Source organism: Vallitalea maricola (genome assembly GCF_036985595.1).
Lineage (GTDB): Bacteria > Bacillota > Clostridia > Lachnospirales > Vallitaleaceae > Vallitalea > Vallitalea maricola.
Window position 1 is genome coordinate 1 of the sequence record NZ_BTPU01000008.1, and the last position, 48,821, is coordinate 48,821.

Sequence of the window (48,821 nt, forward strand, 5' to 3'; positions counted from 1 at the left end):
CACTAACTTGCGTTAGTGCAACAGCCCCTCTTAGTACCCTATTCATTTCTATTTTGTAAGGGCTATTTCATTAAGCATATTCGTAATATCAGCTAATCCCTCATCTACGGTCCTTTCCCCCTTTAATATTTCGTGATAAATATTAAACCTTATTCTCTCTTGCTCATTGTCAAGTATATGACATTCATCGAATAACATTTCTTTTTCTGGCAGAAATTCCTTTGGTGTTTTTACGTCCTCAAAGGAATGTAATTCTTCCAGTTTCATATTATATGTAGGCATGATATACCCTTCTTCATACATATAAGTTCCCCACTCTTTAGATGTTAATTTGTTACACAACTTCAAGATGTCTTCCCCATGTTCTGATTCCTTATTTATTCCAATAAGCATACCAGGTATACTTATGTTGTCATCTGCTATATCTTCTTGACTAAGTATTGGAACTTGACTTATTCCTATATTCATATCTTCCTGAGAAGCCAGCCAAAAGTAATCTTCATTGGATATAATCATCATGCCAATATTGCTTTCGGAAAATTGTTTCATCACACTATCTTTTTTTAACTCCATTGCATACTCTAGAGTTCCACTTTCTTGTCTTATCTTAATCATCTTTTCAAACCAATCTTTATAGATTGTAAAATCATACTTATTTTGGTGGTGATTATAATAATCACGACCAATCATTTTATTCACATCTTCTAAAAGACTCATAAAACCGCTTTCTTCATCTTTTAAATATAAGGCAAAACCATAACTATCCCCAATTTTCATTTTACTTATAAAAATAGCGTATTCATATAATTCTTCTAACGTTTTGGGTGGTTTTTCTGGATCCAGTCCAACTTCTCTAAATATATCTTTATTATAAACCAAGCGATAGGTGCTCATCCCTAGTGGTAAGACATAATTATATGGTTTATTAAATTGTTTGTCCATATATATATCGATAGGTAACAACCAGTCTTTCTCAACATATGTATCCACCCAGTCTTTCTCAAGCATAAAAATATCTGGTTTGTCATGGGATAGCATCTTCATATTAAGAACATATTGGTATTCATCATAAGCCACTTTTTTAATATTTATTTTCACATCACTTGTTTTATTATAATCTTCTATTAATTTTTCTAATGGTGTTTTTTTATCTCCCATCACTTTGATCATAAAAGTAATACTATCTTCACTTTGTTCTTCTAATTCAATATGTTTGTGTATGGCATTTTTACTTCCACATCCCACATTTAATAAAATAATCACTCCTATAATGAATGATAATCGTATTTTCATTTATAAAATCATTCCTTTCGCTTCACTCAAGGTTATTGACTTATCTCCATTGTAATCCCTACTATTTTACAATACTTACTTTACATTTTCAAGTAATCTAAAAATCTCATCATAAAACGAGTCCAATTGTGCTTGAAAACATATTAAGAATCATGTATACTTTTTGTAAAACTCTTTTAATATAACTCTACATAAAGAGATAATGTCTTAATTTATTCATTTTATCTTTATGGTTACATCTTTATCGGATTTTAGATATCGTTTAAATAAAAAATTACAATTACATTACCTTTTATAACTTATGAGGAGTGGATAAAAATGTTAACAATGATTATAGCTGATGATGAAATTCTTGTAAGAGAAGGCCTCAAAAATATCCTTCCATGGGAAGATTATAAAATAAAAATAGTAGCGTCGACTAAAAATGGAATGGAGACCCTCCATGCATGTCAAGAACTTAAACCGGATATCCTATTTACTGATATTCGAATGCCTCATTTATCTGGTATCCAAGTGGCCCAAAAGCTATCTCAACAGAATAGTAAAACAAGAATTATCATTATCAGTGGTATTGAAGATTTTTCTTATGCTCAGCAAGCTATAGAGCTAAATGCTGAGGGATATTTATTAAAACCTATCAAAAAAAAGAAGTTAATCGAAATTGTTGAAAATGTGGTCAAAGCCATCCATGATGAGAAAGAACATGCCGTTAAATTTAAAGAACTTAAAAACCAGCTTTACAGCCATATGCCCGCTATAAAGGAGCGATTTCTCAGTAATATTGTATTCAGAAAATACTCTAACGAAAAAACAATTTATGACAAATGTGACTTCTTGAATATACCTTTTACCCATTCTAATCCATATATATTATGTAAGATGGTTATCGATGAAATAGACATTATTTTTTCTCAAAATAATGAAGAAAATTATGAACTTATATTAATGTCTATCATTAATATAATAAATGAAATCTTAACTAACTATAGTCAAGGTATTTGTTTTAACCAGAATGAAAGTGAGTTTATTATAATATTTAATTATGATAATATGAATGATATTAACCGTATTTGTGAAGACATATTAACATCACTCAATCATTATATTCAAATAAAAGTTTCGATAGGTATTGGTAAAAAAGTGGAATCAATATTATCCTTATTTGATTCCTATAAATCAGCCGAAACGTCTCTAGAATATAAATTTTATTCAGGGATTAATACCATTATTAATGCAGAAGATTTATCCTATAAACCTGTTTCTCTAGAATATGTTCAGCTTCACGTAATAGGGGAAAAACTTATAAATGGGATTAAAATAGGTAACCTGACTACTGTTAATGATGTTCTTTCTGAAATTTTCGCCTATATTGAAAGTTCTTCTTATAAAACAGAGGAATATACAAAAAACATATTTACAGAACTTATTTTTATTACCGCACGTTCTTTATATGAAATACAAGAACAAATGAATAACATTGTTGGAGAACCTATCCATCTATCCAATTTCATCTATCAATTAGATACCTATGATGATTTAAAAATATACATTATAAAACTTTTTGAGGAAATTACAGCTTATTTTAGCCATAAAGTTAATCAAAAAAATACATATGTTATCAATCAAGTTAGAGAAATTATAAGACAGCAATATACTAACAATTTAACGGTTAAATTAATATCAGATCAAATAGGACTAACACCAAACTATATCAGTCAAATCTTTAAAAAAGATACTGGCTTAACTATTACAAAATACCTCACAGACGTAAGAATAAATGCTGCAAAAGAACTTCTCAAAGATAGCAACTTCAAAGTTTTTGAAGTTGCTGAAATGGTTGGGTTTGATAACCCCTACTACTTTAGTACTGTATTTAAAAAAGTTACAGGTATGCATCCTTCAAAATTCCGATAAAAAATTGACTGGATAATCCCCTATTCAATGGTGTAAAAAAAAGAGGATAAAATTTTAGTCCAGTTGTGCTTGAAAACATAGTAAGATTCATGTATACTTTTTGTAATACTTTTTTTATTTTAATCTTACATGAAAGATATTCATGACAATACTTTGCCATATGGTGATACTATGAAAAAGATAATATCTATTTTAAAATACTGTAGCGTTAAATTTTCCACAATTAAAAATCAACTTATTTTATTTTTTATAATATTAGCGATAATTCCAACTGGAATTATCTCTTCGATTTTTTATACAAAATCAACGGAAAATTTAACTAAAAAAACCCAAAATATCCTTCAAATGAACTTTCATCTACTTGAAAATAATATTTTAAAGGAGATTAATCTTATCGATAAAGTTGTTAATCAAATATATTTAGATGATAAAATGATTGACTTATTGTCTTATTCACCATCTACACGCCGTTACTTTTATCTTTTTTTAAAATATAAGTTTGTAAATGATATTACGGGTATAACTCAGTCATCAGAATTTGAAAATATTCTGAATACCTATACGTCAACGTTGGATTATTCCAATCAATCTCAAGCTAAGCTCTATGTATATAATAATGGTTTTGGTACTTACAAATTTCCATCTAATGTATTTGATCTTTCCATTGTACAATCAACCCCCTGGTATGTGGATGTTCCTGCTGACTCGAGCCCTCATATCATGTATTTTCCAAAAAGTCAGAACAGGAACTTACCTCAAGGTGTGAATTATGTTCGGCGATTATATGGGTTAAAAAATTATAATCTTACTTTTTCAACATTAGTAACCATTGAATTACCTATGGATGAGATTACTAATATGTTAACCAGTTTAAAGCCTACAAAAGGCAGCCAGCTATTTTTAATCAATGAAGATAATATCATTATATCGAGCACACAGAAAGATTTAATTTTTACATCCTGTAAAGACTCTTATTTATCATCTTTACCTGACATTTATTCAGAAAATAGTTTTACAACAAATATTGTTGACAACATGAGTACTAAAACGCTTTTATCAACTACATCCATACCTAACTTTAATTGGAAAATTGTTTCATTAACACCACTTAATGAAATTAATCAGGATATTTATCAAATACAACAACTAATTAAATTAGTCGTCATTATTATCCTTTTATTTAGTTTCATAATTGCTTTATTTTTGGCTAATCGAATATCTAATCCCATAAAAAAACTGATTAGTTCCATGTCTTCACTTGATGCGGACAACTTATATGTGGAAATTAAAGACTATCATTTTAACGATGAATTTAGCTATCTGATTAATCATTATAATGCAACTAACAAAAAGATTAGAGATCTCATAAAAATGTTAACAGAAACTGAAAAACTGAAAAAAGAAGCTGAATTCAAAGCTTTACAGGCTCAAATAAATCCTCATTTTTTATATAATACCCTTGATGCTGTTAACTGGTTATCATTAAAATATGATGCTGAAGATATTAGTACTATGGTTACATCTTTATCTGATTTTTTTAGATATAGTTTAAGTAAAGGCAAAACAATTATTCCTCTAAAAAACGAATTAATTCAAACAGAAAGTTATTTAACTATTCAAAAAATACGCTTTCCAAATATAATTGACTATTCTATTTACTGTGATGATGCTATAAAAGAATGCTCCATTGTAAAGCTTACCCTTCAACCTTTAGTTGAAAATGCCATTATTCATGGTATTGAACCAACGGATGAACCTGGTTTTATAGGTATTAACTGCATAAAAAAAGAAGATACCATTATAATTGAAGTACAAGATAACGGCATAGGTGCTGATGTAGATACACTTAATTATTTATTAAATAATGAATCCATCCATAATCGTTCGTATGGGTTAAAAAATGTCAATCAAAGAATTAAAAATTATTATGGTGAATCTTATGGCATTTTATTTACAGAAAATAATCCAAAAGGATTAACAGCTACAATTACATTACCTTGTATAACTTACGAAGAAATGGATAAAAATGTTAACAATGATAATCGCAGATGATGAAATCTACCAATTAACTTCTAAGTTTTTCTTCAATGCTTTTATAAAGTCTTCTTTTTTATCTTTTTGATTAATTAATTTATTAATCTTCACTAGGCTCTGTTTTGGCTTCCAAGCTCTATTTAGATTAAAGTAATAGTTGCTGATTTTCCAGAATTTCTCTGGATACATAATAAGATAAAGAAGTATATTTAATTCTCCTTTACTCAATGGATTAATACTTACATATTTGTCAATTGCTTTAATACCTAATTGTATATTCCATTCATTTTTTTCTAATACTTTTCTAAGGAGACGATATAAATCAATTACTGGAAGGTCTATATTACAGTATTCAAAATTCATCGTATATATTTTTTTATTACTGACTAATATATTATGATGTATATATTGTCCGTGTATAATGACATTTTTATTATAATATTGATCTACTAAATTATTGTATTCTGATAATTCTATCAATGAAAGTGCTTCTGCTGCTTTTTGATAATAGTAATTAAAGCTGCTTAAAAAACAAATATCAAACTCGGACCATTTACCAATTTTTCGAATTTTATTTCTAATTCTAACTAACTCAATATTATGTCTATCTAACTTACTTGATAATGTGCCTAATTTCACGTAGTTTTTATATCTATTACATCTTGGAAAATTAGTACCACATTTATGTAATATAGCTAAATTTTTAACAGAATCATATATCTCTTCCTCATCATTAAAGAATATTTCTCTCCCGTTTACCCAATTTTTCATAATATAAACTGTACCATCATCTTCACAATACGGATTATTATCTCTTGATAGTGTTAGTCTATCAATATTACTAAATCCATTTTCATGTAAATATTCTTCTATTTCATACATAAATTTTATTTTTTCTCGATGCATTCGGATTTCCTTAAATAATTTCAAACCCTTATTAGTATCTAATATATATGCCCCTCGTCCTTTATAACCGTTTTTTACTTTAACATCAAATTGTTCAAAAATGTTATTGTATTCCTCAAGCATCTAATCACCTCAACTTAGTCCTAACTATAATATTTTTTATCAGAATTTAAGACATCTTAATCCCATGCCCTACTTTAAAATATATGAAGAAGTTAAGCAGATTATGAGGACAGGAAATTAATATTTTACTACAATGATATAGGCAAAATAAAAAACCCCAATATATTGTATTGTTTTTTTTCAAACATCAATATATTGGGGTTCCAAAATTCTAATTAATTATAAAATTTTTTATTCTTTTATTTCATCTACTATTCTTAATAACTCTTCCTTATCATTTCTAGCTGGTTCTTCTATAACTATATCCAATAGTTTATTAAGAATAATTCCTATCTGACGACCTTCTTTTATACCATGTTCCATCAAGTCTCTTCCATCAACCTTAAGTTCTCTTATGCTTATACACTGCTCTTTCTCTTTAATTTCTGCGTATTTTTTTTCAGCATTTTCTAACTTTAAGAGTCTATCATCCATCTTATCTGGATTTTGAGCCTTGATATCTGCTCTTTGAACAAGTACGAAGTCATCAAATAATTCATATCCCAACTTTCTTAATAGTCTTCTTATACTTTTTGAGCTATTTTCTAATCTGATATCATGGAATTCTATTAACTTGACAACTTTATCAATAGTCTTATTATCAAATTTTAATCTTTTAAGAATATCTTTAGCCATTTTTGCACTGATACCTTCATGTCCATAGAAATGGTCTATGCCTAATTCGTCAGTAGTTTTTACTCTTGGTTTTCCAATATCATGCAACAACATGGTCCATCTAAGAGCTTTATCAGCTTTTATAGCATTAACAGACCTAAGTATGTGCTCGTGAATATCATAGCTATGATAGGGGTGATTCTGAGAATTACCTATACATGGCATGAACTCAGGTAGTATATACTCCATTAGATTACAATCATATATTTCCATTATCATATTAGGGTTATTGGATATCAGTGTCTTGTTAAGTTCCACTTGTATCCGCTCCATACTGACATTTTTAATAAGTGATGAACACGCTGTTATAGCATCTCTGGTCTCCTTATTTATCTTATAACCCAATTGAGCTGAAAATCTAATGGCTCTTAACATTCTAAGTGCATCTTCATTAAATCTTTCTATTGGGTTACCAACGCAACGGATAATACCATTTTCCAAGTCTTCTATACCACCAAAAGCATCTACCAATCCTGTTATATGGTTATAAGCCATAGCATTTATGGTAAAATCTCTTCTTTTAAGGTCTTCTACCAGATCATTAGTGAATTCAACGGAGTTTGGTCTCCTATTATCTTCATATTCCCCATCAATTCTATATGTTGTAACTTCAATAGGGTGTTTATCCATAAGTATGGTTACAGTTCCATGCTGCAACCCTGTATCAATGGTTTTGGTAAATAACCTTTTAACTTCATTGGGCAATGCAGATGTTGTTATATCCCAATCATTAGGTTTTTTACCTATGATACTATCTCTTACGCATCCGCCAACCAAATAGGCCTCATACCCATTGTCAGTTAGTTTATCTATTATATTCTTGGCATAATTAGGTATATCTATTTTAATTCTATCCATAAAAATCATTCCTCTAAGCTGGTCTATCAGTCAATCCTTACACGACTCTTTATATCATCTCTACTATATCCAGCAATCTCTAATCTACTAATAACATCTTTTTCTATATCAGGTATATAAGTTTTGACTAATGAAGCGTCTCCTTCTAATTCATAATCACCAAGTGAAGCTGGTATCATAAAAGAGTCTCCTAATCTAAAGTCGTATTCAATATTATTATATACTACTTTACCGCTACCTGATATACACATGTATATAGAAAATTTATTATTTGTTCTTTCTTTTAGCTTTCTTTTTAAACCTATCTTCTCTAATGAAAAATATTTATTAGCCACATAATAGATTATTTCGTTTTCACCATCTTTTATACCAAGCCCTGTTACTACGTCTTTACTATGCTTACCTTCAAAATCAATGACATCCAATGATTTCTCAACATGAAGCTCTCTCATGTTACCGTCAAGACCAACACGATTCCAATCATAAACTCTATATGTAGTATCTGAATTCTGTTGTATTTCAGCTAATAAAATACCATCTTCTATTGCATGAACAAACCCCGCTGGTATATTGATAACATCTCCCGCTTCTACTTCTACTTCATTTAAAACTTGTTCAAGATGTCCTTCCTTAAGAGCTTTTGTAAAATCATCTTTAGAAACATTGTCTTTCAGTCCTGCTATTAGTTTAGCACCAGGCGCTGCATCTAAGATATACCAAGCTTCACTCTTACCTAATTCACCATTTTCGTATTTCATAGCATATTGATCTTCAGGATGAACTTGAACTGACAGTTTGTCTTTGGCATCAATAAATTTTATTAATAATGGAAATTTGTCATTACTATCTATTTTATAACCCACTAATTCTTCCGAGTTGTTTTCTAATACTTCTTTTAAAGTTCTTCCTTTTAATCTTCCATTTTTAATAATAGAATTACCATTATCATGGCAGGCAACTTCCCAACTTTCCCCTGTATGTTCATAAGGAATATCTTTATTTAATTTATCTTGTAATAAAGTTCCTCCCCAAACTCTTTCTTTAAAATCTGGTTCAAAAAATAATGGATATAACATATTCTTCTCCTCTCATAACTTTATACTGTTTTCATCTGTCGCTTAGATTATATCAAAGCTTATATTTTTTGTATAGCTGTAAAAATATTATATTTCATTAATATACTTCTCATAAAAGCTTTCAATTTCACTATCATCAATATCATTAAACTCTATTTCATATTCAGCATGGTCACCTAAAACATGTATTACCTCCACACTTATACCTAAAGTACTCTCACTTATATAAAAATTATTTGATGCTAATTTATTATTAAGTTCCTCTGTAGATAAATCTTCTAAAAGGCCGATCTGTTCACTTCTTACGGCACTAAAGTTATCACTTTGGAATTTGTCCAAAAAAGTTTCATCTATATCAACAACATCTGACAATTTCAATATAGTCTGATTTTGGGTATCGATATTAGTAGTATAGAAAATATTATCTGGATAAACTGATTTTTTTTCATTACCTAGTCCTGAATATTTTATACTCATTATTTTTTCATTACAAAATGAAATTTCATAATCAATCTCAAGACTGGATAAATTATCTATATCATACTGATTCATAATTTTTAATGCTTCATCTGCTATTAACTTATTCAATGTTTTTATTTCTTCTTTATTATTCTTATTTTCAAACTGTGGATAATTTATAAGTATTTTACCCTCTGAATATGTATCTTTAATAATATTCATTTTACTGGCTGAACACGAAACAAGCATAAGTACTGCTACAATAATTACTAATATTTTTTTCAACAATAGGATTCCTTCTTTCTTCTTATATCATTTGTCGGGATTTTCTACATCATCTTCAATTCATATTTAATTTTAATCTTTTAGATATTCTATATTATAATGAGAGAAAAATCAATGTATCAAAATATAGAAGATGATAATTTAAGTATTGTAATTATTGAAGTATTGACGTACAGAAGTTTAATGTTCAGCTTCCGTAAATGCCAGCTCTATAATATTTCCTTATGGCTAATACCATCTGTAAGGTCTTATAGGTGATGCTATTACTTTTCATTATAATCCCAGAGCTAAAAGTTATATTCCTAGCCAAGTGGATGTATAGGTATAGGAAATGAGTGACTTTTAAATAATGGTTAGAAAATCTTAGTGAGTGGAAAGGTATATTCCGTTAAGAAGCTTAAATGTTTGACCGTAGGGAGTTTTTAAGCTTTAGGAATATACCTTGGAACGAACTTAGATTTTCTTCCATTATTTAACATGAACGAATTTCCTATACCTATACATTCACGATCGGATTGTACGATACAAGTCATCATATAACTACGTTTTTTTAATCTTCATACTATAAATCAACCTATTCATCCCAATAAAAAACATCTACCCAGTTATTATCCATATCCAATAATAATATAAGCAGATGTTTTTAACTTCAATAACTAATATTTATTATGCATTCAACATTACCTTTTCATCATTGAACGTAAGAGTTATCAACCTAACCAATATTAAACTAACAACAAATGATGATATAGCTGTCACTAAAAACTGATTCATTGTCAATTCAAATGATAAAGCCGCTTTTAATGCAGAAACACTTCCATATACAGGGATAGCATAGTGATAAAGTTCTGTTGCTCCTCCCCCAAACATAGTTGAAAATGCCGCAATCATAACAACCATAAATACTGGTGTTACATATGTTCCAGCTTCTTTAACTGTTCTAGCTCTAACAGATAACAGACAAATAAGTCCTACATATATACCAACAAGAGTAATCATAATAATCAATAACTGTATCAACTGAAAACTTGAAAATTGTAAAGCTCCAAGATTCATGTCTGCTCCACCAGTCAACATTTTTGATGAAAATGGCATTGAAGCTATTATGGCAGCAAATGAAACTATGGCACTTACAATAGCCACTATCCCTAGACCAATTACCTTTCCAAGGGCTATTGTCTCCCTCTTAACAGGTGTCAACAATAATGTAGCCATTGTTCCTCTTTCTTTTTCCCCTGCAATAGTATCCATACCTATACCCATTGCTCCAGAGAACAAAATAATCGCTATAAGCATAGGCAATATCATAGAAATTCCTTGACCCGATGCTTTTTTTTCATCAACAACGATTGATTCATTATAATTTCTATCAACATCAAATGCAACAACATTGTTTATATCACCAAATCTATTTGTCAAAATCTGAGTTTCATATTTATTTAAAGCATTATCAACAAATCTTGACCTGGATTCTTGAGAATATTCTTCAGATGGATTGTAAAATGTTTTTACCTCTGGTGGTAATTTGATGTTTTTATAATTATTGACCTTATCTAAAAATCCATCCTCGAACTGAACCATCATGTCAACTTCTCCATTTTTGATTTGTTCTTTTATTGATGTAGTATCCTCATTCATATCTATATAAGTAATATTCATATTCAACTCTTCTTCATTTACAACTTTTTGAAACTGTTCTGGAGCATTTTGAATGTATACTGTAGATGTGTGTTCTTCTATATCATCTATCATATTACTAAGCATACTTCCCATTATTGTATAAATCAGAAAAATACTAAGAGCTGGTAATATAAATGCTGAAAAAACTAATCTACGATCAGTAAAAACTCTTTTTAATTCTTTTTTCAATATATCTTTTAACATAATAATATCGTCCTTTCCTTACATATTTATTGATTAAAATAAATTAGATATCTAGACATTCTTAACAGCCTTCTTATATAATTCAAAGAATGCATCTTCTAGATTTTGTGTACTGGTATCATTTAGTACCTTTTCTATAGTACCCTCTATAACTTTTTTTCCATTAATAATAATAGCTACTCTATCACATAATTTACTAGCAACGGTCATAATATGTGTTGATATGATAACTAATTTTCCTCTTTCTCTTAGGGTTACTAGATATTCTTCAACTGCTCTTGCTGTAATGATATCTAATCCATTAGTTGGTTCATCGAATATAACAATATCAGGATCATGAACAACACTAACAGCAATAGAAAGTTTTTGTTTCATACCTGTTGATAATTCACTAATTTTTTTATCGGCAAACTTATTAATATTAAAATAATCAAAGAGTTCTTTTTTTCTTGAAATTATTTGTTCATTAGTCATTCCATGTAGTTTACCAAAAAACTCCATTGTATAATCAGGTGTAAAGTGTTCATCTAATTTTAATTCATTAGTCAGAAATCCTATTCTTTTTCTAACTTCTGAACTATCTTTTACAACATCATATCCATTAACATTTATAGAACCTTTAGTAGGTTTTAATAGGGTAACTATACTTCTTAGGGTTGTAGTCTTCCCCGCACCATTAGGTCCTAAAAGACCGAATATCTCACCTTGATTAGCAGTAAATGAAACATCATTGACAGCTATCTTAGTATTTTCTTTAGTTTTTAATTCTTTTTTCTGTTTACTATTAAGCTTATATATCTTGGTTAAATTTTTTACTTCTATCATATAACGAACCTCCTATACGTCTTTTTACTGTATATCTTGTATATGCACAGTATATATAGAAGTCTTTATTTTGTCAAGTTAAATTTATATAATAACTAAAATTTTTTAACTTAAAGAAGAATATCATTATTTATATTATAAGTTGATGTTGAAAAACTTATAGCAATAAAACAAAATTAGAAGAAATAATTAAAACTAAGGTAAAGACGAAGATTTTAAGAAAAGACATATTATTGATGATTTTGACAAATATACCTTATAATTGTAGCAAGATAGTGTATATCAAGAAAGAACAGCAGAAAATGAATAAGGCTGCAAATCCATTTAAATTAAATGGACTTGCAGCCTTATTATATTTATTTTAAGTAAAATACAAAATATTATAATTCTAAAAGTTGTTGGGTAAATTCATGTATATGGATAACTTTATCTGTAAGTCTTGACTCTTCTGCTGCAAATGCCATGACGTGACTTTGAACCGATATACTTGCTTCGGTTTTCCCTTTTAGCTTACCACTAGATTTTATAAGTTGAATATAATCCTCCATAAGACCTGTATCACCACCACCATGGCCACCTGCTTGAGCTGCTACATCAATCACTTCTACTTCTTCAGAAGGGAACCGCTTAATTCTTATTTCATTATAATCAAAATCGCCAGTTATTTCACCTTTTGTACCCATTATTTTGATGTGGCGACCACCATCTTTACAAAAAGCAGTCATGGTAAGATGAGCCGTTACGTTATTATCGAAGACCATATTAACCACTTGATGGTCCACAACATCGTTGTCACATTTATAAACACACCGACCATAAGGACCTTCTTCTAAAGCTTTTTTTCGGGCTTCATAGCTTGTATCTGGACTAATCGCCGAGACAGGCCAGTCTGTCTTATCACCAAGATAAATTTTTTCTGCATTATAAGGACATGTATCACCTATGGGACATCCATCAAGACAACGCTCAGGAGCACCTTTTGGTGCATTTTTTTCTTTGTAATAATCAAGAGAACCAAACGAAGAGATTTTCTTACAATGATTCCCCACTAACCATAAAAGAATATCCATATCATGACAACATTTTTGAAGAATCATTGGACTTTGTGTTTTGGAATTACCCCAATTACCTCGAACAAAACTATGGGATTGATGAATACGACCAACATATTCATTATGATTTATGGTCATAATGTCACCAATTACTTTTTCATCTATTAATTCCTTAATTTTTGAGAAAAAATTAGTATAACGTAAAACATGATAAACTGAAAATACTTTGTGGGAATATTGTTTTGCAAGTTCTCCAAGTAAAACACATTCCTTTGGGTTATTAGATAATGGTTTTTCTAATAAAATATGATAATCTTTTTCAAGTGCTAATTTAGTTGGGTCATAATGGGTATCATCCAGAGTACAAATAAAAGCTGCATCAGCTAATTTAGGTTTCTCAAGAAGGTCTTCCCATGTTTTAAAAGCCATATCCTCCGGTATATTATGAGCTTCTATAAATTGTTTTCTTTTTCTATCATTTGGTTCTGCTACTGCCACAAATTTTAAATCTTCTGGATGGTCTAATGCATATGCAGCAAGAACATCTTTTCCTCTTTGACCTGCGCCAATTAAAATCGCTGTTATGGGTTGCATGTGGTAACATCTCCTTTTCAATGAATCATAAAATTTACACATGATTTGTTGTTCTTTATAAGGCTATTATACGTTATGATATTCATTCAATCTTTACGATTTTAGACATATATTTTATTAATTTAGACATATCTATACATAAAAACATTGTAAAATAAAGATAGACCCTTCTTAACGGAGATGTTTAGGGGTCTATATATATTAAGTAACAAACTCAATCTGAATACAATACTTTACAAGTAAAATTTTAGTTAATAATATGGATAAACGCCACTAGAATTAATATATTGATTTTTTTACATTAAATTATAGAAAATTGTTTTTATACTTTTAAGTATTATGATATAATATATTTATGTATGCTATTTGCATATTACAATGAATTTTTAATTATTATTTATTCTTATTGTATTATTCAAACATAAGAACTGAACTTATTTTATATGATTGGGGGACTTTTTGTGATTGAAATCGTTGAAGTTACTTCTAAAAAAAGTTTAAAAGTTTTTGTAAAATTTCCTACTAAGCTGTATAAGAAATGCAGAAATTATATTCCATCACTTCTGGTAGATGAACTTAATACATTAAGAAAAGATAAAAATCCAGCAATGGATTTTTGTGAATCAAAGTATTGGCTAGCATATAAGGACGGTAAAGTTGTGGGAAGAATTGCTGGTATCATAAATTACGCCGCAATTGATCTATGGAATGAAAAAGCTGGTCGTTTTGGCTATATCGACTTCATTGAAGATATTGAAGTTGCAAAACTATTATTAGAAACAGCAGAGGAATGGCTTATCTCAAAAGGAATGACTAAGATTCAAGGTCCTCTTGGTTTTAGCGACTTTGATTTGGAAGGTATGCTTATTAAGGGTTTTGAATACTTAGGAACCATGACTACTATATATAATCATTCATACTATGTAGATTACTTGAAACAACTAGGTTACTCAAAGGATGTAGATTGGCTTGAATATGAGATAATAATTCCTGATAAAGTACCTGAGCCTGTTAAAATAGTGGCAGAACGTTCAATAAAAACTAATAATCTAAAAGTTTTAGAAGCAAAAAGTAAAAAAGACATTATTCCTTACATACCTCACCTATTCTCACTAATCAATTCAGCATTTAAGGAACTATATGAATTTACTCCTTTAACAGATAAACAGATCAAGTTATATACAAAACAATATATAAGTTTCATTAACCCTAATTTCGTAAAGTTTGTTCTAGATGAAAATGATGAATTAATTGCTTATGTCTTAGGTTTTCCTTCTCTTGCAAAAGCAATAAAAAAAGGTAAAGGACGTATTTTACCTTTTGGTTTCATATATCTATTGAAAGCTCTTAAATTAAATAAAAGGTTAGAAATTGTTCAGATAGCAGTTGATCCTAAGTTTCAGAATCGAGGAGTTAATGCTATATTATTCAGGGAACTTATTATATCTTGTAATAAAAAAGGTATACATTCTGCTGACCTTAATCCTCAACTTGAAAGTAATAAAAAAGTTCGTTCTCAATGGCAGAGATTCAAGCATAGACAGCATAAGGTTAGAACATCTTTTTATAAAGAGTTGGCATAAGAATAATATAATTGAATAAGTGGCGTATTTCCGCAGAGAAGGTACAGGGTAATATTACGTCAGCAGATTAAACGTCCGTGTTTAAAACTGCTGAACTCGCCGTCCATGGCTCGCTGCTCCATATTACCCTATACCTTCTCTGCTTGGCTCGTTCTTATTTTAGCTTGATGGTTATCAATATATGTCTTTGTTTATGAACTATTTACCGTATAATAATTATCTGTTACTTTTTGATATCATTATATCTAGTATCATCTTGTCTGTTTCTTCCATTCCTTTTGAGCCTATGCAGGTTAGATTTTTGATGCAGGTTTCTATGTTTTCATCGATGATACCTTCGGTTTTGGTTATTTCAATATCTCCAAGAGAAAGTATGGTTGCATTGAATGAAGCCTCCACTACAGTAGCTACTTTTAAGGCACAACCTGTCTTTGCTCCGTCACATATCATTCCGCTTACATCACCGATCATATTTTTAATGGTTGATTTGATATTATGTATATCGCCGCCTAGAAGGTATGTCATACCACAGCCAGCTCCAATACCTGCTACGATTACTCCACATAAAGCAGATAGTTTTCCGAGATTGGTTTTAATATGTATTGCTACTAGATTACTAAGAATCAAAGCTCTTGCTAATTCTTCTTCGCTTTTATGTAACCATTCTGCTACAGCTACTACTGGTAAAGTAGCAGTTATTCCTTGATTACCACTTCCTGAATTGGTCATAACAGGGAGTGGACATCCTGCCATTCTGGCATCAGATGCAGCTGCTGATAACCTGATGGCGTAGTTTTTCATATCATCAGCAATCAACTTGTTCTGGATATTTTTTTCTATGGTTTTTCCTACTTTTAGTCCATATTCTTTGTTCAAGCCTTCAAGTGCTATTTTTTTATTCATTATGGCACCTTCAAGTATAAACTTTATTTCGTCAAATGGTGTATTCAGTACAAATCTGTAAATACTGTCAATACAAATGGCTACTTTATAGTCTTCTACTTCAACTACTTCAGATAATTTATCCATGAGAACATCATCATTGTAAGATATGAATACTATATCAGTATGACCACCTTGGATTATTACATGAGCTTGATTACTTTTGCCGATTACAGTTGCATCAATATACAACTTACAATCTTTATCTGCAACTTCTATTTTAATTCTATTTTCATCTATAATGTTGTTAGCCTGATTCACATGAGTTTCTTTTACTTTAGATAACACTTCAAGCCCTAATTTGGATTCACCCACAATAGCACCAAGAGCAGCGGCTATATGAATACCAACTTGACTTGTTCCTGGTATACCTACACCCATGGCATTTTTAATGATATTAGGACTTAACAATAGTTCAATTTCTTCTACATCTTCATCTAATACTTCTTTTGCTTTTGCAACACAAAGTGCTATAGCTATTGGTTCAGTACAACCTGTAGCTGGCTTTACTTCTTTATTTATTAAATCTATAAACGATTGAACATTGCACATAAATTAGCCTCACCTTTCATATAATCATCATTATTATTGTACAATAGAAGATACAATAATTACAGTTTTTTAGACTAGATAGGCTAATAAACTTATTTATTAAACCAAAATACAATAAAATCATAGAAATGTAAAGCATTATTTTCACTTTTGTCCCTTATAAACTTAATAAACAAATGTCTATGGTTGAATTATGCATTAATGATATCATATAGACATTTTCTGAATTTATCCACATTTCCATCAAAAAGCACAAGATTTATCCCCATTCTCTCGGCTCTTTCATCCACATATTGACCTTTTGAAGGTTTTGTTGCTACTAGAATCTTCTTAACAGTGGAACCCCCTAGCTGTTCTGCATAGATATCCAGTTCGTTAAGGGCTCCACTATTATATCTTTTGGTATCTTTACAAGATATGCATATTAAAGACGATCCAGCAACTGCTATAACATCCATTTCATTCTCAACTTCAATCTTATCCTCATCCCACAGGAATCTAACCCCTGTTCTCACATCACACACTTTACTGTTTTCTTTAATAATATTATAAGTAAAATGTTCTAGCCAGACTCCAGATAATATATAATTCCTGATATCTTCATTTTTAAATACTATTATTATATTGTTTGCATTTTCTCTAATACTTCTAACACAATTAATACTGAAAAACTTGTTGAATAAATCTTTGATATCTTGATTATTTTCAGGTGACTTGGTGACTATGCTGTCATCAGATTGACTGACCAGATTATTTCTTATATAATCTCTAGTTCTAATCCACAAATTGTAGTTATCAAGTATAATATCAAGCATATTATTATAATCTTCAATTATATAATCAAAGGTCTCATCCGTAACGATTTTACCTCCTGTAATAGAAACATAATCTTTGACACGGAAATTTATATTATCATAATTTATTACTTTAATACCTTTTTTTGTTAGCTTATAAACCTTTTCTTCTCCAATATCCATATATATCAAATTAATATCATGATCAATCATTGCTTGATGTGCAATAACAGCTGATAGATTATCTCCAGATGAAATATTGATTATTGTGTCTTGTTCAATATGATTATCAATTATTTTTTTTAACTGTAAAGGATTAGTATAACTTTTTTCTATTATCCTAGTACTATCTAACTGCTTGCTCAGGAATCTTCGCATATCAGTTAGTACATCAACCGAAGCCTTACTTTCATTAGCAATATTAATAACTTTCCCCGGTTTTATGAATTTAGAAATATAGGCTACATCATCATTAAAATCATCTAATATATTAATCAGCGTATTACATTTCATGTTTTTCACAACCTTTGATATTATTTTACTTATTATATCATTTTTTTACTTTTTATTCTATCTGCCATAATAAAGAGACCGTTCCCAGCTAGAATAAAAACCATAGGCATCACTACATATTTGTATCTGAAACTTATTTCAATCAAGAAGTGTACCCCTGTATAAATGGTTAATACATAATATAATAAGTATACATAACCTGTTTTATCAGCTCTATAATATCTTATAAGTCCATATAAAACAAAACCTATTATTAACGTATAGAAGATTTTCTCAAATTCCTGTACCTGTCTGTATATATAGTCAAAGCTTATTCCTGCTTTTTTTATGTCTTTGCCTAATAGATGTGGAAAAGTAAATACACCTAATTCAAAATCTCCCCACATATACCTGACTTTTTTGACCATCAAGGATAACATTCTTGTTGGAGATATTAATAGACGCTCTTTTATCAATTCTTTTTCTTTCGATAATAAATTTTCATCAATAGGAACATCATACAACATCAATGTCTTAGCATCTTCTTCTGAAAAACGGCCTGACGTCTTCTCGTTCAATCCTGTAACGAATTTCCAATAAGGATTATTGTTTTTAAGTCCGTTATCAGTTACACCTGTTGCAATACTTAAACTCCAAATGCTATAGAATATTATAAGATAAGATATAAGACATACTCCAAAATGTTTGAGATTTATCTCTTCACTTTGCCTATAATAACTAAAAATACTCATGATGAAAATAGCAATTATAAAAACTATTCCTATAGGACGTAGTGAATTACCTATTGCAGTGAATACCCCTGCAAGAATCCATTTTTTATAACTGTTCTGGCACTTAACAATGCAGTATAATGCTATATAATAAAATAGTGTAGCTATATGCTGGTTAGTAAGTACTGGCGCCATAAAAAATATTGGAATATAGACGGCATGCAAAACTCCAGCAACCCTGCCTGCAAACTCATTAAATATAATCTTGCCTATTCTATAAACCAAATAATTAGTACAAGCAATAAAAAAACAATTAAAAATTTTTAATAGAAATACGCTTTCACCGAATATCTTAATGATTAATCCCTGGTAAACTGCAAATATGGTCTGATATGGAAAAAACGAGAAGTACTGAAACTCTTTGAATGAGTAATCGTCAATAGCAAATAACCTTGCAGCTCTTAACATTACCTCAAAATCTGATATTGGTGGAGTTCTTACAATTATAATCATAGCAAGCTTAGTTACCAATGAGAATATAAATAGCAATAACCCAAAATAAGGAATTCTTATTCTAATAATAAAATAAAGAATCAAGAAAAGAATACACACAGGAATAATATAGAGAATGTTTAATTTCTCTACATAGATAAAATATATATTTATAATAAATACTAGTCCAAAGAAAAGTATCATATACACATCAAATATTTTCTGTAACCTTTTCAAATCTAACACCTCTTAATATTATGTTATACTTTAGTACTCTCATATTTATTGATGAAATACAAAGGTCTATTCTTAGTTTCATTGAAAATCCTACCAACATATTCACCTAATACTCCTATGCTAACTAATTGAATACTGCCAATAAATAACATAATACTAATAAGGGATGCATATCCAGGTAATTCAATCCCAATAATTAACGTTCTAATAACAATATATATCATATATATGAACGCACCAATACCTGTGATGCTTCCTATAAATGTGGCTATTCTAAGAGGCATGATTGTAAATGTAGTTATACCCTCAATAGCTAGTCCCATCAACTTACAATAATTCCACTTGGTTTTTCCTGCTGCCCTTTCATCTCTATCAAATAGGATTTCTTTCTTATTGAAGCCTATTAAACTGAACAATCCCTTTGTATATCTTCCAGTTTCCTTGAATTGCTTTAGAGCATCAACAGCTTGCCGATTAAGTAAACGGAAATCACCTGTATCTTCTTGAATTTCAACTTTTGCTAATTTTCCTAATAATCTATAAAAACAATGCGCAGTGAATTTTTTCATGAAGCTTTCACCTTTTCTGCTGGACCTCTTAGCATAGACATCATCATACCCTGCTTCCCATTCTTTTATCATCACTGGTATAAGTCTTGGAGGATCTTGTAAATCAACATCCATTATGATAACTGCATCCCCAGAAGCATAATCAAGCCCAGCAGCCATGGCTATTTCTTTTCCGTAATTTCTTGATAAGTCTACATATGCAACCCTGCTATCTCGTAATCTCAAGGATGTTATTTTGGCTAAAGTTCTATCTTTACTACCATCATTAATAAATAAAAGTTCAAATCTATAATCTATACTATTAATTACTTTTATCACTTCATCATAAAAGATGTCAATTACTTCTTCTTCGTTATAGCATGGTACCAATATGGTTATGATCTTCAATTTTCTGCCTCCTAAATACGAATTTTATGTAATCTAAAACTTAAAAAGTTAATATTTTAATGCTTATAAAGTCCATAATAGTATTTTTCAATATGGATAATATTATACATTTTAGTAAAGCTTTCTAGTTATTACATCACATTATAGAGGGGTAGTTTTTCTAAGATTTATGAAAGATATGTCTAAGTTGTATAATAGAAAAAATCAAACCACTAAAATATATTTTAAATTAGTGGTCTGTACAAAGATATTGTAGAGAATAATAAAATTATAGTCCTATACGATTGGAGATGGCAATTTCCCCGAAAAATCAAGTAATTTTATCCACGTAGGCATATCCACCTTTCCAGTCATTGGGAGATTGGCAATATATTGAAAATTTTTTACAGCATCTACTGTTTTTTTACCGAATATTCCATCTTCCTCCAATTTGTTAATTGTAGGATAATTATTGGATATGATATTCAGCATTTGCTGTAGTTGTTTTACAAGGGGACGAGGTTTTGTGGTTATTCCTTCAACTAAGTCACCCACAGGATAATCAAGGGCTACTCCTTTTTCAACAAAAGTATCTTCTCCATAAAAATATCTTAATATCTCCATTAGGCTTGCTCCTTCTTGTGCCATTTCATTTGCTTTATTTTGTACCATACAATATTTACTTGTACTTGGACAATCCCAAGCTCTATATTCATATAATTGCATATCGTTAGGCAATACCTTTCTTAGATATTCACTAAATAAATTATAAGCAATATGTCTTACCCTTGGGTTATATTGACTAGCTATTATCTCTGGATCATAATCTTGGTCAGCTGTTGAACTTGTAATATCATAATCCTTATCTTTATTTTCAATATATAGTTTAAATAATGCAAATGATATTATAGCTAGTATATTTGCTTTTATAGCATTATCGTGCCAATCTTTTCCAACTTCATTATCAGCAACGTTAGCTATATAGTCAATAAAGGGGACTTTAAGATTTTTATTGTTAATAACATCATATACAGTAAATATCATAGGAATCTTAAATGGGTGTTTCTTATTAGATTCATTGGATTGAATATCAGATTTCATCAAGGTATCTAATTCTTTATGTTGTTTGAATTTCTTATCAATGATAATAGGTTCTCTTATAGGTCCTCTGAAAGGAGCACGAAATCTAATACCTTGAGGTGGGAAATTTGTTTCTACAATGTTGGGTTGATCTTCATAAACTTTAATATTTTCAAGATTTATTGTATACTCTCCATATTTTATTTCTGCATTATAGTGATTAGAAGGTTTTAAGAATATTTCTTTAGTTTTACCTAATTCATCTGTCTCTACAACGCTAAGTATATTACCATCATTATCTTTTACTGTTATTGTTGCACCTTTTATCGGTTGTATGGTCTTATCAGAACTTCTTGTACGTGACTGAAATATCAAGGAACCTTCATTGGTTGAATTGTTTTCAACGTAGTAACAATTATTCATATTTACGCCTGATTATTAATTATTAGTATATTATATTCTTAATATAATAAGATAGTTATCTTCTTGATATAAATTAATTAACTGCCTTACATTCTTATAAGACAGCTTCTACTTTATTTTATTCCAACCAATTAACCTTATAATCTTTATCAAACCCTAGATACAGGTCATAATAATGTGAATAATATTTATTATGATAAGGCATTACCCAGCCGTATGTCTCTTTAGGCAATTTCTTTTGATTAATAAGTCCTTCTTTATTTTCTTCTATAAATTTCTTTGCATATTCAATGTTTTTATCATACACTATTGCATTATCAGCATATCCCTTAATAGTAGGTATCATAATAGTAAATGAAACCAATGCAACAGTTAAATAACCAATTGCGATACCTAACTTCTTATATTTCACTTTGTTGTATTTGCCCTTATTAGCAGCCACTAACATATATGCAGTAATAGGAATAGGCAGTAGCCAAGGCAAATTGAACACTATACAGCCTAGACATCCACATATGGCTGAAATACCATACTTATTCAGTCTTGGTATTATACTTGCACTGTATAAAGCCAGCATGAATATAGGATATACAAGATTTCGTGGTCCAAAAACAGGTGATATAATCATCATAAATTGAGCACCAAAGGCTAGTATAACTGCTATGATAGGGAGTGCATTATTAGTGATGAACTTATTTTTATATACTAATATTCCTGCATATATCAATGTATATAAATAACCTAAACCAATAAATGCTTCAATACCAAATCTTCCTAGAATACCATAATAATTAAGGACTTTTCCTGTTAGTGTCTGTAATAATAAACCTATACATGCACTACCACCTAAAATTACAGCAAGATTTTTTGTCCACCTATACTTGTCCGATATGCTTTTTCCGTATTTGCCTATAACCCCAAAAGAAGCTATTATGGCTAACGCATGATAAGGTAACATGATTTTTGAAAACATGAAGTAGTCACCTTGTTTAATTAGATTATGTTTAATTAAAGGTAAGAAACCTTCTACAGGGGACTCTTCAATGGAGGCACGTAAAAATACAGCTGGTGAACAAATAACAGACAACATTCCTAATGCCACTACTATCAATGTCAATATTTCCATCTTATTAATTTTATTTTTTCTTATGATTCTTTTTTCCAATAGCATAAGTAAAGTCAATCCAAAAGTCATGACACTTGCTTGCTCAACAGTTGCCGCAGCCATGAAGCCTATTATTGGAATATACCATTTCATTTTGTTAGTATATGTAGAACGGCTCAACAAGTACCAATAAACCAGCAACATGAAAATAGGATAAACATAATTAAATGAACCTGTAAGCCAGTAAACACTTTGTCTTGTTAGATTAGGGTCCAACAAGAAAATAGTTACTGCCATAATAACTGCTGAATAACCTATCAAAGATTTTTTTTCTTTTTCAATTCCCATACAAATCTTTGCTCCAAAGAAAACTATTCCTGCCAGCATCAAAGAGTTACAAATAGCCCAGAAATATTGATTTATCCCTAAAAAAACAGTTACAAGCAAATGTACTATTGCTCTACCATTTGCTCTCATATAATGGTCTAAATGTCTAGATACAAAATAGTCAAAATCTATGCGGGTAAAACATGCATAGAAAAAATCATCTCCATATAACCTAACGTTGATATTAACTATAGCAGTTACTATAAAAGTTAATAACGTTATAAATATTAATCCGTATTTATTCCAAAAACTTTTATTAATATCCTTCAATTTATTTATCTCCTTAATCTAAAATCATGTTCTGAATACCAGGAATTGTGAAAACAGGTAATTAAGTATAAGTACTAATACGCTTATGATTATTTTTGATATCATAGCTTCTATTCTCAAAGATGTAAGTATAAATACTCCTCCTATTTCAATTACCATAGTTATACCCCTAGATGAAAAGAAACTAAACGCTTCAATTACAAGGTCCTTGGTAGTACGGCATTTGCTTCTAAAAACAAATATCTTGTTAGTAACATAAGCAAATATAACTGCACAAATAACTGATATTATATTTGCTATATTAGGGTTCATATTAACTGGATAGGCTAGAAGCCAGAACACTCCAAAGCTGACAAAAGTAGTCAAGCCACCAATAAATACATACCTAAAAATCTTCTGAAATTGTTCATTATGCATTATTTCTTTTATATAATCAATTAGTCTTTTTATCATATGATTTTCCTGTCCTTCTTAATACCTCTGCTAAGGTTCTGAGATACAATATATCTAGGTCTACCTTTTACTTCATCGTAAATACGTGATATATATACACCTATCATCCCTAATGACAACATAATCACAGATCCAGTAAAAAGTATCAGTAATATGACTGTTGAAAATCCACTGACAGCATTACCTGAAAAATAATTAACTAAGGTTTGAATACCTAAAATTACAGCAAACAATAGAAAAATAGCACCACCAAAAAAAGTTAGGTACAAAGGTTTGCTTGTGTGAGAAAGTATAGCATTAAAAGCTAGTTTCATTAATTTAAAAAGAGAAAAGCTTGACTCTCCTTCCATTCTCTCTTCCACTGTAAAGAAATAATTAGTTCTTTCAAAACCAACCCAGTCAATTAACCCTCTAAAGAATAGATTGCTCTCTCTAAACTGTCTGATTGTATCTACTACACTACGGTCAATCAATTTGAAATCCGAAGAATCATTAAGGTCAAGACCTGTAGTTTTCTTTAATATCTTATAGAATCCTTTTGCAAAGAATCTATAAAGAAAATTTTCTTTTCCTCTTTGTTGCTTAACTCCATCAACAATATTTACCTGTGACCTATCCATAAGTAAAAGCATGTCCTTTACACATTTTGGCGGATGTTGCAAATCAGAATCCATAATAAGATATCTCTCTGCATCTATATTATCCAAACCAGCACAAATAGCCATCTCTTTACCAAAATTTCTGGCAAATCTAATGGCTGATACATTGCTGTATTCTTTTTGCAACTTACTTATTTCAAGCCATGTAGTATCTGACGATCCATCATCAACTATGATATATTGGCATGAAATATCATCTTGTAAAAATGTGTCATAGATGACAGCAAAATTCTTACATATCGCCTGAGCTTCATTATAGACAGGTATAACAACTGCAAGCTCCACTTATAACCACTCCTTAAACATATAAATACTCCCTATGGTTGAAATATTTTTCAATATTTAACCAATACTAGTATACACTTTAATATATCAATTATCAATATTTTTATATTGCTACATATTATAACAAAACTATTCATTTTTGTATATACATACAAGGCACAACCCCTATATCAGTTATTACAGCCTCTTTATGATATACAAATCCATCTTGACCAACTACTCTAACAAATCTAGGATTAGTATATGGTGTTCTAAGCCAGTAACTGTTACCTTTCCTTTTATTTATTACATACTTGTCAAAATCTTCCACACTTAACATGAATACCTTTTCCCTATTTACATTTCCATAGGCTATGTCAGCATTTTGGATTACGTAACCTGGTATACAGTACCAATAGTGTGGTTGTTCTCCTGTCTGTATCAATGATTTTTTATCTGGTGATAGAATTGTTTTTAAAGGTAATTCTATGATTTTATCTTTTTGTTCATTAGTGAACCCTGATAAAAATCCATTATCAGTTTCTTTATTAAGCCATTTTCTAATATCAGAATCTATCCATAGGTTAGAGTTATCTACATCAAAATATCTACAATCAATTATATCCTTAGAAGCTACAAAGTAGTATTCATCTGTTTCTTCAAGAACCTCCCAGACAATATCATCATCTTTATATTTTCCAAAAACAATAATATTGTTTTTATAACTGCTATTTATTGAGATTATTAATACTATGATGCATACCAGAGTACTAATAATTCCAATAGCTATTTTGAATTCCCCTATTTCTATTAGTTTACATAAGTCCATGAAAATCAATATTATCATCATATCCAATAATACATTGAATAAAAACATATGCTTAATAAGGTCAGCTTCGCCATTACCTATAACAGGTAGAATGAACTGGCTGCCTGTAAATATTAATATAATCATTCTAAATAGCAACAAAAGACTAAACTGGCTTATATCAATTGTTTTCTTACATTTTATTAATGCAGCTAGACTTGTTATTATAAAACTCAAGAATATAAGAATTATTATCCAGAGAACAAAATAATAGGTTAGCTTTCTTATTCGTTCCCATAAATTGAAACGTTCATCAAATTTCAGTGCCTCATCCTTCTTAGTATAATTACCTAAGTACGGTGGTCTTAATACAGCACTTGAAGCAGCAGATATTTTAATTTTTTCCAATAATCTATTTAAGTGAGCTAGGTAATAAACGGTTATTTTTAGTGGAGTTGCTTTTTCATATACTTCTTCTTTGAAATCTTCGCTATACATATCATAACCCTTGTGATCCATATATCCATTGGTACCTTGCAAGCATAGATATTTTTCATCTATGCCAAGATATTTCAAGTCTTCCTCTGGTTCTCCTGAGTCCTTTAGAACACCATAAAAAAGCGAATGGTATCTATTTACATCACACATCCACTTAGGCACAGACACATAATAATAGATTGAAGTGATTAACATGCACAAACTACCTATAATTATGACTAATCTGATTTTATTATCTTTTTTATAATAGAATAGGAACCCAGATAAAATAATCATTATAAGACCTAGAGGTATATTAGCTACTTTAGCACCTATAAAGATACAACCTGAAATAAGATTAACAATAAATAATAGAATTCTATCTTCATTATTATAAATAATCAGCAGTAAGCTCCCAATATATAATAATATAGACACAAGTATTAAAGGCTCCCCGTAAAATGAATTAAAATATACCAAATACCCTTTATCAAAATAGATAAATATAGTGAGCAGGAAAAGGATACTTTTTGAGATTATATTTTTTACAGGAAAACTTACCACAAATAAAACTATAGCTAAACTGAATATTACTAAATACAGTATAGATAAAGCCCTTATATCAAAATCTATGATTTTTCCATATTTATAATATTTGACGAATCCATTAATTAGTTGAGCACATTTAATTAGCAACGTATGTGTAGATTCATACCCACTTATATTCTTAATATTTGGATTGATTATAAACCTAATATGTTTTAATAGATTATTGAATTCTCTCACGTATACAAAATCTTGTTGAGTGTAAAAGAATTTGTTAGCTTCATCACTAGATAAACCTTCCGGCTGTATAACTCTATAAAAATCACAGTTATCAGCCAAACCTACTGTTGTTGGATAGTTTATTAGGAGATATCCTATTATTACTAAGATAATAATGAGTATCAGATATAATTTATTCTTCTTCATTGGAAATACCTAACTCTCTTTTGTTAATACAATCATTATTCCACACTAATTTACTTTTTGTGGATTAACCTTATAGTAACAAAAATATTTATTAGATTTATTTCCAAAATATATCCAACTTAATAAATCTTTTCTAATTTCTCCCACATTTCAGGCTTGACCTTTTTTATGTTGACTATCTTGAAGTTCTTATCTACAAAAGTATGCTTGGTACTACCCTTTGCAATAATCTTATTATCTTCCTCTCTTACCACATGGTAATTGAAAACCATTTTGACTGGATTCATTTCTTCTATCCAGACCTTTATAATAAGTTCATCCTCATATTTGGCGCCATCTATATATTTACACCATGATTCTAATACAGGCATCATGATACCTTCTTCTTCCATTCCTCCATAAGTCATTCCTATTTTAGTTATATATTCCCCTCTTGCCATCTCGAACCAAGGGTAATATTTTGAATGATGTACAACCCCCATCTGGTCTGTTTCAACATATCTTACTTTTAATTTTGTTTCATGAATATCCATAATTAAACCTCCTATTTTTTTATTAGATTATTTGGAATATCAAAGACTCTATAGTAGTATATACTCCCTTAAGTATAGCTGATCAACGATAAGTATTTTTTTTATGTTTTATTTTTTACATAAATAATCATCTACATCCATTATACATAAACTGTTTAGTATTTTCATTATACTTTTTACTATATTTTATATTTAAGGTACTCTTTAGATCCTAGAAAGGTAAAATAGCTATAATACAGTTAGATCAAAATATAATCTTTCCACTCTGTTAATAGCAGTATATTTTATAACTGCATGGTTTCTAAATTTTCTAACTTACTAACCAAAACCATTTACTTACCCAGTACATTGGTTTAAAATATAAATAATAATAATAACAATAAACGAGGTAATAAATATGGTTAGTAAAATACTACTAGTAGAAGATGATATATCAATTAGTGATATGGTAAGGAATTATCTTACCAAGGAAGGCTTTGAGGTAACAACAGCTTTTGATGGAGAAGAAGGTATAAATATATTCATAAAAAATGATTTTGATTTGATCCTCCTTGATTTAATGCTTCCAAAACTTGATGGAATGGAATTCATAAAAATAGTCAGAGAAAATAATCTTATCCCTATTTTAATTATGTCCGCAAAAGATACAGATGTTGATAAAGCATTAGGACTAGGTTTTGGTGCGGATGATTATATTTCCAAGCCTTTTTCCATGATTGAACTATCAGCTAGAATAAAAGCCCTTATAAGACGTGCAACCAAGTATTCTTCTACTTTGAATAAAGAGAAAAACAATACAATTATCATTAATAATCTATCTATTGATTTAGATAATTTTTCAGTAACAAAAGACTCTACCAAATTAAATCTGACTTCAAAAGAATTCAGTATTCTGAAATTATTTGTAACCAATCCAAAGAGAGTTTTTACTAAAGCACAAATATATTCTATTATCTGGGAAGATGAATATTATGGCGATGATAATGTTATTAATGTACATATAAGAAGACTACGGGAGAAAATAGAAGATACTCCTTCAAAACCCAAATTAATTAAAACCATATGGGGTATAGGCTATAAGTTAGGAGAGTTTTAAATGATTATAATATTGCTGATAGTTATTCTAGTTCTGATATTAATAATTTTTTTACAGCTTTATTCTATAAGAAAACGAAACCAGAATCTTAAATATATGCATAAACAAATAAATGATATAATTTCCAATAAAACCAACGAAAAACTATTGGTCTTCACAGATGATAAGTACCTTATACCAATTTTGATAGAAATCAATAATTTATTGACTTATAATCAATTATCAACTGCTAAACATATGAAAATGGAAAATTCAATGAAAAAAATGCTTTCTAACATTTCACATGATTTGAAAACTCCTCTTACTGTTATATTAGGATATATAGAAACATTACAAGTAGATTCTTCTTTGGATAACGAAGAAAGAAAGCAATTACTTTTAAAAATGCAGGAAAAAACACTAGAACTAATAACTCTTATTAATAAATTTTTTGATTTAGCTAAACTTGAATCTGGAGATAAAAAAATACCTCTTAAAAAAATAAATCTCAATGAGGTTTGCAGGAAAAATATATTGTCCTATTATGATATATTAAGTAACAAAGGGATTGATGTTGATATAAATATTCCAGATGATAATATTTATATTCTTGGAAACGGAGAAGCTTTGGATAGGATATTGAATAATTTAATATCTAATGGAATTAAATATGGTGCTGATGGTAATATTATTGGGTTCAACCTAAGAACGGATCTAGAATTTGTCTATGTTGAAATTTGGGACAAAGGTAAAGGTATTAGTGAATTACATAAAGATAGAGTTTTTGAAAGATTATATACCCTTGAAGACTCTAGAAACAAATCTTTTCAAGGTAGCGGTTTAGGTCTTACTATAACCAAAAGACTTGTTGAGAAATTGGGTGGTGAGATTTTCCTTTACAGTAAACCTAATGATAAAACAATATTTACATTAAAATTCAAGCAAATCGTTAACCAATTATATTAATGATATTCTTTCTAATTGTCTTGGATACAACTTAAGAAATTTGTAAGGATTGCTTAAGTAAAACGAAAGCTTTATTCTATATACTTTTTCTCATAGAAGTAATAACGGAAGGAGAATATCGATGACGTACATATTAAAAACCAATAATTTAACTAAAGTATTTGATGGTGTTGAAGTTGTCTCTAATGTAAGTATGAATATTAAAAAAGGTGAGATATATGGATTCTTAGGACCTAACGGTGCCGGCAAAACTACTGTAATGAAATTAGTGACTAATCTGATAAAACCAACAAGTGGTGAAATAGAGATTTTTGGTGATAAACTTACAATAAAATCCTATGAAGTTTTAAAAAGAATGGGTACCATAATTGAAACACCTGTATTCTATGACCGACTTACAGCAAGAGAAAATTTGGAATTACATTGTGATTATATGGGATTTTATAATAAAGTGGCTATTGACGAAGCACTTTCACTTGTAAATCTAATCAATATAGATGAAAAGAATGTAAAGAACTTCTCACTAGGTATGAAACAGAGATTAGCGATAGCTAGAGCTATCATAACTAAACCTGAATTTCTAATATTAGATGAACCAATCAATGGACTAGATCCAATAGGTATAAAAGAAATGAGAGACTTATTTATTATGCTATCCAGGGAATATGGTATTTCCATATTGATATCCAGCCACATATTAAGTGAGATAGAACATATTGCAGATACTATAGGTGTTATTAAAAATGGTATGTTGAAAAGAGAAGTATCCATGGAAACTATTAGAAAAAATAATACAGAATATATAGAAATAATAACCTCAGATTGTGATAAGGCGGCATTTGTTCTTGATAATAGAATCAATATATCTAATTTTAAGGTATTGGATAATAGAACTATAAGAATATATGATACCCATAAGACTCAAAATGAGATTACCAAATCACTTATTCTCCATGATATAGCAATTGATTCTATAAACAAACAGCAAAGTTCTCTCGAAGAATATTTCTTAGATATTATAAATGGAGGTATGATAAATGAGTAATCTGATAAAATTGGAATTCAAGAAATTTTATATTAGAAAAAATGTATTTGCTACATTAATCTGTAATATTTGTATTCTAGGTTTTCTATGCTTAATATACTTTACTGGTCGTGCAGAAAATGATATGGCTTTTACTGATTATGATGGTCTTATTTCATTTTTAACAACTTTTGTTAATGTTACTTATTTGATATTTGCAGGATTTCTTATATCAAAATTTATTATAGAGGAATATAAGTCCAAAACCATTTTACAGTTATTTAGTTATCCAATCAGTAGAAAGAAAATTATAATTTCTAAAATATGTATTATAGCAGGGTTTACTTTCATTTTTACAATTATATCTAACATAATGTTGTTCTGGAGTTTTTACTTGGTACAGGCACTAACAAATACAGTTTTAGAAGATATTAACATGACTATTGTTTTTTCTCATCTGATATCAACATTTACTAGTGCTCTAGGTAATTCAATGATAGGTCTAATCCCTTTATATTTTGGTATGCGAAAAAAATCAGTACCTATTACTATATTAAGTTCTTTTATTGTAGCTTGTATTTTAAATTCTTCTAGTAATGGATTTACATTATCATCTATTATTGTTATACCTATAATATTCTGCTTAATTGGTATTTTTATAGTATATATTTCTATCAAGGACATAGACAGTAAGGATATTACAATATAATTTGCATTAGGAATAAGAATAACGCTACTAAATAAATATACCTGTATATATTGACTTCACATTTATGATAAAGTAAAATTGTATCTATATTAGTTGAATTAAATAATTGCTATAGAACCAGCAATTATTTAGTCATTCAACTTATAAAATAAAAGAAAATATATTGAGCTTATTCAAGTGGGGCGTATAGATGTTTAAGTTCAATATAAAATAAGTTTTATCATAATGAGAGGTGGAAAATATGAATAATAATAAATCAGATAGTGTATTGCTTGATGGAGTCAGGTCTGCATTAATAGCTTTTTTAATTACTTTAGGGTTATCTTTATTAATATCAATAATTTTTAATATCTCCTTTTTTGAAGATTTCAATAATCTTATGTCAGGGAATTTAGGTGGCGACAAAGGAGCTACAGCAACTAGTATAGTAAGAATAACTGTAATGATATTCAACTTTTCATTATTTAACACTGTAGGTACTATTAAATTCGGAATTTTAATTTTTATTTTTATACCTGTTATAGCTTTTTGGTTAGCTAATAAGCAAATTGATAGAAAAGGAAATATGAATTCATCTAATATTATTGTTTATGTAATAAGTTCCTTCATATTTGCTTTGTTACAATTTTTTATTTCCTTAATTACTAAGGGAGATCTAGTAGAAGGTATACCAATTAATTTTGCTACTTTTAGTAATCTATTAACTACTTTTATTTTAAGTTTACTGCTTCAGCTTTTTATAAAGCTTAATTATAAAAGTGATTCTAAAAATGGTGGAATCAACGCTTTTAAGAATACTTATAGAATAATGGGATTAATAGGAATTGTTATCATATTAACAGGTCTTATTTTGGGATTTGGTAACTATAGTAAGCATGGTATATTGATAATTATTGCAATCATACTTATGTTGCCTAATATGATTGCTTATAGTTTCTTTTATATGATAGGTCTTACAATGGAATTTAACGATAAGCTTCAAGAAGCTTTGAGTAAATATATTAATATTGATTTAACTTTTGAAAACAATATGTATATCAGATACTTAGCAATCATCATTTTTGTTTTGATTGTTGCCTATATTGTGTACAAAATGGATAAAGAAAAGTTAATAAGAAATGCTATCATATATTCAGTTTCACTAGGTCTTTTTATGGGAACTCTAGGATATTGTTCAAGTATTAATTTTATTGATATTGATTTTATTGGTAGTATTGAATTTAGTGTCAGCAGCATTTTATTATCAGCTTTTATACCTTTCGTAACTGTGTGGATTATAGTTTTAATATATTATTTGATTAAAAAGGTTAAAGATGTTATTAAGGAATAATAACACACCTTGACAAAAATGATATTCTACATTAGAATCATATAATAAATAGTAATAAAACTTAATTACCGATATTTGATGTTGAAGAGAACTAGTAAATATTGATGTATCATTTCAGAGAGGGAGTTATAGCTGTGAAACTTCTATGAGACCAATATTGAACCTATCTTGGAATTCTGTATGAAAATGCAGCGGTTGCCTTCCGTTATAAGGTCACGAGATAATAATTATATTTTTTGATTATTAACTAGGGTGGTACCACGAATACAACTTCGTCCCTTTCGGGATGGAGTTTTTTTAATATATAGATATAGAAGGAGAGTGAAACTATGGCTAAGAAAGATAAGTTTGTAGAAGCAATTACATCAATGGATGAAGATTTTGCTAAATGGTATACTGATGTAGTTAAAAAAGCTGAGCTAGTTGATTATTCAAGTGTTAGAGGATGTATGGTTATAAAGCCTTATGGTTATGCCATATGGGAATTACTTCAAAGACAATTAGATGACAGATTCAAGGCAACTGGACATGAGAATGTTTATATGCCAATGTTCATACCAGAAAGTTTACTTGAAAAAGAAAAGGATCATGTAGAAGGTTTTGCTCCAGAAGTAGCTTGGGTTACACATGGAGGAACAGAAAAATTAACTGAAAGATTATGTGTAAGACCAACTTCAGAAACATTATTCTGTGAGCATTATTCTAATGAAATTCAATCCTATAGGGATTTACCTAAGCTATACAATCAATGGTGTTCTGTAGTTAGATGGGAAAAGACTACAAGACCATTCCTACGTTCATTAGAATTCTTATGGCAGGAAGGTCATACAGCTCATGCTACAGCTGATGAGGCAATGGAAGAGACAATTAATATCCTTAATCTATATGCAAAATTCTGTGAAGATGTTCTTGCTATACCAATGATAAAAGGGCAAAAAACAGATAAAGAGAAGTTTGCGGGAGCAAAAGCAACTTATACTATTGAAAGTTTAATGCATGATGGAAAAGCTCTTCAATCTGGTACATCTCATAATTTTGGAGATGGATTTGCAAAAGCTTTTGATATTACTTATACAGATAAGGATAACAAGTTATCTCATGTTCATCAAACATCTTGGGGAGTATCCACAAGATTATTAGGTGGTATAATAATGGTTCATGGTGATGATAACGGATTAGTTCTCCCACCAATGATTGCTCCAACACAAGTTATTATCATACCTATAATGCAGAAAAAAGAAGGAGTACTTGATAAAGCTAATGAAGTGAAGGAAGCACTTAGCAAGTTTGCTAGAGTTAAGATTGATGATTCTGATAAGAGTCCTGGATGGAAATTCAGTGAACATGAAATGAAAGGTATTCCTCTAAGAGTTGAATTAGGTCCTAAGGACATAGAGAAAAATCAGGCTGTAATTGTAAGAAGAGATACTAGAGAGAAATATTTTGTATCCCTTGATGAGCTTGAAACTAAAGTAACTGAGCTTTTAGAAGATGTTCAAAAAAGTATGCTTGAAAAAGCAAGAATCCATAGAGATAAACATACCTACACTGCAACAACTATGGATGAATTATCAGATATAATGAACAATAATCCAGGTTTTGTAAAAGCAATGTGGTGCGGAGATACTGCCTGTGAAGAAAAGATTAAGGAAGAAACAGGTGCTACATCCAGATGTATCCCATTTGAGCAGGAAGAAATTTCAGATGTGTGTATTTGCTGTGGTAAACCAGCTAAAAAAATGGTTTATTGGGGTAAGGCGTATTAAAATCCTTTTCATAATATTTTTTTAATCATTTGATGATGACATTTCTTATGATAGTGATTCTTTTGGCGATGATTAATAAAGAAGGTAGAATTATAATTTTATGATTCTACCTTTTTTATAATATTTATTATTATTTTGTTAACTTAACTAATTCTCCATTTACTTGGAGATTTATTTCATCTGGATCCAAATACTTATTGTTGAATATAAATAAATTCCATGACTTATTTTTCAATGATAAATCCGTTTTCATCTTTCTATCATACTCATCTAAGTAATTATTAATTTCTCTTTTGTCCTTATTTATAAATGCTTCATAATCATTATCGAATTTCAATTCCAAGTTATCAATTTTTATAATATCCTTAGTTCCTAATAAATCTTCTGCGTATAAATCAATTGCATAGAAGCCATCAGGTTCTATTGTCATGATATTACTTAATATATCCATTTCATTTTTAGTGCCAGTTATTTCATTAACTAAATCAGTGAAATCGAAGCTGTTTGACATTTGTGGTTGAACTATAGCTATGAACTGAATATTATCCGATGAAACCCCTGAATAAATCACAGAAAAACTGCTTATGTTGTCTTTTAGAAATTGTCTTTTGTCATCTACCCATTTTCTATCAGATTCTTCTATATCAAGGTTATCAAAAACTTTACCTATTATATGAGCTTTAATGATATTTTCATGTGTAGGTGTCTTTTCTGCCTTTGAAGCTGCTTCATTGAATTCATTAATTTTTTCCTTAGTAAACTTTTCTATTTCAGCTGTATTTATATTGTCACTATATTGTTGTGCGCTTAATTTCCAATAACTGTTACCATTAATTTTAATAGTTAAAGGAAATCTAGATTCTTCTGTCTCTTCTAAACCATCTAAAGAATAATTTAGTTCTTCTGGGGTGTCTAATACAATTTCCTTGATTTTTCTATTTTCTTGTTGATTACCTGTTCCATCAGATGGTACTTCTGTATCTAAAATGTGTTTTGTATCTATTGTTAGAGTAAGAAATTTATCACCTAATACAACCCATTTACCCGAATAATCTATAATTTCTCTATCTCTGTCATATTGACTATACTGAAATTTAAAAGTACCATCTTCATTGAATGTGTACATGTCAGTATATCCATCTCCTAATTGATTACTGGCATGCCACATACCTATTAATATTTTGCTATAATCAGCCTTTTCATCAGCTGATTCTTCTTCATTCTTCTTATCATCATTGTTATTAGTCTTGTTTTGCTCTAAAGATATACCAGAATCTTCTATCCCTGTACCATTTACTCCTTTATTTTCTGTTGAAAAATACACTATAGCTCCAATTATCACAACCAAAACTATGCAACTAATAAGCCCAACATATTGCTTTTTCATTTTATTCTCCTTTCAAAAATCTAATCATGGGTATAAAATTTATACCTATTATAATATTTCTCACTCTTATATTTATCTTTAAAATAAAGACCATTGCTTATTGAGGAACTTCCCCCTGCTTGAGCTAGATAAACTCCTTTTTCAGAATTATAATCACTACCGTCAGGTGTAGGACGAACAACTTGAACGTGCCCTATACTAGGCGATTCATCAATACATGAAATAGTCATATATCCCTCATTAGCTCTTTTTTGAGCTTCTTCAGGCGTTATCTCTTTCCATCCATAATTTTCTCCTTGAGCATCTAACCAAATAGCTAATCTATTAGCATTTAGCTCTGTAGCTGTAGCATTCTTTGCATCCTGATATAAGATATATCCTTTCTTCAAATTACGTCCTATAGCTTTTCCTGTAGCATCTTCTAAATTCCCTTTTTGATTTATCTCTACAAATCTAGGTAATTCTACACCCATTGCTATAGAGATATCCCAAGCATAAATATTACAATATGTAGCACCACCTCTAGGTACATATCTTGGATTAGATTCTACATTGAATTGATCTATCAATTTATTATATGCTTCAGGTGTTCTTGGTCCTGAATCATAAGTATATAACGGTTTTACTGCATTCCATGAAGTAGTATCAACCATATTATAATTAGAGTTAGTGTTAATCTTAGTTTCTTGTTGATTATCATGATTATTATCTATCTTGGGTTGTTCGTTAGTAATCATAGTTTCCCAAGGTTTTGATTTATAATACGTATAAAAATTAATATCCCTTTGGTCTTTTTCTGTCCTATATCTGTCAATATTGCTCCATGTATTATATCCCGAATATGTTGCTCTTGGAATATTGGATTCATTACGTCTTATTGCTTCATTATATCTATTGAGAGCAACATCTAGACCACATCTTACATTGTATTCCCAATCATTTCTAATATGTTCAAAATCATATTTATCACTCCAAGATTTATCATTAAGCTGCATTATTCCCCAGTCAGTAGATGTCACTTGACCATTTTTATTCTTATTTTCATTTGAATTAGCTAAGTTATCTCCTTCATATTGAGTCATTCTACTTTCTGTCCATGCTATTGCAAGCCCAATATCTTTTGGCAGTCCTATTTCATCACAGTACTGTTCTATATAGTTTACAATTTCATCATAACTAGGATTATTATATTTTCTTGTACTGTTTTCAACCTTAGGTTTATCTTGTACTTTTTCTTGTACTTTTTCTTCTTCTGGTTTATTAATTACTATGGGTTCTGCTTTTACAAATAAGTATTCCCATGTTGTTTCTCCAACTTTTCCTTCATATTCACCAAAATTCCATAACTTATTATTTTCTTTGAATTTAGTTATTGCTTCTAACGTTCTATCTCCAAAATAACCATCTATAGCTAATGGATTCCCCCTTGAGTCTCTATAACCTAATTCATTTAACCTTTGCTGCATAAGCTTTACATATTCATTATATTTGTTATTATCATAAGTTAGAATACCTTCAAATTTTGGCATGGAAATCAAGGCGTCTTCTTGTTTTGGCTGTTTATTAGTTATGACTTCATCACTATCTTTATCAAAAAAGTCTATTAAATGCGCTATACTAGATTTTATAGTAGATTGAATTACCCCGAAGATATCAGCAATTTTACTACTTAAGCTTAGATAATATTCTTCAATCTTATCTGTTAAATCAATTATATCAGCTTTTGGTTCTTCATTTATCTCATTAAAGCTATCCATAAGTTTTTTTTCAACATCTGCATATGCTGTTATAGCTTGATTGATAAATTCTGATGTTCTGTTTATACTTTTCTCTAGATTATTGATCTCCCTACATAGATTACGAAGTTTTCCATCTATATTCTGCCTATATTTAACGTCACTATCCAAACCGCTTCTTATAGTTGCTAACTTATTGCCAACACCACTAACTCTATTAGAGATATTTTGGATATTAGATATTTTATCTCCTAATCCTTCCATATTCACACTTATATTATTCATACTCTTTTCCTCCATTTTATCAAATATTTTTAATTATTGCTACATCTTAATAACCAATATTGATTTATATAACGTATTAAAATTTAATTATGAATATATTTCTTGATAGATCTCCCATATGGTTATAAAGCTTTCGTTTAGATTTCTATTTAATTCATTTAATTTGTTCTCATACTCATTAATGATATTATCTGATTGCTTTTTATCATTACTATTAACTATATTCTTTGAAGTTATAATTTCTTTATATGCTGTTACTGTCTGTTCTACTATTTTTTTTGTCACGTATAAATCATCTTCTAATTGTAGAATTTCTTGGCTTAGTTTATGAATTTCATTATTAATGTTATCTATAGTCCAATTATTAGTATTACGTACAGTCAATTTCTCGTCATCAGAATAACTCATTTTGGGAGACATAGGCTTTAGTTCGATAACTTTTTCATCTATGTCTTCAACACGCTTTGTTATACTAGACATAATTTATTCCTCCTAATTTTTATTAATTGCATATAATTAAATATAGTTAAATTGTAATTAATATATTTTATGAGTATTTACTCTTATAGTATATATTCTTTATAATTTTTTCAACAAATCCTGACGAAATGCATTTTTTATGGGATGAAATGCATTAAATCAATTATTTTGGTTTATATTTGATAATAATATTGTTAATATAAGAACTCCAATCACTGTTATTTTTTAGTAATTGGAGTTCTTATATTTCAATAACTTTGAGTTGCTGGATTATGTTGTATTAGTACTAATTCATAAAAGTAATTTATTATACCCACCTAAGTTGATTAGCTTTTTATAATTCCTATACTTTTACCTTTTTAATCTACATACTTACTGAATTAAAAAATGGTATAATTAAAGAGTTCTTAATATTTTATCTGCTTTTAATCTTTCAATAAAATCTTCTAATGCTTTACTCTTATTTTGATACAATTCTTCTGAGATTTTACTACATCTTTCATCAGAAGTGAATACGCTCCAATGGTCATTCACTTTTCTGATACATATCTCATTTGGACTAACTTCATGATCATTAAACCAATTGTAATTTTTCAATTCTTCATCCTCAATAATTTTCATGGCTTGGATATTATCCATTATTAATCACCTACTTTATTTCAAATAATATTTTTAGCTCAATTAACATGTCAACTGGTAAAGGTAATTCGTATTGGATACCTCCTCCTGTAGAACCAAATCCTCTTGCAATATTACCTTTTTGTACTTTTAACTTATCAAATGTTAATTTATATTTTTTCATATATGCATCAATTTTAGTTTTAAGTCTTTGGTCTGTACACTCATCATAATATTTTTTAATATTATTAAAGTCACCTTCTACCTTATATTGATGATATTTTGAAGAATCTTCAATATATGGTAATGAACGCTGGTCATAATTATAAGGTTTTCCATCTATCACAGGAGATGTATATCTACCATTACTAGGTCCATACCTATCTATTATCTCACCTTTTGATGGTATATAATCATTTTTTATTGCCTTACCTGCGTCATTAAGTACATATCCTCCTTCTGGTACCTGAGCCCAATCAATACTTCCATCTGCTTTTAAAACCTTTGGATCTTTTGGAATTTGAATTTCATCAGGCCATTTACCAGTTGATAAAAATTCCTCCGCATAATTAGTGCCTTTATAATCATCAATTTTTTTGAGATAAGAACTAAGGTCATCAATGTCACATTTAGTTAGTTTAAGTAGTTTACTAGAAGTTTTTTCCGTAATCTCAACCATATTATTAAGTTCTTTAATTTTGTCATCAGGCAAATCATCAATGTCTATTTTATATATAATTCCTTCTGGTGTCACTACTTCAAAATACTCTTTTGTTCTAGTAATGCTTCTAATAAGGTCTGGTAATTCATCTAACTTAGCAGCTATTATTTTATTAATTCGCTTTGTTGTCTGCATTACTCCTTTTATGGCTTTTTTGAATCCACCACTTTTAACGAATTTTACTATACTTGCGGCAGTTTCTCCACCTTCAATTGCTGCACATAGGACTTCCCCTATCAAACTACCTATCATACATCCTTTATCAAAAGGTTCCGCTTCATTGTATGTATTCTTCCATTCTTCTATAGCCTGAGTTATCATTATTTTTAATGCATCTCGATATTCTTCATATACTATAGCTTTTGCCATAAATGCTGCAAAGACCTTGAGTTGAGCTGGATCTTTAATAATACTATATATTCCTTCAATAGTATCTACAACTGTTTTTAATGGTGCTACAGATATTCCCCAAAACAATCCCACTCGAAATTCTTGTCCCTGTTCTTTAGCACTAGAACCATATGTAAGTCTAGCCCAAGTATAAAAGTTATTTCTTTTTACTTCTTCTGGAAAATTCCAATGATTAATTTCATTCAAGGCATCTAATGGATAATAGTATTTAGCATAGTGTTCATAGGCAGCTGAACTTTCGTATTTATTTTCATTAGTTATTATACCAAGCTCATCATCTTTAAGTGGAATAGGAGGAATGTTTTCATAGTATTCTTCAGGTAATAGATTAGCAACAAATTCAAAGGTACTATAGTCATTTTCGGTCATATTAACCCAATGTAACAAAGTCTTCAGTTTATATTCCTTTGGTAAAGCTTCGTAAGTAAAGATTAAATTATTCCCTCTATGGTATTCTTCAAATCCAAGTAAAAATTTGTAAACTGCTTCATCCAAATCTTCATCTATATTCGAATTATAATTACCATTATGGTCTGTTAGATCTACTTCAAAACCTTTATAATTCTTTAGAATATTTTCTAGTGATTTTTTCAAGCCTATAATGTCTTTTGATTTAATCTCTTCGGCTACTTTACCTTGATAAATATTTTTCTCTAATACTAATCCATCAAAATCAAGGAATTGGGCTGTCTTTTCACAATCAAATTTATTATAACTTATATATTTATAGTTGTCAGTATTATTAATAACCTTTTTACTAGAGAAAAAGTCACTTAGATTTTTAATAGTAGTAAAAAGCCCTCCAAAGATTCCAAAGAGCCCTATTTTAGATAAGAAATTAAATCCTTTTAAAATAGGATTATCATTGTTGTTATCATTTTCTATTTTATTATGTTGAGTCATATTATTAAGATTACATACAAGACATTCTAATTCTCTTTCTGTTTGTTCATACCTATTTTTTGTATTCTTAACAAAATCACTCAATTCATATAAATTTCTAGCAATTTTATCTAGATCTTTTTGAATGTACAGCATCTCGCTACCTATACCATCTCTATATTTTACATCACTATCCAGAGAATATTTAAGGGAACGAAATGAGTCTTCAATTTCTGATACATTATACGAGCATCTCCTCAAGGTGTGTTCATTTTTACCAAAATTCCTGGTTTCTATTGACATATTACCCAAAAGCCATCACCTATAATTCATATCTTATTTTTTCCATGTTCTTATATAAATATTTTTTCCCTCTTCAATGACCCCTTTAGTCACTCTCGACATTGTAATTTGTTCTTTATTTGGTAACGGGCATGGTTCTACAGTTTTTATAATGTTTAGGTTAATATTATTGATTGTATCTTTATGTTTTTCTACTAATGAATATACTTTTCTATGCTTATTTTGGGATTCATTCTGTTGATACATTTGATACAACTTGTTAATCTTTTCTTCAGATTTTCTATACTCGTCACATGAATATACAAGTAACTCCTCATAATTCTTAGTAGTCAAAATTATTCTACTAAGATTTTCATCTACTTCCCTCATCAAATTATTGATATTACCTCTATCTTTGATTTCTCCATCTAGATTATTTTTAGTTGTTTCGTAGTCATAAGCTATTAACTTAATCTTTCTCTGTATATCATTAATTTTTTCTGCTAGAATGCTCATGTGTTGTAGTTGAGCTGTTATTTGCAACCATGCCACCACCTTAAAAACTATTCTATGTGTTAGAAAATGTTCCTAGTAAAGTCTAATATTAAGACTCTTTTCGTATAGAAATCTCCTTTTATAAAAAAGCAAAATAGAGGACTGCCAATTAGTCCTATAATTTAGCTGGATAAACGGGTAAGGGTGTAAAGATATAATATATGGATATATTAAAAGCTAAATTATAAATAGGCAGTCCTTATAAACATTTTATGAGAATAAATCTCCTGTTGCTGTATCAATTGCAGTTTCTGCTGAAGCATAATCAGTAGCAGCATTTGTTAAGAATGTTGAATATGAAGTTATAACTTGTGAGTAATTTTGAAAATCATTTTTTAAACCTAAAAATTTATTAATAAATTGTTCTGCTGCATCACTTCTCCAGTTAGCTTGTAGGTTTGTCATTAGAGTAGTTATATCCTCCATGATTCCATTAAATTGAGTATTAATACTTTTTATAGTAGAAGATGTATCTTCTAACATCTGTGTAGTAACTGTAAATTGTGCCATATATATCCTTCCTTTCTATAATAGATTTATCTATTGATTATTATCTAGCTAATCTACCTGCATTACTTATAATATTTTCCTCTGTTTTTCTATACACATTGGCTGCTTTCATTAAAAATTCTGAATAATTTCTGAGAACTTTTTCTAATTTCATAAATTCAGGTTTGAAGTTAGTAATTTGGTTAGCATAAGCTGTATTACCTTCACCTTTCCATTGAGAACTTAAATTATTTACTTCTGTTATTAATTTTTCATATAATCTTTTATATTCATCCACCTTTTGAGTTACTTGTCCTGATTGTTTTTCTAAGACTTCTGGTGTTACATCAATTGATTTTGACATAATATAAAACCTCCTTTTAATTATAAGTAATTCCTTATTATTTCTTTGATTTTAATCATAATAGTCCGATTGTCTATCTAACCAATCGTAATATGCTTCAAGTCTTCTATCATCCTCTCTTTTTATGTCATATGCAACATCAGATATTCTTGTCGCTATATCAGACATTTTTCTGGATGTAGACTTTATGTCTCCTTCCAGCATCTCACCTTGACCAATAAATTCTCTGGATGCTTCACCTTTCCATATGTACACTATATCATTAATGATATTATTCAAATCTCTTGACTCATTACTTAAATCACTTGACAATTGTCTTATTTTTCTTACTTGATTCATAACATGTGAATAATTAATTCTTCTTCTAGGTCGGACCATTTTTTTCCTCCCTTTGCAATACTTTACTTATCAATATATTGATTTGTTTTTTATTATGTTTTCTTACAAGTAATATGATATAGAATAATTAATTTTTTTTCAACAAATCCTGACGAACGACACGTTTTATGGGATAAAATGCATTTCAAAGTAAAAATAGCTAAAAAATTATACTATTTCTTGTGAAATTGCACCAATAGAAAATTGTCGTATTTTGTAACATTTTTGCTAGAAGATTGTGATATGCCAATGATAAAATTGATAATCTAAGATATTTCTCAACTAAATATTAAGTGTAAAAAGATTATCATATTACTTTATTTCATATTTAAATCTATAACTGAACACATAAAATAAGTGCATATATGAATTTTGCATATTTAAAAATTCGTGCATGCACTCATCTAATTAGCTAAGATAGTTTACTATCTTCTGTTATCATTTCAATTTGGTATTTATTTATGTAATAATAATTAATAATATATTTTATACCCATTCCCATTAATATAGATAATATCAGTGATATAAAACCAAGAATTAGAAAAGCCTGGTCATTGGATATTTTATCTTTTAAACTTCTTCCTACAAGTATACCCATAAGAGGGGCTACAAATATGAAGGTCAAACCACTTTTATTTTTTTTAGGATTACTTTGATTAACCTTCTTAATATAGCTAATAGAATATACTGTCATAAAGGTTATATAGATAATCAAAATAAGAAGAATTTCCATTACCGTCATAACTCTATTTATTGAAAACACTTTGAAAACCCCTAACAAGCATTCAAATGATACTATAAGTAAACTAGTACCAATATACAAAAACTGGTAAAAAACCAAAGAGCTTATAATACTGAATTTCTTCTCCTGTAAGTAACTTATATAATTCTTCCCTAAGTTCTTTTTTATGTTGCTTCTCTTTTTGTGTATAACCTGGTATACCTGTTACATATTCTTTGGCTCCATGTGGATCCATGCTGCATAGAAATTGTAATTCTTCTACTGTTAATTCCAATGATCTATTTTGTACAGCATGACCTAGAGCTGTAGCTGATGGGGATTCATTTAATTTTTTTACTGCCTCACTTCTGGCACCATAACCGCCATGTACTAAATTACGACTGGCTTCATATGTATCCTCACCAACATATTTCCATATTACATTTTTATCTGTAAGTTAAAAACCATATATGATATACAGTAATTAATATTAATCTAGTTATCATATAGGGGAATTTTTTTAGCTTAGAATTTCGAATTTACTAAGTTCTAGGAATTTATATAAATATTCTTTTCCTAATTCATCTGTTATTATATGATTCTCCATTAATTCCTTATTAATGGAGTAGTAATTATCAAGTTCTAGGCTATAATTAAATGCTACTTGATATGCCCATAATTCATCTGATTCAGTGTTAAATACTATGAATTTTTTGTTGTCAGCTTTAAATATAACTAGATAATTAGTATCAATATTTACAACAGAAAAATTATTATCTTTGCTAACACTTAATTCTGGTGAAGCAAATTTAAAGATATTTTTTGCATGTTCCATAATAACCATAACATCATTAATATCATTACATGATAATACACTTCTCTTATTAGAATATCTGTTTTTTTCAAGAAGTAAAAGAGTCATAAGCAATGCTTCATCTTGGTCGTTGAACATCAATTTTATTGTATCTTTTCCTCTTTCACTTGTCATTAAAACATATTTATCATTCACTTTTTTTAATTTTGTAATAACATCTGATTGAATATTATAAATGTAATTGCCTAAAATATCACAGCAGTAATTATAGTCTTTACTTTTTTTATTTAAATATTTTAGTATTTTTTGTAACATATATCCTCCTCTTTACTCCATAATTTTTAAAAATCCATTTTTTATTAATTCATTTTACACCCATTTCAGTAAGATATTGAGTCCCTTTTCCTGCTTGATCAAACCAAGGTGCTATTTCACCTGATTTAACACTAAAAGTCTAGTTACTTTATATCTTGTATATGGTTGTCCTTTCATAAATGGTGGTAAAGCTCTACTTTCAAAGCTAATTCCATCTGGTGAAAAATATTTACCGTTTCCATTGCTTCCATATCTATCAATAATTGTATTAGGTCTTAATGTATCTATACTATATTTGCCATTAGTAAATCCTTCAATATTTACATCACCATTAGTCCCTGGGTATATAGGATTACCCGTACTTTGATTAAAATATTTAGGATTATCATATACATCTTTATACTTTAAGTATAAATCATCATTTGGAGTAAAATTCCATCTATCAATTTTTGCTCTATCTGCTTCAGAAATTATATTTTTAGTTCCGACTAAAAACTCCTCATCCTTATCCGTAGAATTCAAAGCATTAATAATGAACTGTTCATCTGCATCAGTAGCACCGGAAATATGTTTTTGGTTTTAGTTACTTTTCTATATTGTGTATTTAAGCTTTCAATAACATTGGTCGTATACATTATCTTTCTGATATCATTAGGAAACTATCGAGTAGGAGGTAGATAATTATTTTATCTACCATCCTCTCACATCACCGTACGTACCGTTCGGTATACGGCGGTTCATTAAGAATTAATGTATTAACTGATAACGCTTTACTAAACTTTTATACCCTAGTTCTTCTAGGTAAGCATTCGTTAACGTTCTTGACAAAATTGGACTTTTGGCTATTCGCAGATAGCCTTTTCTTGTGTTTGCATATTCCCACGACTTTTGTTTGTTAATCCCTATTTTTATTAATTTCCTATGGCTAGTCTTGACTTTCTTCCATTGTTTCCAAATGCATGCTCTTATTCTTCGTCTTATCCAGCTCTCAATATCTTTTATTCTATTTCTACATTTAGCTATTTTGAAGTAGTTAATCCATCATTATTATTTCATTTAATTTCTTTAATCTAAACTCCATACTAATTCCCCAATTCCTGTTGGCCACTTTCCTAAGTTTCTCTTTGAATATTTTATAGGATTTCTCGTGTATTCTTATTTGTACTTCATTCCTACTAAAGTAGAATGAAAATCCGAGAAATTTACTCTTTGTTACTAGGTCTACTTTGCTCTTTTCTTGGTTAACTTTTAATTTCAGTTTTCCTTCAAGTAATCTTATCATACTTTTCATAACTCTTTCTCCTGCCTTCTTGCTTTTGACGTATATATTACAGTCATTGGCGTAACGGCAAAATTTATGTCCTCGTTTTTCTAGTTCTTTATCTACTTCATCCAGCATTATATTTGATAACAGTGGACTAAGTGGACCACCTTGTGGTGTTCCTTTATCATTTAATACTTTTATTCCTTGTATCATTATTCTACTTTGTAGATATTTTCTTATTAGTTTTAATACTCTTTTATCTTTTACTTTTCTAGATAAGCGATTCATCAGTATGTCATTATTTACTTTATCAAATAATTTTTCTAAGTCCATATCTACAACCCACTTGTTTTCTTCGTTAATGTATTTCTTTGCCTGTAACATTGCCATCTTGGCACTTTTCTTAGGACGAAATCCATACTACTAATTGAAAATGTCAGTTCATAGATTTTACTTATTTCTGTGCTATGGCTTGTTGTATCATTCTATCTAGCACCCTTTTTTGGATATAAACTTTAGCTAATATTTTAACATTCCCTCTATCATTCCACTGTACCAGTCCTAATGAAAGCTCTTTAACATTTAGTATCATTCACTCAAAAGTATAAACTAACCTTTTCTTCTTCATTATAAAATAATATTAAATTTAATTAATAATCTAGTAGATATACATATCAATGTCAAATTCTGCACCAATATAGTTCATTAGTTCAATGGCTTGTGATTTAATGGATATAATCGGTTTAACTTCATCTTCAATCTTAACGGTAATAAGAAATAAATAATCAACGTCAAATATCCTCTTTATTTCATGTAAAGTGTGTTTTTTCATTAATAAAATTTCAATTATCTTAGATAATTCATCATTTACATCTAACGATTCTACTTCACCTAAACTATATGTCCAACAAGTATCTTTCCTAGTTATATTTCTGTTATAAATATTGTCACCTTTGAGCCACTGTTCTGTTGGTTGAAGTTCTAATTTATAGGTAATGGTATTAAGATCAAATACTTCACCTGATATTACAAACTCTATATTTATACTAGTACTCATTCTATTACCTCTCATTCTATTTAATAAATTCATAAGTTGGAATTGGCTCACCTATACCACCTTTTCGATAAATCCACAGCATGCCACTATCTTTATCAATATATAGATCGTAATGTGCAATATTTTTCTTTCCAACAAAATCTTGTTTAAGTGCATGAGCATCAATTCCTTTTTGTTTTAAATATCTATCTTTTGCCATTTTAATATTACTAGGAGTATATTTTTCAGCAGCACCTACAGTATTATTTCCAAAGACACCTTTAGCTTCACTCGTCCCCACTAATAACTCCTCATCCTTATCCGTAGAATTCAAAGCATTAATAATAAATTGTTCATCTGCATCTGTAGCACCTAAAGTACTATTATAATCAGCTACCATTTTTCCTAACATACCATTAGCTGCTAAACCTGATGCCATCCTGAAGCCATATATGGATACTCCTTCTAAAAATACTCCTAAGGTGTTTAAACCATAAAATGCAACAGCAGTATATGTAATAGGTTTAACTACGCTGAGTAGATCATCAGGTATTCCATCATTAACTTCCAGCGCAAAATCAGCATTGCTTTTAACAGTTCCCCATATGTCACCTTTGGAGTTATCTGTTTTCTCCCAGTTTGACCATTTATGCTTATAATACTGAATTTCTTCTCCTGTAAGTATCTTATATAATTCTTCCCTAAGTTCTTTTTTATGTTGTTTCTCTTTTTGTGTATAACCTGGTATACCTGTTACATATTCTTTGGCTCCATGTGGGTCCATGCTGTATATAAATTGTAATTCTTCTACTGTTAATTCCAATGATCTATTTTGTACAGCATGACCTAGAGCTGTAGCTGATGAGGATTCATTTAATTTTTTTGCTGCCTCTACACTTCTAGCACCATAACCAGCATGTACTAAATTACGACTAGCTTCATATGTATCCTCACCAACATATTTCCATATTACATTTTTATCTATGAATAGTATATCATTGTTTTCC

Annotated in this window: 43 protein-coding genes, 3 pseudogenes and 1 other annotated feature; of the genes and pseudogenes, 9 read left to right on the forward strand and 37 right to left on the reverse strand. The window is 29.2% G+C overall.

The genetic code is table 11. The features are described from left to right. Positions 1 to 48 precede the first annotated feature (48 nt). The gene (locus AACQ14_RS02835) at positions 49 to 1,293 is read right to left on the reverse strand and encodes an ABC transporter substrate-binding protein (protein ID WP_339362049.1); all 1,245 of its coding nucleotides are present in this window, start codon (positions 1,291 to 1,293) and stop codon (positions 49 to 51) included. Positions 1,294 to 1,611: 318 nt separating this feature from the next. Here AACQ14_RS02835 and AACQ14_RS02840 point away from each other — a divergent pair, with 318 nt between their 5' ends. After that, positions 1,612 to 3,207, forward strand: coding sequence for a response regulator (locus AACQ14_RS02840; protein ID WP_339362050.1), 1,596 nt, complete (start codon positions 1,612 to 1,614; stop codon positions 3,205 to 3,207). Positions 3,208 to 3,552: 345 nt separating this feature from the next. Beyond that, on the forward strand, positions 3,553 to 5,259 hold the full coding sequence (locus tag AACQ14_RS02845; protein ID WP_339362051.1) for a sensor histidine kinase: 1,707 nt from the start codon (positions 3,553 to 3,555) through the stop codon (positions 5,257 to 5,259). A 6-nt stretch (positions 5,260 to 5,265) separates the two neighbouring features. Here AACQ14_RS02845 and AACQ14_RS02850 read toward each other — a convergent pair whose 3' ends face one another. The 7 genes from AACQ14_RS02850 to AACQ14_RS02880 all read right to left on the reverse strand — a co-directional run bounded on the left by AACQ14_RS02850 (position 5,266) and on the right by AACQ14_RS02880 (position 14,017). Further along, positions 5,266 to 6,270 carry a CotS family spore coat protein gene (locus tag AACQ14_RS02850; RefSeq protein ID WP_339362052.1) on the reverse strand — a complete coding sequence of 335 codons (1,005 nt, stop codon included), beginning with the start codon at positions 6,268 to 6,270 and terminating at the stop codon, positions 5,266 to 5,268. A 231-nt stretch (positions 6,271 to 6,501) separates the two neighbouring features. Continuing rightward, a complete protein-coding gene (locus tag AACQ14_RS02855) occupies positions 6,502 to 7,842 on the reverse strand; it encodes a CCA tRNA nucleotidyltransferase (RefSeq protein ID WP_339362053.1) in 1,341 nt (446 codons plus the stop codon). 26 nt (positions 7,843 to 7,868) lie between these two features. Beyond that, positions 7,869 to 8,918 (reverse strand): type I phosphomannose isomerase catalytic subunit, encoded by a 1,050-nt coding sequence (locus tag AACQ14_RS02860; RefSeq protein ID WP_339362054.1) that lies wholly within the window; start codon positions 8,916 to 8,918, stop codon positions 7,869 to 7,871. 87 nt (positions 8,919 to 9,005) lie between these two features. Next, entirely contained in the window at positions 9,006 to 9,665 is a 660-nt protein-coding gene (locus tag AACQ14_RS02865; protein ID WP_339362055.1) for a polysaccharide deacetylase family protein, read from the reverse strand. 663 nt (positions 9,666 to 10,328) lie between these two features. Further along, complete coding sequence (locus tag AACQ14_RS02870) at positions 10,329 to 11,546, reverse strand: ABC transporter permease (protein WP_339362056.1); 1,218 nt, start codon at positions 11,544 to 11,546, stop codon at positions 10,329 to 10,331. Positions 11,547 to 11,597: 51 nt separating this feature from the next. Continuing rightward, the gene (locus AACQ14_RS02875) at positions 11,598 to 12,371 is read right to left on the reverse strand and encodes an ABC transporter ATP-binding protein (RefSeq protein WP_339362057.1); all 774 of its coding nucleotides are present in this window, start codon (positions 12,369 to 12,371) and stop codon (positions 11,598 to 11,600) included. Between the two features lie 380 nt (positions 12,372 to 12,751). Beyond that, positions 12,752 to 14,017 (reverse strand): Gfo/Idh/MocA family protein, encoded by a 1,266-nt coding sequence (locus AACQ14_RS02880; RefSeq protein WP_339362058.1) that lies wholly within the window; start codon positions 14,015 to 14,017, stop codon positions 12,752 to 12,754. Between the two features lie 461 nt (positions 14,018 to 14,478). Between AACQ14_RS02880 and AACQ14_RS02885 the strand changes: the two genes are divergently transcribed. After that, positions 14,479 to 15,600 carry a GNAT family N-acetyltransferase gene (locus AACQ14_RS02885; protein ID WP_339362059.1) on the forward strand — a complete coding sequence of 374 codons (1,122 nt, stop codon included), beginning with the start codon at positions 14,479 to 14,481 and terminating at the stop codon, positions 15,598 to 15,600. A gap of 216 nt (positions 15,601 to 15,816) precedes the next feature. Here AACQ14_RS02885 and AACQ14_RS02890 read toward each other — a convergent pair whose 3' ends face one another. The 10 genes from AACQ14_RS02890 to AACQ14_RS02935 all read right to left on the reverse strand — a co-directional run bounded on the left by AACQ14_RS02890 (position 15,817) and on the right by AACQ14_RS02935 (position 28,206). After that, positions 15,817 to 17,094: an L-cysteine desulfidase family protein gene (locus tag AACQ14_RS02890; RefSeq protein ID WP_339362060.1), complete on the reverse strand. Its 1,278-nt coding sequence runs from the start codon at positions 17,092 to 17,094 to the stop codon at positions 15,817 to 15,819. 191 nt (positions 17,095 to 17,285) lie between these two features. After that, complete coding sequence (locus AACQ14_RS02895) at positions 17,286 to 18,401, reverse strand: Card1-like endonuclease domain-containing protein (RefSeq protein ID WP_339362061.1); 1,116 nt, start codon at positions 18,399 to 18,401, stop codon at positions 17,286 to 17,288. Between the two features lie 32 nt (positions 18,402 to 18,433). Further along, positions 18,434 to 19,840, reverse strand: a complete 1,407-nt coding sequence (locus AACQ14_RS02900; protein WP_339362062.1) for an ArnT family glycosyltransferase — start codon at positions 19,838 to 19,840, stop codon at positions 18,434 to 18,436. Positions 19,841 to 19,863: 23 nt separating this feature from the next. After that, complete coding sequence (locus tag AACQ14_RS02905; protein ID WP_339362063.1) at positions 19,864 to 20,796, reverse strand: glycosyltransferase family 2 protein; 933 nt, start codon at positions 20,794 to 20,796, stop codon at positions 19,864 to 19,866. A 276-nt stretch (positions 20,797 to 21,072) separates the two neighbouring features. After that, on the reverse strand, positions 21,073 to 22,278 hold the full coding sequence (locus AACQ14_RS02910) for a peptidoglycan-binding protein (protein ID WP_339362064.1): 1,206 nt from the start codon (positions 22,276 to 22,278) through the stop codon (positions 21,073 to 21,075). Positions 22,279 to 22,396: 118 nt separating this feature from the next. Continuing rightward, positions 22,397 to 24,040, reverse strand: coding sequence for a DUF6056 family protein (locus AACQ14_RS02915; protein WP_339362065.1), 1,644 nt, complete (start codon positions 24,038 to 24,040; stop codon positions 22,397 to 22,399). 24 nt (positions 24,041 to 24,064) lie between these two features. Next, positions 24,065 to 24,493, reverse strand: a complete 429-nt coding sequence (locus AACQ14_RS02920; protein WP_339362066.1) for a GtrA family protein — start codon at positions 24,491 to 24,493, stop codon at positions 24,065 to 24,067. Next, the gene (locus tag AACQ14_RS02925) at positions 24,490 to 25,437 is read right to left on the reverse strand and encodes a glycosyltransferase family 2 protein (RefSeq protein WP_339362067.1); all 948 of its coding nucleotides are present in this window, start codon (positions 25,435 to 25,437) and stop codon (positions 24,490 to 24,492) included. The genes AACQ14_RS02920 and AACQ14_RS02925 overlap by 4 nt, the downstream gene beginning before the upstream one ends. A gap of 133 nt (positions 25,438 to 25,570) precedes the next feature. Beyond that, positions 25,571 to 27,673, reverse strand: a complete 2,103-nt coding sequence (wsfD, locus tag AACQ14_RS02930; RefSeq protein ID WP_339362068.1) for a glycan biosynthesis hexose transferase WsfD — start codon at positions 27,671 to 27,673, stop codon at positions 25,571 to 25,573. Positions 27,674 to 27,792: 119 nt separating this feature from the next. Continuing rightward, positions 27,793 to 28,206 (reverse strand): acyl-CoA thioesterase, encoded by a 414-nt coding sequence (locus AACQ14_RS02935; RefSeq protein WP_339362069.1) that lies wholly within the window; start codon positions 28,204 to 28,206, stop codon positions 27,793 to 27,795. A gap of 397 nt (positions 28,207 to 28,603) precedes the next feature. Between AACQ14_RS02935 and AACQ14_RS02940 the strand changes: the two genes are divergently transcribed. From AACQ14_RS02940 to proS, 6 genes are all read left to right on the forward strand, one after another. Next, a complete protein-coding gene (locus AACQ14_RS02940) occupies positions 28,604 to 29,302 on the forward strand; it encodes a response regulator transcription factor (protein ID WP_339362070.1) in 699 nt (232 codons plus the stop codon). Beyond that, positions 29,303 to 30,247: a sensor histidine kinase gene (locus AACQ14_RS02945; protein WP_339362071.1), complete on the forward strand. Its 945-nt coding sequence runs from the start codon at positions 29,303 to 29,305 to the stop codon at positions 30,245 to 30,247. A 121-nt stretch (positions 30,248 to 30,368) separates the two neighbouring features. After that, positions 30,369 to 31,292, forward strand: coding sequence for an ABC transporter ATP-binding protein (locus AACQ14_RS02950; RefSeq protein WP_339362072.1), 924 nt, complete (start codon positions 30,369 to 30,371; stop codon positions 31,290 to 31,292). Then, positions 31,285 to 31,980: an ABC transporter permease gene (locus AACQ14_RS02955; protein WP_339362073.1), complete on the forward strand. Its 696-nt coding sequence runs from the start codon at positions 31,285 to 31,287 to the stop codon at positions 31,978 to 31,980. Before AACQ14_RS02950 ends, AACQ14_RS02955 begins: the two co-directional genes overlap by 8 nt. A 241-nt stretch (positions 31,981 to 32,221) precedes the next feature. Further along, positions 32,222 to 33,310, forward strand: a complete 1,089-nt coding sequence (locus tag AACQ14_RS02960; RefSeq protein ID WP_339362074.1) for a hypothetical protein — start codon at positions 32,222 to 32,224, stop codon at positions 33,308 to 33,310. A gap of 72 nt (positions 33,311 to 33,382) precedes the next feature. Next, positions 33,383 to 33,593, forward strand: a binding site (T-box leader). Between the two features lie 46 nt (positions 33,594 to 33,639). Continuing rightward, entirely contained in the window at positions 33,640 to 35,076 is a 1,437-nt protein-coding gene (proS, locus tag AACQ14_RS02965) for a proline--tRNA ligase (protein WP_339362075.1), read from the forward strand. 130 nt (positions 35,077 to 35,206) lie between these two features. On the opposite strand, the gene AACQ14_RS02970 is transcribed toward proS, so the two are convergent. The 19 genes and pseudogenes from AACQ14_RS02970 to AACQ14_RS03055 form a co-directional block, all read right to left on the reverse strand. Next, positions 35,207 to 36,463, reverse strand: coding sequence for a hypothetical protein (locus tag AACQ14_RS02970; protein WP_339362076.1), 1,257 nt, complete (start codon positions 36,461 to 36,463; stop codon positions 35,207 to 35,209). Between the two features lie 20 nt (positions 36,464 to 36,483). Then, positions 36,484 to 38,484 carry a peptidoglycan-binding protein gene (locus AACQ14_RS02975; protein ID WP_339362077.1) on the reverse strand — a complete coding sequence of 667 codons (2,001 nt, stop codon included), beginning with the start codon at positions 38,482 to 38,484 and terminating at the stop codon, positions 36,484 to 36,486. A gap of 87 nt (positions 38,485 to 38,571) precedes the next feature. Continuing rightward, positions 38,572 to 38,964: an immunoglobulin domain-containing family protein gene (locus AACQ14_RS02980; protein WP_339362078.1), complete on the reverse strand. Its 393-nt coding sequence runs from the start codon at positions 38,962 to 38,964 to the stop codon at positions 38,572 to 38,574. Positions 38,965 to 39,360: 396 nt separating this feature from the next. Beyond that, positions 39,361 to 39,603 carry a hypothetical protein gene (locus tag AACQ14_RS02985; protein ID WP_339362079.1) on the reverse strand — a complete coding sequence of 81 codons (243 nt, stop codon included), beginning with the start codon at positions 39,601 to 39,603 and terminating at the stop codon, positions 39,361 to 39,363. Positions 39,604 to 39,613: 10 nt separating this feature from the next. Further along, positions 39,614 to 41,899: a TNT domain-containing protein gene (locus AACQ14_RS02990; protein WP_339362091.1), complete on the reverse strand. Its 2,286-nt coding sequence runs from the start codon at positions 41,897 to 41,899 to the stop codon at positions 39,614 to 39,616. A 33-nt stretch (positions 41,900 to 41,932) separates the two neighbouring features. Then, complete coding sequence (locus AACQ14_RS02995) at positions 41,933 to 42,421, reverse strand: hypothetical protein (RefSeq protein WP_339362080.1); 489 nt, start codon at positions 42,419 to 42,421, stop codon at positions 41,933 to 41,935. A gap of 222 nt (positions 42,422 to 42,643) precedes the next feature. Then, complete coding sequence (locus AACQ14_RS03000; protein WP_339362081.1) at positions 42,644 to 42,943, reverse strand: WXG100 family type VII secretion target; 300 nt, start codon at positions 42,941 to 42,943, stop codon at positions 42,644 to 42,646. Positions 42,944 to 42,983: 40 nt separating this feature from the next. Further along, positions 42,984 to 43,286 carry a WXG100 family type VII secretion target gene (locus AACQ14_RS03005; RefSeq protein WP_339362082.1) on the reverse strand — a complete coding sequence of 101 codons (303 nt, stop codon included), beginning with the start codon at positions 43,284 to 43,286 and terminating at the stop codon, positions 42,984 to 42,986. 51 nt (positions 43,287 to 43,337) lie between these two features. Continuing rightward, positions 43,338 to 43,664, reverse strand: a complete 327-nt coding sequence (locus AACQ14_RS03010) for a WXG100 family type VII secretion target (protein WP_339362083.1) — start codon at positions 43,662 to 43,664, stop codon at positions 43,338 to 43,340. 412 nt (positions 43,665 to 44,076) lie between these two features. After that, positions 44,077 to 44,427, reverse strand: a complete 351-nt coding sequence (locus AACQ14_RS03015) for a hypothetical protein (protein ID WP_339362084.1) — start codon at positions 44,425 to 44,427, stop codon at positions 44,077 to 44,079. Between the two features lie 43 nt (positions 44,428 to 44,470). After that, entirely contained in the window at positions 44,471 to 44,680 is a 210-nt protein-coding gene (locus tag AACQ14_RS03020; RefSeq protein ID WP_339362085.1) for a hypothetical protein, read from the reverse strand. A 225-nt stretch (positions 44,681 to 44,905) separates the two neighbouring features. Beyond that, positions 44,906 to 45,514: a hypothetical protein gene (locus tag AACQ14_RS03025; protein ID WP_339362086.1), complete on the reverse strand. Its 609-nt coding sequence runs from the start codon at positions 45,512 to 45,514 to the stop codon at positions 44,906 to 44,908. A gap of 49 nt (positions 45,515 to 45,563) precedes the next feature. Further along, positions 45,564 to 46,036: pseudogene (locus AACQ14_RS03030) on the reverse strand (TNT domain-containing protein). 38 nt (positions 46,037 to 46,074) lie between these two features. Continuing rightward, positions 46,075 to 46,173: pseudogene (locus AACQ14_RS03035) on the reverse strand (transposase); the annotation flags it as partial. 88 nt (positions 46,174 to 46,261) lie between these two features. Next, positions 46,262 to 46,552 (reverse strand): group II intron maturase-specific domain-containing protein, encoded by a 291-nt coding sequence (locus AACQ14_RS24710; RefSeq protein ID WP_353514007.1) that lies wholly within the window; start codon positions 46,550 to 46,552, stop codon positions 46,262 to 46,264. Then, positions 46,548 to 47,186, reverse strand: a pseudogene (locus tag AACQ14_RS03040) (reverse transcriptase domain-containing protein); the annotation flags it as partial. The pseudogene AACQ14_RS03040 and the gene AACQ14_RS24710, both read right to left, overlap by 5 nt. 46 nt (positions 47,187 to 47,232) lie before the next feature. Further along, entirely contained in the window at positions 47,233 to 47,370 is a 138-nt protein-coding gene (locus tag AACQ14_RS03045; RefSeq protein WP_339362088.1) for a DUF6530 family protein, read from the reverse strand. Between the two features lie 66 nt (positions 47,371 to 47,436). Next, positions 47,437 to 47,835 (reverse strand): DUF4279 domain-containing protein, encoded by a 399-nt coding sequence (locus AACQ14_RS03050; RefSeq protein WP_339362089.1) that lies wholly within the window; start codon positions 47,833 to 47,835, stop codon positions 47,437 to 47,439. A gap of 16 nt (positions 47,836 to 47,851) precedes the next feature. Beyond that, positions 47,852 to 48,821, reverse strand: a 970-nt coding sequence (locus tag AACQ14_RS03055; RefSeq protein WP_339362090.1) for a polymorphic toxin type 33 domain-containing protein, incomplete at its 5' end; no start/stop codon positions are given.

Coding starts and splice junctions, on each gene's coding strand:
- AACQ14_RS03045 (WP_339362088.1), bottom strand. CDS start 47,370: ATGATACTAAATGTTAAAGAGCTTTCATTAGGACTGGTACAGTGGAAT.
- AACQ14_RS02845 (WP_339362051.1), top strand. CDS start 3,553: ATGAACTTTCATCTACTTGAAAATAATATTTTAAAGGAGATTAATCTT.
- AACQ14_RS03025 (WP_339362086.1), bottom strand. CDS start 45,514: ATGTTACAAAAAATACTAAAATATTTAAATAAAAAAAGTAAAGACTAT.
- AACQ14_RS02935 (WP_339362069.1), bottom strand. CDS start 28,206: ATGGATATTCATGAAACAAAATTAAAAGTAAGATATGTTGAAACAGAC.
- AACQ14_RS02890 (WP_339362060.1), bottom strand. CDS start 17,094: ATGTGCAATGTTCAATCGTTTATAGATTTAATAAATAAAGAAGTAAAG.
- AACQ14_RS02880 (WP_339362058.1), bottom strand. CDS start 14,017: ATGCAACCCATAACAGCGATTTTAATTGGCGCAGGTCAAAGAGGAAAA.
- proS (WP_339362075.1), top strand. CDS start 33,640: ATGGCTAAGAAAGATAAGTTTGTAGAAGCAATTACATCAATGGATGAA.
- AACQ14_RS02980 (WP_339362078.1), bottom strand. CDS start 38,964: ATGTCTAGTATAACAAAGCGTGTTGAAGACATAGATGAAAAAGTTATC.
- AACQ14_RS02910 (WP_339362064.1), bottom strand. CDS start 22,278: ATGAATAATTGTTACTACGTTGAAAACAATTCAACCAATGAAGGTTCC.
- AACQ14_RS02835 (WP_339362049.1), bottom strand. CDS start 1,293: ATGAAAATACGATTATCATTCATTATAGGAGTGATTATTTTATTAAAT.
- AACQ14_RS03010 (WP_339362083.1), bottom strand. CDS start 43,664: ATGGTCCGACCTAGAAGAAGAATTAATTATTCACATGTTATGAATCAA.
- AACQ14_RS02940 (WP_339362070.1), top strand. CDS start 28,604: ATGGTTAGTAAAATACTACTAGTAGAAGATGATATATCAATTAGTGAT.
- wsfD (WP_339362068.1), bottom strand. CDS start 27,673: ATGAAGAAGAATAAATTATATCTGATACTCATTATTATCTTAGTAATA.
- AACQ14_RS03000 (WP_339362081.1), bottom strand. CDS start 42,943: ATGGCACAATTTACAGTTACTACACAGATGTTAGAAGATACATCTTCT.
- AACQ14_RS02975 (WP_339362077.1), bottom strand. CDS start 38,484: ATGAATAATATAAGTGTGAATATGGAAGGATTAGGAGATAAAATATCT.
- AACQ14_RS02860 (WP_339362054.1), bottom strand. CDS start 8,918: ATGTTATATCCATTATTTTTTGAACCAGATTTTAAAGAAAGAGTTTGG.
- AACQ14_RS03005 (WP_339362082.1), bottom strand. CDS start 43,286: ATGTCAAAATCAATTGATGTAACACCAGAAGTCTTAGAAAAACAATCA.
- AACQ14_RS02950 (WP_339362072.1), top strand. CDS start 30,369: ATGACGTACATATTAAAAACCAATAATTTAACTAAAGTATTTGATGGT.
- AACQ14_RS02895 (WP_339362061.1), bottom strand. CDS start 18,401: ATGAAATGTAATACGCTGATTAATATATTAGATGATTTTAATGATGAT.
- AACQ14_RS02970 (WP_339362076.1), bottom strand. CDS start 36,463: ATGAAAAAGCAATATGTTGGGCTTATTAGTTGCATAGTTTTGGTTGTG.
- AACQ14_RS02840 (WP_339362050.1), top strand. CDS start 1,612: ATGTTAACAATGATTATAGCTGATGATGAAATTCTTGTAAGAGAAGGC.
- AACQ14_RS02990 (WP_339362091.1), bottom strand. CDS start 41,899: ATGTCAATAGAAACCAGGAATTTTGGTAAAAATGAACACACCTTGAGG.
- AACQ14_RS02960 (WP_339362074.1), top strand. CDS start 32,222: ATGAATAATAATAAATCAGATAGTGTATTGCTTGATGGAGTCAGGTCT.
- AACQ14_RS02875 (WP_339362057.1), bottom strand. CDS start 12,371: ATGATAGAAGTAAAAAATTTAACCAAGATATATAAGCTTAATAGTAAA.
- AACQ14_RS02920 (WP_339362066.1), bottom strand. CDS start 24,493: ATGATAAAAAGACTAATTGATTATATAAAAGAAATAATGCATAATGAA.
- AACQ14_RS03050 (WP_339362089.1), bottom strand. CDS start 47,835: ATGAGTACTAGTATAAATATAGAGTTTGTAATATCAGGTGAAGTATTT.
- AACQ14_RS02850 (WP_339362052.1), bottom strand. CDS start 6,270: ATGCTTGAGGAATACAATAACATTTTTGAACAATTTGATGTTAAAGTA.
- AACQ14_RS02985 (WP_339362079.1), bottom strand. CDS start 39,603: ATGGATAATATCCAAGCCATGAAAATTATTGAGGATGAAGAATTGAAA.
- AACQ14_RS02955 (WP_339362073.1), top strand. CDS start 31,285: ATGAGTAATCTGATAAAATTGGAATTCAAGAAATTTTATATTAGAAAA.
- AACQ14_RS02870 (WP_339362056.1), bottom strand. CDS start 11,546: ATGTTAAAAGATATATTGAAAAAAGAATTAAAAAGAGTTTTTACTGAT.
- AACQ14_RS02855 (WP_339362053.1), bottom strand. CDS start 7,842: ATGGATAGAATTAAAATAGATATACCTAATTATGCCAAGAATATAATA.
- AACQ14_RS02945 (WP_339362071.1), top strand. CDS start 29,303: ATGATTATAATATTGCTGATAGTTATTCTAGTTCTGATATTAATAATT.